64 protein-coding genes and 1 pseudogene (1 of these 65 running past the window's edge) are annotated in these 57,671 nt (G+C 42.5%); 3 read left to right on the top strand and 62 right to left on the bottom strand.

Features of this window, described 5'->3' with window-relative positions; genetic code table 11:
• Window positions 1-60: 60 nt before the first annotated feature.
• From MHI52_RS12380 to MHI52_RS12180, 41 genes and pseudogenes are all read right to left on the bottom strand, one after another.
• The gene (locus MHI52_RS12380) at window positions 61-462 is read right to left on the bottom strand and encodes a GNAT family N-acetyltransferase (RefSeq protein ID WP_405159097.1); all 402 of its coding nucleotides are present in this window, start codon (window positions 460-462) and stop codon (window positions 61-63) included.
• Window positions 463-548: 86 nt separating this feature from the next.
• Window positions 549-1,049, bottom strand: coding sequence for a resolvase (locus MHI52_RS12375; protein ID WP_405159096.1), 501 nt, complete (start codon window positions 1,047-1,049; stop codon window positions 549-551).
• Between the two features lie 199 nt (window positions 1,050-1,248).
• Window positions 1,249-1,572, bottom strand: a complete 324-nt coding sequence (locus MHI52_RS12370) for a hypothetical protein (protein WP_221825150.1) — start codon at window positions 1,570-1,572, stop codon at window positions 1,249-1,251.
• 266 nt (window positions 1,573-1,838) lie between these two features.
• Window positions 1,839-2,606, bottom strand: a complete 768-nt coding sequence (locus MHI52_RS12365; RefSeq protein WP_405159095.1) for a nucleotidyltransferase domain-containing protein — start codon at window positions 2,604-2,606, stop codon at window positions 1,839-1,841.
• A 234-nt stretch (window positions 2,607-2,840) separates the two neighbouring features.
• Entirely contained in the window at window positions 2,841-3,350 is a 510-nt protein-coding gene (locus MHI52_RS12360) for a DinB family protein (RefSeq protein ID WP_282321788.1), read from the bottom strand.
• Between the two features lie 259 nt (window positions 3,351-3,609).
• Window positions 3,610-4,062: a Type 1 glutamine amidotransferase-like domain-containing protein gene (locus MHI52_RS12355; protein ID WP_405159094.1), complete on the bottom strand. Its 453-nt coding sequence runs from the start codon at window positions 4,060-4,062 to the stop codon at window positions 3,610-3,612.
• Window positions 4,063-4,425: 363 nt separating this feature from the next.
• Window positions 4,426-4,839, bottom strand: coding sequence for a hypothetical protein (locus MHI52_RS12350; RefSeq protein ID WP_405159093.1), 414 nt, complete (start codon window positions 4,837-4,839; stop codon window positions 4,426-4,428).
• A gap of 125 nt (window positions 4,840-4,964) precedes the next feature.
• Window positions 4,965-5,429: a hypothetical protein gene (locus MHI52_RS12345; RefSeq protein WP_127545951.1), complete on the bottom strand. Its 465-nt coding sequence runs from the start codon at window positions 5,427-5,429 to the stop codon at window positions 4,965-4,967.
• A 197-nt stretch (window positions 5,430-5,626) separates the two neighbouring features.
• Window positions 5,627-6,463, bottom strand: coding sequence for a Cof-type HAD-IIB family hydrolase (locus MHI52_RS12340; protein WP_405159092.1), 837 nt, complete (start codon window positions 6,461-6,463; stop codon window positions 5,627-5,629).
• Between the two features lie 153 nt (window positions 6,464-6,616).
• Entirely contained in the window at window positions 6,617-7,243 is a 627-nt protein-coding gene (locus MHI52_RS12335; RefSeq protein WP_405159091.1) for a Type 1 glutamine amidotransferase-like domain-containing protein, read from the bottom strand.
• 283 nt (window positions 7,244-7,526) lie between these two features.
• Window positions 7,527-8,081 (bottom strand): hypothetical protein, encoded by a 555-nt coding sequence (locus MHI52_RS12330; RefSeq protein ID WP_405159090.1) that lies wholly within the window; start codon window positions 8,079-8,081, stop codon window positions 7,527-7,529.
• A gap of 84 nt (window positions 8,082-8,165) precedes the next feature.
• Window positions 8,166-8,423, bottom strand: a complete 258-nt coding sequence (locus MHI52_RS12325) for a hypothetical protein (RefSeq protein WP_405159089.1) — start codon at window positions 8,421-8,423, stop codon at window positions 8,166-8,168.
• 114 nt (window positions 8,424-8,537) lie between these two features.
• On the bottom strand, window positions 8,538-9,410 hold the full coding sequence (locus MHI52_RS12320; protein ID WP_405159088.1) for a GNAT family N-acetyltransferase: 873 nt from the start codon (window positions 9,408-9,410) through the stop codon (window positions 8,538-8,540).
• Window positions 9,411-9,887: 477 nt separating this feature from the next.
• Window positions 9,888-10,034 (bottom strand): hypothetical protein, encoded by a 147-nt coding sequence (locus tag MHI52_RS12315; protein WP_405159087.1) that lies wholly within the window; start codon window positions 10,032-10,034, stop codon window positions 9,888-9,890.
• Window positions 10,035-10,277: 243 nt separating this feature from the next.
• Window positions 10,278-10,721 carry a hypothetical protein gene (locus tag MHI52_RS12310; protein WP_127545939.1) on the bottom strand — a complete coding sequence of 148 codons (444 nt, stop codon included), beginning with the start codon at window positions 10,719-10,721 and terminating at the stop codon, window positions 10,278-10,280.
• A gap of 157 nt (window positions 10,722-10,878) precedes the next feature.
• Window positions 10,879-11,373, bottom strand: coding sequence for a hypothetical protein (locus MHI52_RS12305; RefSeq protein ID WP_127545936.1), 495 nt, complete (start codon window positions 11,371-11,373; stop codon window positions 10,879-10,881).
• Between the two features lie 368 nt (window positions 11,374-11,741).
• Window positions 11,742-12,110: a hypothetical protein gene (locus tag MHI52_RS12300; protein WP_405159086.1), complete on the bottom strand. Its 369-nt coding sequence runs from the start codon at window positions 12,108-12,110 to the stop codon at window positions 11,742-11,744.
• Between the two features lie 218 nt (window positions 12,111-12,328).
• The gene (locus tag MHI52_RS12295) at window positions 12,329-12,973 is read right to left on the bottom strand and encodes an HAD hydrolase-like protein (protein WP_405159085.1); all 645 of its coding nucleotides are present in this window, start codon (window positions 12,971-12,973) and stop codon (window positions 12,329-12,331) included.
• Window positions 12,974-13,210: 237 nt separating this feature from the next.
• A complete protein-coding gene (locus tag MHI52_RS12290) occupies window positions 13,211-13,930 on the bottom strand; it encodes a ferritin-like domain-containing protein (RefSeq protein WP_405159084.1) in 720 nt (239 codons plus the stop codon).
• Between the two features lie 201 nt (window positions 13,931-14,131).
• Window positions 14,132-14,263, bottom strand: a pseudogene (locus MHI52_RS12285) (helix-turn-helix domain-containing protein); the annotation flags it as partial.
• A gap of 228 nt (window positions 14,264-14,491) precedes the next feature.
• On the bottom strand, window positions 14,492-14,995 hold the full coding sequence (locus tag MHI52_RS12280) for a GNAT family N-acetyltransferase (protein ID WP_405159083.1): 504 nt from the start codon (window positions 14,993-14,995) through the stop codon (window positions 14,492-14,494).
• 173 nt (window positions 14,996-15,168) lie between these two features.
• A complete protein-coding gene (locus tag MHI52_RS12275) occupies window positions 15,169-15,546 on the bottom strand; it encodes a hypothetical protein (protein ID WP_405159082.1) in 378 nt (125 codons plus the stop codon).
• Window positions 15,547-16,169: 623 nt separating this feature from the next.
• Window positions 16,170-16,610 carry a hypothetical protein gene (locus MHI52_RS12270; protein ID WP_405159081.1) on the bottom strand — a complete coding sequence of 147 codons (441 nt, stop codon included), beginning with the start codon at window positions 16,608-16,610 and terminating at the stop codon, window positions 16,170-16,172.
• 396 nt (window positions 16,611-17,006) lie between these two features.
• The gene (locus tag MHI52_RS12265) at window positions 17,007-17,474 is read right to left on the bottom strand and encodes a hypothetical protein (RefSeq protein ID WP_405159080.1); all 468 of its coding nucleotides are present in this window, start codon (window positions 17,472-17,474) and stop codon (window positions 17,007-17,009) included.
• A gap of 178 nt (window positions 17,475-17,652) precedes the next feature.
• Entirely contained in the window at window positions 17,653-18,102 is a 450-nt protein-coding gene (locus tag MHI52_RS12260; RefSeq protein ID WP_127543661.1) for a hypothetical protein, read from the bottom strand.
• Window positions 18,103-18,305: 203 nt separating this feature from the next.
• Window positions 18,306-18,530 (bottom strand): helix-turn-helix domain-containing protein, encoded by a 225-nt coding sequence (locus MHI52_RS12255; RefSeq protein WP_405159079.1) that lies wholly within the window; start codon window positions 18,528-18,530, stop codon window positions 18,306-18,308.
• Window positions 18,531-18,603: 73 nt separating this feature from the next.
• Window positions 18,604-19,314 carry an HAD family hydrolase gene (locus MHI52_RS12250; protein ID WP_405159078.1) on the bottom strand — a complete coding sequence of 237 codons (711 nt, stop codon included), beginning with the start codon at window positions 19,312-19,314 and terminating at the stop codon, window positions 18,604-18,606.
• 152 nt (window positions 19,315-19,466) lie between these two features.
• Window positions 19,467-19,859 (bottom strand): contact-dependent growth inhibition system immunity protein, encoded by a 393-nt coding sequence (locus MHI52_RS12245; protein WP_405159077.1) that lies wholly within the window; start codon window positions 19,857-19,859, stop codon window positions 19,467-19,469.
• A 202-nt stretch (window positions 19,860-20,061) separates the two neighbouring features.
• Window positions 20,062-20,409 (bottom strand): hypothetical protein, encoded by a 348-nt coding sequence (locus MHI52_RS12240; RefSeq protein WP_127543665.1) that lies wholly within the window; start codon window positions 20,407-20,409, stop codon window positions 20,062-20,064.
• A 309-nt stretch (window positions 20,410-20,718) separates the two neighbouring features.
• Entirely contained in the window at window positions 20,719-21,195 is a 477-nt protein-coding gene (locus tag MHI52_RS12235) for a GNAT family N-acetyltransferase (protein ID WP_282321806.1), read from the bottom strand.
• Between the two features lie 235 nt (window positions 21,196-21,430).
• Complete coding sequence (locus tag MHI52_RS12230; protein WP_405159076.1) at window positions 21,431-22,477, bottom strand: hypothetical protein; 1,047 nt, start codon at window positions 22,475-22,477, stop codon at window positions 21,431-21,433.
• 164 nt (window positions 22,478-22,641) lie between these two features.
• Window positions 22,642-23,499, bottom strand: coding sequence for an alpha/beta hydrolase family protein (locus tag MHI52_RS12225; protein WP_405159075.1), 858 nt, complete (start codon window positions 23,497-23,499; stop codon window positions 22,642-22,644).
• Window positions 23,500-23,930: 431 nt separating this feature from the next.
• Window positions 23,931-24,539, bottom strand: a complete 609-nt coding sequence (locus MHI52_RS12220; RefSeq protein WP_405159074.1) for a M23 family metallopeptidase — start codon at window positions 24,537-24,539, stop codon at window positions 23,931-23,933.
• Window positions 24,540-24,628: 89 nt separating this feature from the next.
• Window positions 24,629-25,162: a DNA topology modulation protein FlaR gene (locus tag MHI52_RS12215; protein ID WP_405159073.1), complete on the bottom strand. Its 534-nt coding sequence runs from the start codon at window positions 25,160-25,162 to the stop codon at window positions 24,629-24,631.
• 158 nt (window positions 25,163-25,320) lie between these two features.
• Window positions 25,321-25,767: a DinB family protein gene (locus tag MHI52_RS12210; RefSeq protein ID WP_127543673.1), complete on the bottom strand. Its 447-nt coding sequence runs from the start codon at window positions 25,765-25,767 to the stop codon at window positions 25,321-25,323.
• Between the two features lie 303 nt (window positions 25,768-26,070).
• Window positions 26,071-27,168, bottom strand: coding sequence for a Gfo/Idh/MocA family protein (locus tag MHI52_RS12205; RefSeq protein ID WP_405159072.1), 1,098 nt, complete (start codon window positions 27,166-27,168; stop codon window positions 26,071-26,073).
• A 63-nt stretch (window positions 27,169-27,231) separates the two neighbouring features.
• Window positions 27,232-28,404, bottom strand: coding sequence for a Gfo/Idh/MocA family protein (locus tag MHI52_RS12200; RefSeq protein WP_076249766.1), 1,173 nt, complete (start codon window positions 28,402-28,404; stop codon window positions 27,232-27,234).
• Window positions 28,401-29,315, bottom strand: a complete 915-nt coding sequence (locus MHI52_RS12195; protein ID WP_289392752.1) for a sugar phosphate isomerase/epimerase — start codon at window positions 29,313-29,315, stop codon at window positions 28,401-28,403. Before MHI52_RS12195 ends, MHI52_RS12200 begins: the two co-directional genes overlap by 4 nt.
• Window positions 29,316-29,662: 347 nt before the next feature.
• Window positions 29,663-30,160 (bottom strand): metallophosphoesterase, encoded by a 498-nt coding sequence (locus MHI52_RS12190; RefSeq protein WP_036670453.1) that lies wholly within the window; start codon window positions 30,158-30,160, stop codon window positions 29,663-29,665.
• Between the two features lie 34 nt (window positions 30,161-30,194).
• Window positions 30,195-30,629 (bottom strand): Rrf2 family transcriptional regulator, encoded by a 435-nt coding sequence (locus tag MHI52_RS12185; protein WP_076208829.1) that lies wholly within the window; start codon window positions 30,627-30,629, stop codon window positions 30,195-30,197.
• Between the two features lie 42 nt (window positions 30,630-30,671).
• Window positions 30,672-31,049 (bottom strand): DivIVA domain-containing protein, encoded by a 378-nt coding sequence (locus tag MHI52_RS12180; protein ID WP_017689054.1) that lies wholly within the window; start codon window positions 31,047-31,049, stop codon window positions 30,672-30,674.
• A 199-nt stretch (window positions 31,050-31,248) separates the two neighbouring features.
• Between MHI52_RS12180 and MHI52_RS12175 the strand changes: the two genes are divergently transcribed.
• The gene (locus tag MHI52_RS12175) at window positions 31,249-31,815 is read left to right on the top strand and encodes a TraR/DksA C4-type zinc finger protein (protein WP_405159071.1); all 567 of its coding nucleotides are present in this window, start codon (window positions 31,249-31,251) and stop codon (window positions 31,813-31,815) included.
• Window positions 31,816-32,004: 189 nt separating this feature from the next.
• On the opposite strand, the gene MHI52_RS12170 is transcribed toward MHI52_RS12175, so the two are convergent.
• The 7 genes from MHI52_RS12170 to MHI52_RS12140 all read right to left on the bottom strand — a co-directional run bounded on the left by MHI52_RS12170 (window position 32,005) and on the right by MHI52_RS12140 (window position 38,416).
• Entirely contained in the window at window positions 32,005-32,697 is a 693-nt protein-coding gene (locus MHI52_RS12170) for an ArsR/SmtB family transcription factor (protein WP_405159070.1), read from the bottom strand.
• 133 nt (window positions 32,698-32,830) lie between these two features.
• Window positions 32,831-34,120 (bottom strand): MFS transporter, encoded by a 1,290-nt coding sequence (locus MHI52_RS12165; RefSeq protein ID WP_405159069.1) that lies wholly within the window; start codon window positions 34,118-34,120, stop codon window positions 32,831-32,833.
• A gap of 248 nt (window positions 34,121-34,368) precedes the next feature.
• Window positions 34,369-34,644 carry a barstar family protein gene (locus MHI52_RS12160; RefSeq protein WP_127543685.1) on the bottom strand — a complete coding sequence of 92 codons (276 nt, stop codon included), beginning with the start codon at window positions 34,642-34,644 and terminating at the stop codon, window positions 34,369-34,371.
• Window positions 34,645-34,658: 14 nt separating this feature from the next.
• Window positions 34,659-35,099, bottom strand: a complete 441-nt coding sequence (locus tag MHI52_RS12155) for a ribonuclease (protein ID WP_076318556.1) — start codon at window positions 35,097-35,099, stop codon at window positions 34,659-34,661.
• A 269-nt stretch (window positions 35,100-35,368) separates the two neighbouring features.
• Complete coding sequence (locus tag MHI52_RS12150) at window positions 35,369-36,376, bottom strand: Gfo/Idh/MocA family protein (RefSeq protein ID WP_405159068.1); 1,008 nt, start codon at window positions 36,374-36,376, stop codon at window positions 35,369-35,371.
• 2 nt (window positions 36,377-36,378) lie between these two features.
• A complete protein-coding gene (locus MHI52_RS12145) occupies window positions 36,379-36,753 on the bottom strand; it encodes a helix-turn-helix transcriptional regulator (protein ID WP_036609188.1) in 375 nt (124 codons plus the stop codon).
• A 514-nt stretch (window positions 36,754-37,267) separates the two neighbouring features.
• Entirely contained in the window at window positions 37,268-38,416 is a 1,149-nt protein-coding gene (locus MHI52_RS12140) for an acyltransferase (protein ID WP_405159067.1), read from the bottom strand.
• A gap of 72 nt (window positions 38,417-38,488) precedes the next feature.
• Here MHI52_RS12140 and MHI52_RS12135 point away from each other — a divergent pair, with 72 nt between their 5' ends.
• A complete protein-coding gene (locus MHI52_RS12135) occupies window positions 38,489-38,881 on the top strand; it encodes a YidH family protein (protein ID WP_405159066.1) in 393 nt (130 codons plus the stop codon).
• Between the two features lie 176 nt (window positions 38,882-39,057).
• Here MHI52_RS12135 and MHI52_RS12130 read toward each other — a convergent pair whose 3' ends face one another.
• The 11 genes from MHI52_RS12130 to MHI52_RS12080 form a co-directional block, all read right to left on the bottom strand.
• On the bottom strand, window positions 39,058-39,663 hold the full coding sequence (locus tag MHI52_RS12130; protein ID WP_017689064.1) for a general stress protein: 606 nt from the start codon (window positions 39,661-39,663) through the stop codon (window positions 39,058-39,060).
• Window positions 39,664-40,533: 870 nt separating this feature from the next.
• Window positions 40,534-43,053, bottom strand: a complete 2,520-nt coding sequence (gene hrpB / locus MHI52_RS12125) for an ATP-dependent helicase HrpB (RefSeq protein ID WP_282321817.1) — start codon at window positions 43,051-43,053, stop codon at window positions 40,534-40,536.
• A 153-nt stretch (window positions 43,054-43,206) separates the two neighbouring features.
• On the bottom strand, window positions 43,207-44,013 hold the full coding sequence (locus tag MHI52_RS12120) for an SDR family NAD(P)-dependent oxidoreductase (RefSeq protein WP_017689067.1): 807 nt from the start codon (window positions 44,011-44,013) through the stop codon (window positions 43,207-43,209).
• 189 nt (window positions 44,014-44,202) lie between these two features.
• Complete coding sequence (locus MHI52_RS12115; protein WP_405159065.1) at window positions 44,203-45,045, bottom strand: protein phosphatase 2C domain-containing protein; 843 nt, start codon at window positions 45,043-45,045, stop codon at window positions 44,203-44,205.
• A 10-nt stretch (window positions 45,046-45,055) separates the two neighbouring features.
• Complete coding sequence (locus tag MHI52_RS12110) at window positions 45,056-45,808, bottom strand: vWA domain-containing protein (protein ID WP_127543696.1); 753 nt, start codon at window positions 45,806-45,808, stop codon at window positions 45,056-45,058.
• A gap of 33 nt (window positions 45,809-45,841) precedes the next feature.
• Window positions 45,842-47,917: a hypothetical protein gene (locus tag MHI52_RS12105; protein WP_405159064.1), complete on the bottom strand. Its 2,076-nt coding sequence runs from the start codon at window positions 47,915-47,917 to the stop codon at window positions 45,842-45,844.
• Window positions 47,918-48,075: 158 nt separating this feature from the next.
• On the bottom strand, window positions 48,076-48,351 hold the full coding sequence (locus MHI52_RS12100) for a WXG100 family type VII secretion target (RefSeq protein WP_017689071.1): 276 nt from the start codon (window positions 48,349-48,351) through the stop codon (window positions 48,076-48,078).
• A 186-nt stretch (window positions 48,352-48,537) separates the two neighbouring features.
• A complete protein-coding gene (locus tag MHI52_RS12095; RefSeq protein ID WP_017689072.1) occupies window positions 48,538-49,086 on the bottom strand; it encodes a WXG100 family type VII secretion target in 549 nt (182 codons plus the stop codon).
• A 6-nt stretch (window positions 49,087-49,092) separates the two neighbouring features.
• Window positions 49,093-49,923: a hypothetical protein gene (locus tag MHI52_RS12090; protein ID WP_047842537.1), complete on the bottom strand. Its 831-nt coding sequence runs from the start codon at window positions 49,921-49,923 to the stop codon at window positions 49,093-49,095.
• Window positions 49,924-49,939: 16 nt separating this feature from the next.
• A complete protein-coding gene (gene essC, locus MHI52_RS12085) occupies window positions 49,940-53,944 on the bottom strand; it encodes a type VII secretion protein EssC (protein WP_127543700.1) in 4,005 nt (1,334 codons plus the stop codon).
• Window positions 53,945-53,998: 54 nt separating this feature from the next.
• The gene (locus MHI52_RS12080) at window positions 53,999-54,319 is read right to left on the bottom strand and encodes a hypothetical protein (protein ID WP_074094613.1); all 321 of its coding nucleotides are present in this window, start codon (window positions 54,317-54,319) and stop codon (window positions 53,999-54,001) included.
• Between the two features lie 422 nt (window positions 54,320-54,741).
• Between MHI52_RS12080 and MHI52_RS12075 the strand changes: the two genes are divergently transcribed.
• Window positions 54,742-54,981: a hypothetical protein gene (locus tag MHI52_RS12075; RefSeq protein WP_074094612.1), complete on the top strand. Its 240-nt coding sequence runs from the start codon at window positions 54,742-54,744 to the stop codon at window positions 54,979-54,981.
• Between the two features lie 122 nt (window positions 54,982-55,103).
• Here the strand turns inward: MHI52_RS12075 and MHI52_RS12070 are convergent, their stop codons facing one another.
• The 3 genes from MHI52_RS12070 to MHI52_RS12060 form a co-directional block, all read right to left on the bottom strand.
• The gene (locus tag MHI52_RS12070; RefSeq protein WP_164783094.1) at window positions 55,104-55,256 is read right to left on the bottom strand and encodes a hypothetical protein; all 153 of its coding nucleotides are present in this window, start codon (window positions 55,254-55,256) and stop codon (window positions 55,104-55,106) included.
• Between the two features lie 245 nt (window positions 55,257-55,501).
• Window positions 55,502-56,977, bottom strand: a complete 1,476-nt coding sequence (locus tag MHI52_RS12065; protein ID WP_405159063.1) for an aldehyde dehydrogenase family protein — start codon at window positions 56,975-56,977, stop codon at window positions 55,502-55,504.
• Window positions 56,978-57,147: 170 nt separating this feature from the next.
• On the bottom strand, window positions 57,148-57,671 hold the 3' portion of the coding sequence (locus MHI52_RS12060; RefSeq protein WP_036670432.1) for a GNAT family N-acetyltransferase. The gene runs 16 nt beyond the window's last position; 524 of the gene's 540 nt are visible here — the last part of the coding sequence; the start codon falls outside the window, past its right edge; the stop codon is at window positions 57,148-57,150.

Genomic DNA, 57,671 nt, shown 5'->3' with positions numbered 1-57,671 from the left:
TTCTTAAAAACAACTTCATCTATAATCATTTCACGTCTGATCGGAATCTTTACTTCAATGCTATACCATATCTGAAATAAACATGGCTTTAGTTCCTTCTTCTGGCTTAAATCCAAATATTTCATAGAATTTTTCTGCACTATCATAGGATATAAGCACTTTTGTTTTGATATTAGAATATCGACTAAGCATTTGTTCCATCATTCTCTTACCAATTCCTAATGATTGATATTCTTTGTGTACTAACATGTAATGAAAATATACTGTCATCACGCCGTCAGACAATGCATTTATTAAACCAACTAATTTGTTATCATCCCATGCAGTAATAACCGTATGCGAGTTGTTTATTGCTTGTCTAAGATCTTCTGGAAAATCTCCTGATTTCCAGTCCACCGAATGAAACAGTTCTTGAATTGCCTGTGTATCAATGTCTTTTATTTCTTTGAAAATAATTGTCATAATATTGCTCCTATGCTTGTTGTTTTGATTGGTAGTATTGGATAACCGTTCTTATATCCACGATGTCCCACCACGTTAATCAGCTTCTATCTAATCCTACCTAATCCTCTATCAGCCTCTAATTGAAGTTGCATGGTTTTAGGTCCCATATACTCTTGTGCAGCCCGAAGAATCTTTTCGTCGTTACCCAATATTTCCAATACCGTAACTGAAAAAATGCTATCAATTAAGTAATCATCTTTGCAATTAGATACTTCTTCAAAATAATCAAAAATACTTTCTAGAAGCTTGTTATTTCTATTCTCGCTTAATAACTTAATAATCTCCGGCATGAATATTCCCTCAATTATGACAGTTTCTAATACCATACCGTGATTCTCAATTGATTTTTTATAATCAGTACTAGTGGAAGGGAAGAAATTTAACATCATCTTTAAAAATTCCTCCGATTTTTTAATCATGAATCCCCACTCCTCTGTATAAACTGTCTTTGAATTACGATGACGCAAGTCTGAAAATTTTTGTATTTGATTCTGTTCTTTAACACAGTTCTTAACAGAGGTTTTTGCTAATGTTCTTGTATTCACGACGTCCCACCGACTTTAAGAGACGAAGTCGCTGGGCGTGATGCGCTTAGTCGGTGCGGATGTGTACGGCTGATTCCACTTCCCTGCAGCTACCAAATACTTCTCCGAATCCTCATCTTACTTTGGCCGGACCGAGCTCCGAATGACTCGAAGAGTGAGATGGATCAGACTTCTGCGAATTACTAACCATTATCCATTTTTAGAAGGCCCATCTATGCTCCTCTGGCAAACACTCATCACAAAGTAATTGCCCTTCAACAACAGCTCCGTTATTGAGTTCATCAATATGATTTGGCTTTTCTCTATCAGTTGCCCATGAATTACATTTTGCGCATCTTCCGCAATTCATTGCTTCTGGATCGAGATATACAGAGGAACTGCTCTCCCAATGTAATTTCAAATCTCTCCTTATTGTAATTTCATTTTCTAGTACAGGAGTCAAATCCCCATCGATTTCTTTATATTCTTCGTCAGTTAAGTCAATTAGATAAGCTATATTCACAAGATATGTCTTCTTACTCATTTCTTTCATCCTTTAAATTTTCATGGTTTATACGTTCTTCGGCCTTTCGCATAACGTTCGTGCATTCACGACGCCTCAATGGCTTAAGGTAGGTAGGCCGAGTGGCTCCGCCACTTTGCCAGTGCAGGGGTGATCGCCTGACACCGCTTCCTGGTTCCTTACCTTCTGGTGACCGAAGGACAGTATTAGAGTACGATGGGTGAAAACAATGTTATCCGCTGTTGCCGGCATCATTGAATTACATTCTAAAACTCTTCAATATATTGTTAGCCAAATGAATTTCTGGAAGCAGCCATTTTATTTAAGGCGTTCTCAAAATAGCTATATACTTCATCTGCGGTTTCCAGAAACTCTTCAACAGATACATCGCTATCCAAGTAACAAGCATATAGATACTCAACTAAAGCGGCGTTAATCTCAAAATAGTTTAATATGGCATTCTTCATCTTAATGATTTCATCTTCCCATACCCCTGTATCTTCTAAAACCAAAGAATATAATGCACGAATTAATCTCTTAGAGTAACCTTTAATATATCTAGTTTTCATTGAGTGATCACTAACATTAGAAAGTGATCGATGTACACGATCTACTTCCTCCTTGGTATCTGTATTTAAGTCTAAAATGAATTCTGGAGAAATTATGATCGGGGGTACTTTTTCACCAATGTCTTCCCCATGTATGCAAACACAAATAATCTTAATCCAAAAACCCCAATCATTCGGTCTACTTAATACATCATCAATCGAGCAAATGATCGTATCCATCTTAGTGACGAATGGATATTCTTCCAAAAGCCTGTCTTTAATCATTGACAATCTTTCGTAATCAATATCTTTGGGATTTGCACATACAATAGTAAAGTCTGCATCTGACTTAAAAGGTTTAGCTGTTCCTTTTGGAATCGAGCCACACATATAAATGCTATGAATCTTACCTTTAAATTCGTTAAGTATATGATCTATATACTTATCAACCAGATCCTTATATTCACTTTGTATTTCAATTCTATTTATAACTTTTTCTAATATCATATAGACTCCTCCTAAAATAAGAACTTCTTTCGGCTAACATTGTTGTATTCACGAACCCGAGAGACTTACAGGAGCGACTGGGTCGAAGATTAGCCTCGCAGGGTTGTAAGCTGAATCCACTTCTTCGCATCTCACATCTTGCGAACCAAGGGCGGAACGGTCCGCAACGTAGATATGCTGCTATAGGATGTCAGAGCCCTCATTGAAACACTTTCACATTTAGGCACCTTTATACTAGTCATAATTCCATACAAGTTGTCCCTTTCTAATCTTTGCTACATATACTATTTGTCCGGTGTGATAATGCATTTCTCTAATCATTGCTATCATTAGATTAAGAACCGTTGTCTCATTGTTTACCTGGCTATATGTGAGAGGTGGACGATTGATAAACGGTTGTGATAACAACAATTCAGGGTTTGATTGGAGGTGTTCGAGATAGAGAATGATTATATCAAATGCTTCTTTTGTCATGTTGTAAACTTGCTCTTTAGAATATTTAAGTCCACGTTCAAATTCCTTTTCTCTGTCCCTAGTGTCTGGAGTATCATAAAAAATTGTTTCTATTCTCGAATGAACACAGCCTCGAATATGAGCGACTAGGTTTGTGATACTATTACTTTCAGAGTTAGGCGCCCATGTTATATCTTCATCTGACAATTGTTCTATCGCTTGGAGAGTCCATTTCCTCTCAGAGTTAAACTTAATCAACATACTTTCGATTACTTCATTTGCAATTTCCATGTGCAAACCTCCAACGAGTTGTTTAGACAACCATTACTTATGGTTACTCAACCTCTATGTATTATTTGATAATTGTTTTGCTCTGATTTCCTATAACGTTGTTGTATTCACGAGAGACTTACAAGAGCGACTGGGTCGAAGACTTATCCTCACAGGAGTTGTCTGCTGGATACTACTTCCTCGAACCCCACTGGCAGACCAAGGGGCGTAGCCCCCAGCGTGAATGCGGTGTGAGCAAGATTTCAGGGGCTTCTTCGATTCAATGTGCTTGGTTCATTAAGATTGAGATATATTCTTCATCTTTAAGCCTTGTCACCTTACATTTCTCATTGCATTCAAATTCTACTATTCTCTCTTCAATTGTTTTATTAGTACTATCTTTAAATATGTCCTCTCGATCATAGTGAGGAAAAACAAGCTTGTCGGTTACACCTAATGCCTTAAAATCCTTTAAATTCATTGTGTTCATCTGTGGAGTAAAGAAATCCACAATGTTAATATTCGGCCCCAGTAATAACGTTCCTGCACTTACTCCAACTATAATTACATTCTGTGCGGCCAGTGTTCTGATAATTTCATCAGCACCACTTTTCTTCGCGTAATACAATAGTGTAAATGGATTTCCACCATTGATATATATAACATCTTTATGTAAGAGAATCTGCGGATCATCAAATTCAATATCTACAAAATTGATATGCTGAAATCCCATGTCCTTAAACTCTTGCAATGCTCTTTGTGCATATCTATTAGTTTCTTTTCTAGGGATGCTGTTGTAATAATTGAGACTTTTAATTGAGAAATATCTCCATCAATAAAATCCAGAAATTGATTTTTAATATCTTCAGTATAAAAACCACAAGAGGTTAATAACAAGCTACTCATTGAAATCCCCCATCCTTAAATAATAGTTTATCTAATTTTTATAATTTAATTAAGCATTCCCCTGATTTCTGCTAACGTTCCTGTATCTTCGATCCTAGCGAATGCTAGGATGTTCGGCTTTTGCCGTAAAAAGAGCACATGCCCGTTACGCGAATATTATGAAGATATACTGTCTTCCTGATCGCTTCCACTACTTACTCTTATCTATAAAATCTCTATATCTATCATGTAGTTGTATTCCATTTTTTATAGATTCCCCTGTTTGTTTGTCTATCACATCAAGATCAAATCCTAAATTACTATAACCATCCAGCATTTCTAATATTGAATACATAACTTCTTCTATTAATTCTGCTTGGATATGATTGAACTTTTCCTCATTAATTACTTCCCCAATGCTTTCATATTCTTTTTTAAATTCAGTCCACGGCATTTGTGAGTTCTTATGTAAGCACGAAGAAGATAAATCATTATAACTCTGTTTAATATTTTCGAGTTGTTGGAAAAAAGCATTTAATTTATTATCATTGAAATCTATTATAATGACTCGCATCCTTTCTAATCTTATGCTTTTAGTAATTTCATTTAACCTTCCTGTATCCACGTCGTCCCACCGACTTAAGCGGCCGCGATGCTAGGCTGTGCGGATCCTCTGCTTATATCCTTCGGACGAACCGAGGAGCCGCCAGGCTCCGATGCGCAGATATAATGTTAGATGATGTTACCAGACTACTCCGAAATTACCCACGGAACTATCCCTTCGAATTCAATTTGTAATATTGGCTCTGGAAATCCATCACGCACTAAATTTATCTCATTCGTAAATCCAAATCTGAAGTTATCGATTTTATATAAATCTTTGTCTAATGAAGTTATTGTTCCTGATTCATCATTTTCGTTCCATACATCAGGTCCACTAATCAATCTACCAACTATATGAAAGAACCCACCATATAAATGCGTTCCATCTTCATTCTCACAGTATTCAGATACTTCTCCTTCTTTTCTTGGATCTATTCCTAAACTATCAAAAAAGGTTACAACATCCTTCGGTAGGAATGGAATTGCCTCAACAAAGTTCTTACAATTTAAACAATCGCACCCCTCAGTAATTAAATGATAAGATTTATATAACTCTTTGGTTTTATTAAAATCATATTCAATTATCCATTTGTGTATTCGAATCCTTTTCATGGGTTCACATCACTTTGCTCTGGTAATTTCATCTAACGTTGTTGTATTCCTGACTTTCAAGCAGCTTACCGTAGGGAACGGGTCAGTACACTTTGCTGATTGAACGTGTCGCCTTAATCAACTTTCTCCGATATCCCTCTTGGGGACCGAGGATTAAGTGCGACGATCTATGAATGCACTGTTAAAGTAACCTTGAGTTACCCACAAAATCTTTCTAAACTTACAGCAACACCGTTTTCATCATTATTAACGGTTATTTCATCAGCGATTTCCTTCAATTCCCTAATCGCATTTCCCATAGCAATAGAATATCCCGCCATCTTAAAGAGGCCTACATCATTATGATCATCACCAAATACAATAACGGAATCCAATTCTACATTATATAATTCACAGAGTTTAGTAATTGCCATTTCCTTAGATGCCAGAAGAGGCATGATTTGTACTAATTTATTATTATCCGTAATTAGTATATTCACTCTACCCTCGAATTTTTCAAACAATCCAGAATTGTGATTATTGCCAGTCAGAAGTATCTTCGTAGCATCATATTTCTTTAATTCTTTTAAGGGTTTTACTATGGGGTTTGATTGTGTGTTCATTGAGCTAATATAATCAAGCTCTCTTAAACTAAACCACTCATCCTTCACTTCCATAGTCAGCTCAATTTGAGAGTCACACTTCAAACAGTAATCAAGAATTTCTGTAGTTACATGAGCAGGGATTGATTCATTAATTTCTATCTTGGTTTCCTTACATATCACTTGAGCTCCGTTGTAATACACAAAAGCCCCGATATCTACTAATCCTTGTGGAAGCAACCAATTAACCGCCCTGGGCAGTCGAGCTGTTGCAAATATTATTCTCATTCCTTTCTGATAACAGGATAAGACCGCATCTACGTTTCTTTTAGATACTTCTTTTTTTGAATTTAATAATGTTCCGTCCAAGTCAAGAACTACCGTTGAATACTTCAATGAATCAACTCCCGATATAAACTTCTTCGTTATTTTATCTACCGTTGTTGTATTCACGAACCCGAGAGACTTAAAGGAGCGACTGGGTCGAAGACTTATCCTCACAGGAGTTGTCTGCTGGATACTACTTCCTCGAACCCCACTGGCAGACCAAAGGGCGTAGCCCCAGCGTGAATACGGTGTTAGCAAGATTTCAGGGGCTTCTTCGATTCAATGTGCTTGGTTCATTAAGATTGAGATATATTCTTCATCTTTAAGTCTTGTCACTTTACAGTTCTCATTGGATTCAAATTTTACAATCTTCTCTTCAATTGTTTTATTAGTACTATCTTTAAATATATCCTCTCGATCATAGTGAGGAAAAACAAGCTTGTCGGTTACACCTAATGCCTTAAAATCCTTTAAATTCATTGTGTTCATCTGTGGAGTAAAGAAATCCACAATGTTAATATTCGGCCCCAGTAATAACGTTCCTGCACTTACTCCAACTATAATTACATTCTGTGCGGCCAGTGTTCTGATAATTTCATCAGCACCACTTTTCTTCGCGTAATACAATAGTGTAAATGGATTTCCACCATTGATATATATAACATCTCTATGTAAGAGAATTTGCGGGTCATCAAATTCAATATCTATAAAATTGATTTGTTGAAATCCCATATCCTTAAACTCTTGCATTGCTCTTTGTGCATATCTATTAGTTTCTTTTCTAGGGGATGCTGTTGTAATAATTGAGACTTTTAATTGAGAAATATCTCCATCAATAAAATCCAGAAATTGATTTTTAATATCATCAGTATAAAAACCACAAGAAGTTAATAACAAGCTACTCATTGAAATCCCCGTCCTTTAATAATAGTATATCTAATCTTTATAATTTGATTAAGGAATCCCTTGGTTTCTGCTAACGTTCCTGTATTCAGGACTCGGCGTATGCTGAGTGTCTGGCAAATGCCGGACAAAGGACGAATGTCCGCAGCATGAATATTATGGTAGGTGATGTCGGGCGCTTCTTTGAGTTCTCATTTAAAATCGTCCTTATGTCCCTATCCTAATGCCTTTCCATAACCTTCTTGAAGTAAATCCAATTCATAAATATTTTGGGTTTTATGTTCAGTCATTTGAGCTTGAGAGTAAGTTTTCCTTTATAGGTATCAAAGCTAACTGTCCCTCTCGTCCATTTTGGAGCAGAGTAATCAAAAATATCTTCTTGGGAAAGATATAAGTCATGTGGTTCTTCTATCACAACTTCCTTAGTCGTTAACTCAGTTAAGAATAAACCCCAAAACTTCGTTTGGTAGACACGATACTGTGTAATGCCTTGATCCAGCAGATTAGCTCGATGTTCAACTATAACTTCACTATAATGCCCAGGGCCAGGGATATGCAGATGTTCGTAGCTGTATGGATCAAATACTGGAGCCAATGAATACTTAATCAAAAGAAGAGAAGAAAAAATAATCAAAACAACAAAAAGAATTAGCTTTCTTCCTTTACTTTTATAGCCTAACCAAAGAAATAAAATGATGTGTAGTACGATAGGAATTACAAAGTTACTTTTTTTGAATATAGTAATATCATAATTGATGATAGATGAAAATAACCAAATTATATTTATAATCACTATTATCAAGATAAATTTCTTTCGAAGTTTCAGGAGGGAATTGTTCATGTTTATATATATTCCTTTCGCTTCAGTGCTTTAATGAAGCCATTTCTGATTGTTACAAGGTAACCTGGAGGAAATGGGTCGGCATCATACTAAGCTAACTAAATTGATATCGGCTCCACGATTAATAATATATTCAAAATCTTCTCTCTTTCCATGCCTGGCAGCACTCACTATCGATGGGAAATCCTTGTCATTTAAATTTGCTCCATTATCAATTAATAGTTTTACAATTTCGAAATAGTATTCGGGAAATGAAGACCAAGCCCAGTCTAAATATGGAGCACCGTAGTAAAATTTATAGTAATGTTCTATTGATGCATCAACGGGTATATACAGAACCACACGTATTTAACTATTTTGATTCACAAAAACGGCGGTCTCTCCATATTTACCGCTGTATCTTTACTTTATATGATGCTCTCATTTCACCTTGTTAGAAGTCCTATCCACATCATTCTAATATTCAAATTCTAGTTGAAGTGAATCACAAATTGGCATATAGCCTATCTTTCGGTAGATGCTATTTGATGTGGGATTTTCTAAGTCTGTATATAAAACGCACTTAGTAAATCCCTTCTCCAATGCAAGTTGGCTAATGTGTGCCACGATCGAAGTCGCGTAGCCCTTTCCGCGCTCATAGGGAGGCGTATAGACAAAGGCCACGCCGATAGCCGTTTGCATCTCCCTTGTATATCCGGCCATGGAAACAGGCATTCCTTTGTCGTCCTCTAAAATATAGAGTTTTTTCGATGCGATCCGGTAGAGATAAGGCTCTGCCTCTTGCGGTATGAACATTTCTGTTTTGCCATAACTTGACGCTGCAGAAAAAGCTTCAGACCAGTAGGGAAAGAAGTGAAGATCCTTTTTATCCAGCAGCCGAACGGTACCGATCTTTGGAATGTCCGGGTTTACCGCTGTAAGTTCATATATACATTGGCGCATGGTTGTATGAATAGTTATACCCTTGCGCAAGACATATTCTTCGGCAAAACACTCCGCCAATTTTTTTTCCGTCGTCACACCCGGAATTTCACGGTCATTGAGCCCGGCTATCAAACAGCGTACAGCCTCCGGGTTAAGGATGTTGTCCGTTGCATAAAGTGTAATATTGTGTGGCGGTGTCATTATTGCAGTAAGTTGTATGCCCGTAGCATCCGAAATAGTGACCATGAGCCAATTTACAGGGTCACGCCAATCTGTTTTGTCTTTTCCTTGATGTCCAATTATGATATTTCCCAGAGGAATCATATTTTGTGCCTCATGACGCATCAGCACTTCGTAGGTATCTCTATAAAACTCATGCACATCCATATACAATTTAAATTGCATCAAAATTTCTCCTTTCATCTATTCAACATTTTCTAGATTCTTCTTAACAATCATTATTTCTTACGGTTTGCTGACTGGAAAATAAGTGAATTTTATTCGTAAGAATGATTAACTATACTGTCTGTTAGTTAAATTAACTGATAATAATTTGCTTTTATTTTTCGTTTTGCGCTGATTTTCTAAAACGTTCCTGTATTCACGAATACTATCCTTAAGGCAGCTTTAGCTGACTGCCGTGACTGCGGTTAGGTTCGCAGGGTTGTCCGCCTGACTCCGCTCCTCGAACTGCCCTGGCGGACATAGGGATGGCGTCAGCCGGCCCGCCGAGTGAATACTTTGTTATAAGATGTTGGAGCCTTCATTGAGAATCTTATCAAGATAATTAGCAGCTGTAGCCGATCCAGATTTGAATTTGATAGGTTTCAGCGATTTACTATTAACAATAAGCCTTTATTTTCTTTTGTGATTATTATTTCTCTATTCCTTACGTATATCTCTCACTTCATTAATTAACACATCTAATTTTTCAATAATTCTTTCATCATTTTCAAGTTTCTTTTTTAATCTCCCTTCTATAATTGCTACTCCGATAACAATAATTATAAGCAGAATCAAAATTAGCACCTTGATCACTTCCCCCTCTAGCAACAAAACGTTGCAATTGAATTAACTCTATAATTAGAAAGTATGTACTTGTTCTTTTAACAGTTTTAATCATTTTTCAATCTTTCAGATAACGTTCCTGTATTCACGATGTCCGACTTAGTCGTATGTGTCTGTTGAAACGCTCCCACGAAATTCATCCAGCAGAACAAGGCTCTGTTAAGAGCCGCTGCTTGAATATTATGTTATACGAAGCATTTCGCATCATTGAACTGCATTTAAAATCTCAATTATTAATATAGCTTCTTCTTTATAACCTTCAAGGTCATTTAATTTAATCCATTCAGGTTCATCATGTCTAAATTGATAGAATCTAATGACCACATCTTCTCCTTCAATTGTAGAACTTAAAATTAAAATAAAGTCTTTTTCAGAGTAGTTCAACTTTATATTCTCTTTCCAATTCGAAATGAGTTTTAGTCCAGTCCTTAAATCCTCTATATGGTAATGATTAATTGAGGCTTCTAAATCCGTTCGATCTTGATAAATGGTTTCTTCAATAGAATATGTCTCTCTTAAACTTGAAGCATCAACTACAATGCAATTGTCCCATTCATGAAAAGTAGGGTTAAATAACTTCGAACTGATCGATTCGTTTGATTGAGCAAGCTCATTCAATAAATTTCTCATCGCCTTATTTGTTTTCATGTTTTTCCTGCTTTCGAAGTATTTCGTATAACGTTCCTGTATTCACGACCTAGCGAACGCTAGGTGTCCGGCGAATGCCGGGCCAAGGACGAATGTCCGCAGCGTGAATATTATGTTAGCTGATGTCACTGCCTTCCCGAGAAGCTTTCAACAATATTTAAAAAATCACTAACTTACCTGAAGGCCATTTCCCTTCCCATCCACAAGGCAGATGACCTATAGAATAGATATATATTATTTGTTCCGAGTAAAATCTATTATATTTTTTTCTCATCTTACTTAAATAACTGTATTCCATAATTATATTTAAGATATCCCATCTAACACATTCACTGAATACATCCTCTAGTTGGAACTCATTTCGAGTTCTATCCAGTTGCTCGCTTAACATCGTATTGATAATTATCTTTGCTTCTTTGACTATGGCATTCCAATGTAAATACTCTTTCGAAAAATTATTATGTAAATACAAAGTCAACTGATTCCTGGCCTTCAAAGTTGTTTCTTCCCATTCTCGAGAATTATAATGTTCAGACGCTTCAACCCAAGAATTAGTATATATTACGGTATCACTTTGATAATCTCTTATTCCACATTTACTAAACCACTGAATTTGATATAGCATTTTTATTATTTCTTGGTTGATCTCCACGTAATAGTTCCCTCAAAATATTGATTTTGCAGTGATTTCGCCTAACGTTCCTGTATCCACGATGTCCCACCGACTTAAGGCTCCGCCAAGAGCCGGCCGCGATGCGGTTAGTCGGTGCAAGATGTGTACGCCTGAATCTACTCCCTGCAATCCTCTTCTTGCGGACCGAGGAACCGCCTGGCTCCGAAGCGTGGATATAATGTTAGCTGAAGCTCCTGACTTCCTGAAATGCATACATAAATATTCGTCTTTCAAAAACCAGTGAAGCATTTTTTGCCTCATTCGATTTGCTATTTCTACATCTCTTACCTTAATCCATTTATATAATGGTTCTTCTATAAACCCTAATAAGTCCTTTTTGCATTTCTCTAGGCTCCAGGCGATGGGTCATGTCCAAGCCATGGACTTTGTTTAGCTTTAATTGAATAATCTATTGATTGTATTTCTTCAAGTCCACAACAGCAGCTAGGCATGATAAATGTCTCATCATCCTGTAAAAAAGCAACCCCACCTAATATCGCTACTTCATCTTCCTTTAATAGCACTTTAAAAGATTCTTCAAAAGAAATTGAGGCATCAATTCTGTTATATCCAAATAAATGCAATAAAAACAATTCTACTTCAGCTTCACTGCTATTCGAGGATAAAAAAGTGAACTCCTTTCGAGTCACTTCATTTTCAATCCATATTGGTTTATCGTAATAAGGTTCACGAATTACTGGTTTCATATAAGACATCTTGAACTCCACCTACTTAATTTTTTATATCGATTTAAGGAATTTCTGCTAAAGTTCCTTTATTCATGAATCTCAAAGGGGTTGTCTGCCGAAATTGCCTCATCGGAACCCTTCCAGCAGACCAAGGCTCCGTGAGGAGCCGCTGCTTGAATATTATGTTATATGATGTCAGCGTCTTCTTCCAAAACACTTACACAAATATTCCACTTCCCATGATGTTAAATATATTTTTTCAATTCAAGTAAATCATCAATAATATAATCCGCTTGTTTAAGCTCCCATTCTTGGGCAAAGTCAAATCGAACACCGAAAGCCTTCAATCCATTGTTTTTTGCTGCTTTGATATCAGAGATCCTGTCGCCAACTACAGCAGCATTGTTGATGTGATATTTCATAAGGATAGATCTAACTAAGTCATCCTTATTCTGAGTCTCTATTTGTTGGATGCTAAAGGTTTCTGTCACCCAATTATTTAACTTGTAACAGTTAACAATAGCATTGAGGTATTCGATTAGTCCATTACTTGCAATAAAAATTAAGCAGCCTTCCTGTTTTAAAAAATCAAAGATTTCGTTGACATGAGGATATAGGGCGCCATTGCCATTATTAATATTTGCAATTAGCTTCTCTAGGAAGATCTCGTCCACAATTTGTCTGATTTCAGTTGAATGGTTCGGTAGTAACGTTTCCCAAACTACTGGTAGAGGAACTCCCATAATTTCACGATATTTTTGAGTCGGAGTTTCACTCGACCATTCATTACGAGACCTCAAGACAGAAAACGTTTCTTCTAACGATAACTCTAAGATTTTGTTTGTTTGAAATAGTGTACCATCCATATCGAAAATAACCGCTTCCAGCATGATTTCACTCCTATTCAGAGTTTGAATAATTTATTTTGTATTTTTATACGCAGATTTCCTATAAGGTTACTGTATCCACGACGCCCCACCGACTTAAGTCACGTTAGGGGCGAACGCGATGCGGTTAGTCGGTGCGGATGTGTCCGCCTGATTCCACTTCCCTGCCAATTCCCTTCGGGATGACCGAGGGAGCGTCAGGACCTAAAGTATGGATATAATGTTATCTGACGTAAACCTCTACTGTAAATTAGCTATAATCTTCTTTGTTAAGTTAAACTCATGGCGGCATTCATAGTAATAACTTTTGTATTTATATCCCCCTGCTTTAAATACAGGCTTATGTTGATACCACACTACAATTAGCGTTCCTTCAAAAAGGATTCTACGAAGGATATAAACTATTCTGTTAAAGAGAACGTTTCTATTTTGAGCAAATTTATGAAGTGTTTCAGATTGAAACTGAACATGTTTCTCCTCATCACTTAAAATCTGATTACATAAATCGATTAATACTTCTGACTTTGTAGATTTTTGCAAAGCTTTATAGTACAACTTAGCAATGATCTCAGCGGTTAATAGAACAATGACTGATTGTTCTAAACTCGCATATCGACGTAATCTTCTAAATACATTGTCCACCCAATGTCTACGAAGGAGTGGGATTCCCTGTACCTTCATAAATCTGCCCAGATCTCTAGCGTGCCTTTGTTCTTCTTTAATGAATTCTATAAGCGCTTCATAGTAATCCTGATCTTGTGTCTGATGTACATATTCTTGTGCACGTTTAATTAGATATTTACCTTCAGAGTTTTCTCCTAATTGAAACTGTTGAAGTGACTTAATGATTATTTCTTTTTCATTAGTTGTTAATTTATAGTTGTCATCCCAATGAATATATTTGAGATTTTGATTATTTCTTCGATAATATTGAACCCATTTCGAGAAAGTGATCTTCATTATTTGCTCCTAAATGTAATAGGTTTATGTCAGATAACGTTCCTGTATTCATGAACCCCAACGGGCTTGTCTGCTGAAATGCCTCTTCGAAATCCATCCTGCAGACCCAGGCTCCGTAAGGAGCCGTTGCTTGAATATTATGTTATACGACGGAATCATTTCTTCCAGTTAGCCAACATCCTCTTATATTTTATTCTTTCATTAGTCTGTTAGATGTTCCAAAAGATCTCCAGTCTGGCATTCCAATGCCGTACATAATTTATTAATTACTTCTAAAGATACATACTCATTCGGATTGAGCTTTGCCATCGTTGCCGATGAAATCCCCCAGCCCCTATAAAGTTTTGATTAGCATTTCGGCAATTGCATATAACATTCTTGTATTCATGAACCCCGAAGGGGTTATCTTCTGATATTCCTCTTCGTATTCTATCCTACAGACCCAGGCTCCGAAGGAGCCGTAGCTTGAATATTATGTTATCCGTTGTTAACGACCTCTTGACTTACTTTCACATTCTTTATAACCTTTAGGTTCTATACATCTTTATTGTTCTATTTCATCTATATTTTCTTTTGTAGTACTCGCTCTTCTTTCTTTATATAATTTGATTTTTCATATGTTTTTATCGCTGTTTCATTCTTTTTACCTGTCAGCACTTTCACCGATCTAACGCCTTTTAATATAAGTTCTTTCTCAACAAAGTCTAATACCTTTGTAGCAATTCCCTTCCTTCTAGCGTCCCCCATAATATACAATTCGGTTACTTCTGCATACGGTTCTGAATAACAGATTGATTTAAAATACTGAGCACATGCGAATCCAACGGGTAGATCATTGATTAAGGCTATTACAACAATCTCATTTGAATAAGATAAGCCTTCAATAATTTCTTCCTCTGAAATTCCCACTCCGTTAAATTCAACGTTAAGTTTAGCGAGATACTTTGCATCTTTTGCTTCTGCTCTTCGAATTTGGATATTGTTTTCAATCAAAGATTTCACTCCCATGACAGAATACTGTTTTAATAGTTCTTTGTTAAGTTTGCATAACGTTCCTGTATTCACGAACTCTCACTGGCTTAAGGGGCAAATACCCCGAGTCAGAGGGCCTTAGCTAGTGCAGGATTATCCGGCTGTCCCCACTTCCCCGAAATGCCCCTTCTGGACCGAGAGCCGGATGGAACGATGCGTGAATATGTTGTTATACACAGCACCCTCTTCTGTGACCAAGCTATGGGCTATTTGTTATTTAACTTTTCCAATAATTCTAACTCCTCTTCCTCTGAAAGTTGTTCTTCCGCTCTTGTTTTTGTTTCATCTATCTTTCGTACTTTTAATCCTCTTTTTATGAGCCATTCTTCACCAGGTTTCATGGTAGTTGCTGGATGTGGATATACATCCTCACTTATAATTTCCTCATCAATTATGTAAATGTATCCACATAACTTACCATTATGAAATCTTGCGCCATTCTCATCAAAAGAAACAATAGATGGTTTCTGCGAAAAGATTCTTGCTAACTCTCGATCTTGAGTTATTGTGCTTCCGACTAGTAATTCATTTAGAAATAATGGCGAGCCATGAAACCAAGGCTTACTGTAGTCCCATTCTTTCATAATTATCACCTTCAATGTAAGTTTTATTATGTTTCTTCTTTTATTGTTCTTTAGTTTCTTCTTAATTTTAGGGTATTACGCATAACGTTGCGCATTTCTGACGTCCAAACGGCTTAAGGACCGGAGCTCCGGGTGGCTTTGCCACTTATATGTCGCCTGATTCCACTTTTCCGAAATCCCTCTTGAAGATCGAGGAGCGTCAGCGACGAAGCAAAAATGCATTGTTATACGCTGCCCCTTCTTCTTCGATTCCACATCCTTATATGTCTTGTGTGTTTTATGTATTTAATATGTCTTTACGTGTTTTATCTTTTGGTTCTATCTTTTGCTCCTATCAAATCCGTTTCCGCATAGGAAAGATCCCCTCATTTACTCTCGTACGCCTTCAGCAGTATCAACTTTGGTTTGTGTAGTAACTTCATCCAATGAACGCTAGCCTTATAAGAGGCTCGTGTTCCTCGGACCGGAGATTTGCCGATGACTTCATTCAGATTCCTGCTCACGTTGGACACCCCTGCCTTAAGCTATGGCTAACTTCTAACCTCACCATTCGAGACTTAATCCTTGATATAGAATGGATGCTGAACGCACAATCAAAATTTAAGAGGATTGTTGTCCTCCCTTTAATTCGCAATAGACAAATATGTATTAATGACATGCACAATACCAAAAAGTACTGTTGGTATAATAGGCAGATAATTTTGAAGCCAAATCTCAGCTAATATAAAATATACTACCGGGAGAAAGGCCATCCCCAAAAAAATAATCGAGTTTGCGTTGCCTGTAAAATACAATATCCATAGCCCATAATAAAAAATCAACATTATTGCCATACCAATTATATACGGACATCGCATTTCAGATGCTTGTTTTCTTACAACAAATATCAGAAGAAAGAAAAATATCGCCTGACTTCCGTGCTCCAAAACATCTAAAATCAAATGGCTATTTGCATTGTTTCCTGATATATCTGACGCAGGAATTAAAAAATAAAATATATTTGGTATCATTGGCAATAAAAAGATGATCAGACCCTTCCATGAAAAACCAAAATGATAATTCATTTGATCCTCTCTTTCGCATAATAGAAATATTCTTTAGTTTGCACTTTATTATGAATCCGCTTCGCTGGTATTCCTCTTGATGACCAAGGAGCATAACTAACGATGTGGAAATTTATTGTTATATGGTACACCTTCTAATATTCCGTTCATCCTGGTTTTCAACTGCTACGTTGTAAATGTATTCTTTCACCTATATTTATTATTTGTTATTAATTGGTTGCATGGTTTAACATTCTTAAGGGGTTGCGTATAACGTTCCTGTATTCACGACCCGACGTATGTCGGGTGTTCGGCGAATGCCGGGCCAAGGACGAATGTCCGCAGTGTGAATATAATGTTATAGGATGTCATCTGCTTCTTCGAATCACTTATTTCTCTTATACCATTCCCTTTATATCAACTATATTTTCCTTTTAATATTTCTATATAATTGAGTGGGATTTCTGAGATTTTCAAAATGTCTGATACTTCAAATCCCAGTTTTAAAGCGCTTCTTGCAGTCTTCAAATTATGCTTTACTTTAATCATCCGATCTTTAAGTAATACGTCTCCAAAATCCAGGTAATCATCAGCGATCTCACCGTTCAAAAAGAACTCTATATCATAAGTGCCTATTTGCTCTTCTATGTAAAAGATATTAATTGAGCAAAATACCACTGCTTCTGTTGTATTAAAACTATATTTTAGGTATATGGCACGCTCTTCAAGACTTATAAATTCATCATATAACTTTCCCATAAAAGTATCATGATAATCGCTTTTGTTCTCGTCACGCCACTTCCTATAGGTTTTCCAGTAATTTTCTTTCGTGCGTTTCATCGAATTATACTGGTTATCCCATTCAAGTAGAATTTCTTTATTCACTCAATCACTTCCTGACAAAATTATATGCACCCAAATAAATACGTTGTATATGTTTGCTGATTTCATATAACTCTCTTGTATTCACGAACCCTTACTGGCTTAAGGGCCGCCATGGGCTTCCCGCGTGAATACGTTGTTATCTAAGGGGAATTTTTGTTCGAATATGCGATATAAAAAGCTATTTAGTCTTTGGCCAATTGACAAACCAAGCATTAGAAACGTACTTATTCCACTTAATGTTTGTATATTCAGCTCTTATAATTATTTCAGAAAATTCATTATTAAAGTTTGACGCCATTCCAAATAGCTTATATAGGTTCATACCCTCTTCTGCAAGGATATCAAATTTAAGTATTTCAAAATCATTATTATGAATTAATTCAATATCTATCCTTGTATCCTTCTCCCGTTCAAAATACCCTGACTCATATCTCTCAACATTGATAAATTCTAAAGTGCATTGGTCAGTGTTTTTAGCAACATCATATGGATTTAACATATGACCAACCAATACATTAACTGATTCTATATTGAAAGTAATCTTATTCTCTTCTAAGTAAATTGATTCAACTATGCAATCATGAAAATCAATGCGATCTAGTTCATTCTTTGTGTTGTACAACTCCATCGAATTCACCCTCATTAATTATGTTTCAAGCTCTTTCAGATAACGCTCCTGTATTCACGACTAAGTGAATGCTGGGTGTGTCTGCTGAATCTGCTTCCACGAAATCCCTCCAACAGACCAAGACTCCATGAAGAGTCGCTGCTTGAATATTATGTTAAGCGACGGATCTCATCTTCAAATAATCAGCAGATATTTTCATCCCATCATTGATCTGCTATATGCTCCAATAAATCTCCAGGCTGGTATCCCAATGCCGTACATAATTTATCGATTACGTCTAACGACACATACTCATTCGTATTGAGTTTTGCCATCGTTGCCGATGAACTCCCCTTCTCGCTTGCCTTTCGGAAAACGTTGTTGCATTCCTGACGTTCAAGCGGCTTAAATGACCGAAGGAACGGGTCGATGGACTTAGCCTGTTGCATGTATCGCCTGATACCGCTTCTTTGAAATTCTTCTAAGCGATCAAGGACGAATGCTCACGGTAGAAATGCGTTGTTATACGACGATACTTCCTTCTTCGATTCCACTAATAATATCTCTTACTTCTTTTAGATCTCTACATATAAAGTTGGGTTCTGCAATATCTGTTTTAATCTTATTTAACCGATTTAACCAGACTGTCGCTATTCCTAAAATACCTGCTCCACCGACATCGCTCATTAAAGAATCCCCGATATGTAGCACCTCTTTAGGAGACAGATTGTGTCTTTCTAAGGCTTCAATAAATAATTCTGGTCTTGGTTTATATGATTTAACGTCTTCACTTGTAATTATTTCATTTACCTTTATCCCATGATAAGCTATTGCGGCTTTTACATCGGCTGTGTCAATATTCGATAATATGTAGACTTCATATCCTTGAAGAGTTTCTAGAAATGGAATTGTATCACTAAATATTTTAGGCTCACTCCAGTGATCGAATTGCTTCTGGATGATCTCATTTACATCACAGTTTGATCTATATTTAGAAATCGTCTCAGATAATGATAAAATCCCGAGTTCGCGCTGGGATTTAAATGTCTCACCATAGCTGTTTTTAAACATGTTCGAAAATATGTTCCACCAGTATCTACCTATATCACTTACTTCGTATTCTTCCACACTATTTTCTTGTATTTCCTTACAGATCAATGGGATGATATCGTCATCCTCATGAACCAAGGTTCCATAAAAGTCCAGAAATATTGCTTTAATACTCATCATCATCCCGTCTCCTTTGATTAAACTCTCTAAGCCTATTCTTCAGTATTGTCGTATAACGTTCCTGTATTAACGACCTAGCGTATGCCGGGTGTCTGGCGAATGCCGGACCAAAGGCGTATGCCCGAAGCGTGAATATTATGTTATGTGGAATCGACTTACAAATTGCTCCTGTATTTATTTATCTGCTCGTCTAATGTCCTTCTCACTTCTTCATAGATTCTAATCACTTCATTCAATTCGTTCTTTAATTCTTGATGTTCGTTCCAATATTCTTTCTCTACTTTGAGTACCGAACAAAATAAATCTCCAATATATAAATCTCCTGATCCGAATGGGTTCTGTATTAATTTTTCTAAGGCTATTCGCAAAAGATAATCTAGATTCATTTGTTGCCCGATCAAAAGTCTTAAGTCTTCATTATTTAATTCGCAAAGAGGTTTTTTCCTTAATTGATGTACTTGTATTACTAATGAGGAAGCAAAATTCGGTTCGTCCCAATAGTCGTTTTCAAGCTCTTCAAGGGTTTTGGTTAGATCGATTTGTTGCATGGTTTCACCCTCTTAAAGAAATGATTTGTGGTATGTCACATAACGTTCCTGTATTCATGAACCCCAAAGGGTTGTCTGCTGAAATGCCCCCTGAAATCCTTTTCACAGACCAAGGCTCCAATGGAGCCGATGCTTAAATATTATGTTAAGCGTTGCTTCTGTCTTCCTGAGTTGACTTCATTGATCCTGTACTGACATAAATCTAATTTTCTTGGTTCTTATTCTTGGTATGCCAATTTAAGATCTCTTTATGCGTTCTATCAATCTTGCTGTTAAATCGTTCTTTGTACTCTTCTTTAATATCGTTGGGATCATATCCATACCATATCTCACAATTGATTAAAAGATCCCGAATCTCATCCATCGACTCTTGAGAAAGCAACATTAATATTTCCGTAGTTAAACGATCATGTTCGTCATCAGGAGCACCACCTTCAACTAGATTCACAGGATCAAATCTGTTAACGATTTCTCTTAGTTCTAAAAATGTCTTTGAATCTTTTGAGATCTTTATTTCACGATTCTCTTGAGAATTATTTCCAAATTTCATATATTCCCTCCACGATAAATCTTCGAGTCCACGTTAACGTTTAATAGGCCTAAAACCTGTAAAGTGTTTGCTTTATAGGTTTGCTCCTCGGTAATCACACCTCTTGTTCGAATCACTTCGTCGATCTTAGTAATTCCTCGACTTTGAACCGTCTTAAATGCGCTCTTCCAGAAGTTGCGCTTAACGTTCCTGTAGCCGATTGGATGTGTCACCTGATTCAGCTTCTACGAAAACTCTTCTTGGTGACCAAGGGAGCGTAGCGACCGATGTGGGAATGCAATATTATCGGATGTAACATGACCCCTTGAATCAACTAATAAAATCCTGTATTCTTCTTCCATTCTCTATCCGTTCTTTAAATTGCCCTTTTGTATATTCATCAATGGTTTTATTCCAAAATATCTGAGCCGATTTGTTTCCTTCGATCTGATAGACTTCCCATTGTCCTTTATATAAATCAAAAATACGAGCAGCTACAGCTTTGCCAATCCCTTCTCGTCTATATTTCTTTAATATAAAAAACTCAGCAATTGAATAGTAATCACGTTCAGCCGTTTCAATTAACCTTACCAATACAAAACCCACATGCTTATCATTTTGTTTAATTAAATACGGAAATCTATGATTCTTTTCTATCCAGTAATCTTCTAATGGATACGCTCCGTATAGCCCATTTTCTTCTACATCGCATTTTATAAATTCTGAAAAGTCATAAATATAAAACTGCATCAAATTCGCCAAAACTTCCTTACATTCTTTGTTTGCTTGAATTATTTCAAATTTCATTTGATGTTCTCCGCTCTAATTTTATATATTCATGTTATTTCCGATTACGTTCCTGTATCCACGACGTGCCACCAACTTAAGCGATCAACGGGAGCGGCCGCAATGCGGTTAGTCGGTGCGGATGTGTCCGCCTGAATTCACTTCCCTGCCACTCTCCTTCTGGCGGACCGAGGAGCCGCCAGAAGGAGAGTGGATATGATGTTATCGGAAGTGACTAACTTCTTAGATATACCTACTAATTGTTCTTGTATTCTTCGTAGTTTAATAAGCTAAGTCTTCCTTCATCATGCATTTCTTCTGGGAATCGTACAGAATCAAGAGTATGAAGTGTTCTTGCTATATTTATACATTCTTGCACTTCATTATCAACTTCATATTTTCTTATTAAAATTTGCTTTAATCGATTAATTGTCTCCTCATTAGCATTATTAATATCTATTAAAATACTTAAAAACATCCATCGCGTGTGACTATCGCTTTGAATAATTTGGCCATCAATTGATGGAGTGTAACCTGAAAACACCTCGAAGAGTGTGACAACTTCCCTTGATGCAATCACACCTAATTTAATTATTTCTTCCTCAACATCGTACTTATGGCGGTACATTTGTTTAAGTGATCTTGTACCTTCTGTTTCATTGCCAATAATAAATTCATATAACAAATTAGACCAATGTGTGACTTGCTCTTCTTTAGACGTTGAAGAAATTATGCTTAAATATTGTTCATACTCTTTAACCTCAGGAAATGCTTTATAATAGTCTTCTATTGTTACCGTCTTTTTTATGTATTCATAATATTCAGAGTCATGCTCTACAATAAATGAAATAAAGTGACCCGTTTTATTTAGTTTAGAAAAAGTAGGTCTAAGTTCAAAGATTATTTCCACTAAAGCATTAATAAACTTTTGTGTCAGCTCATTCGATGATTCTTCATCTTCATCATCGAAAAACTCCGAAAGTTTTTCTTCATATAATTGTTCGAATTCATTTATTAATTCTGGTTGTTTTGTGTCTTCGTATGAAAAATCCCCAACATTGTATTCTAGCCCCCTAAAGCCGAGTAGTTTGTCTGAAGTATAAGAACTATAGTGTTTTTTAACATGTTTTTTAAACGAATCAAAGGTATTCCACTTCAAATTAACATTCCCATATGTAGCATGACAGTCCAAAATCAAGCAGTACACATCTTTATTTTCAGTTGTTGTTGCAAACTTCTCAAGATTATACTTAAAATGATTCAACAATGTACTTCTCCACAAATTGATATCAAGGTTCTTCATTTTTCTATTCTCCTTTTCAGGTCATTTCCGATAACGTTCAGGTATTCACGAACTTCCGCAGGAAGTTGTCACATGAATCTACTACTCTGCCAGAAGCATCACCATTGACCAAGGCGTAGCCGCTGCATGAATACTGTGTTATCAGATGGTGACAACTACTTGAACTACACACTAACTGTTTGCCCCTTAATATTAATCTCAACGATATCAGCCGATCGTTTATGATTAAATGAATTCTGTAAAGTATATGATTTTCCTTGAATAAATTCACTTAAGAAAGCAGTTGAATAATCACTAATAATTTCATGTTTATTTATTGCTTCAATATCTTTAAAATGTATTGGAACATCACTAAATGTCATGTGGTGAGCTCCTTGGACTTTTACAGCAGCTTTATAACCATTTAATTGTTTATAGAGCTTTTCAAATCCACTAATAAAAGGATTGATTATCCCTTCAGATAACTCAGTAAGTAATTCATCGTAAGTACACTTTTCTTGTCTCATAATTAAAAACGGAGTATCTATTTTTTCGTTTTTTTCTAAGTCTAAAAGATGGAAACTAGCATCAAACATTACTCCTGCTCGAATTCTATTGTCTCTTTTAGCCACCTCAAATGCAGCAGCGCCTCCCAAAGAATGACCCACTATTCCTATGCTTCTATAACTAAATCCTTCGAGCAATGATTGAGAAAATAGTAAATCAAGATGATTAATAACATACAAGATATCTTCTACTCTTGTATCTAACAATTCCCTCCACAATATAAAATCTGTACTTTTGATATTAGTTAATTGAGCAGTTTGATTAACAACACGCCCATCAGGAAAGATTGAAAAAACAGATTCGTATGTCGCACCAATGGATACTACTATATATCCACAATCCACCAAATATTTAATATGATAGGTATACATATCCCTAGAAACTCCAAATCCAGGAGAATATAAAATAACATCAGATTTTGCATTGGAATATTTCGGATTATAATTGTTATATATATGTGTTTCTATGGTATTCAAATATTCAATGTCTACTCCCAAGTCTTTTGTATGTTAATTGCCTTGTCTTTAGATGGATCAAATAAGTCCATATAATTACTAACATTAATCTGAGTATTTTTATCATCAGTAGGATAATAAATACTAGTTATAATTGCTCGCTCCTCATCGTTAGAAAAGGGATCTTTTCTAGATTTATCATTCAATACGACAACATTTCTTCCCACATTCATTAATTTTTACCTATTTCTTTTGTATTTTATAACTTTCTGATAACGTTCCTGTATTCATGAACCCTCACTGGCTTAAGCGCGTAAGCGCGGGTCCGACGGACTTAGCCAGTGCAGGGTTGTCCGGCTGCCATCACTTCCCCGAAATTCCTCTGCCGGACCGAGGGGCGGATGCCCTAATGCGTGAATACGTTGTTATATACTGTTGGAGCCATCTTTGAGTTAACATAAATAAAGTCTTTCTCCAATTTCCTTCATCTGTGTTCCCATTCTCTGCAAGTCAAATCGGATTTGTAATGGAGTATCACCAATCCATGCACCCACATGAATATGTGGATTTCTGGAATATCCATTGTTCCCAGCTTTCGCAACTACTTGACCAGTCGTAATGATGTCACCTTCTTCAACACTTATATCCATTACATGGGCATAAGTAACAAGAACACCATCTTCTCTTGCAAATACTATAGAACTCGCCCTTCCCGGTATAAAAGTCCCGGGATTATTAGTTATTCGATTTGTAAATATAGATTTCACAACTCCATCAAATGGAGCTAGTACATCAGCACCCCATGTATACCAATCCTCATTGAGCCTACCGTCACCATCATACATTCGCATCCATCCATCTTTGAATCTGGTGATCATGCAATCTCTACCTAAAGCATCACCTATGTACTGGTACTGCCCTTCAGGATGTTCAATTGTTAGAAATAAATGATTGAATACAGGATTTATAATCACTTCAGAAATATTCAAATTTTTCATCCTTTCTTCATTGATTTGCAAAAAAAACATTGCCTCAATTGCATATAACGTTCTTGTATTCATGAACCCCGAAGGGGTTGTCTGCTAAATTGCCTCCACGAAATCCATTCAGCAGACCAAGGCTCAATCGGAGCCGCTGCTTGAATATTATGTTATGTGAGGTCACTTAGCTTCTTTGAACTACTCTCATTGATTATGTCATTATTATTCTTTAATATTTCTAATTTGTAATCATACGGTTTTAATATTTCTAAGATCTCCTTCTTTGTCTGCGCTTCAAATCCATGATTCCATTTAATCATTTCCAATAGTCCTTTTAGTGTTTGTCTATAATTAGATTTTTCAATGCCTATTCTTTGTTTAATAAATCTATTAATTATTCTTAAGTCTCTTACAAAAGTGTTTGGTGTTAAAAATATAATTTTATCCGCTAAATCAAAACTCTCAGCCAGCCACTTGTAATAAACTCCTTCTACAATCCAAGAGTCTTTTATTATTATTTCATTTAATAGTTTGTCACGGACTTCAGGAGAATTTTTTCCTGCCATTTCTACTGAACTACTCCACATTACCTTGTCTAATTCATAGTAAGGAATGTCCAATTGCTTAGATAAATTTTTAGCTAGGTATGTTTTACCACTTCCAGTAGAGCCAATGATGTGAATTCTTCTTGGCAATTCGGTCATAGCCTCTCCTTTATTTAATGGATTTCAAGTGATTTCCTATAACGTTCCTGTATTCACGACTCGACGCATGTCGAGTGTCCGGCGTATGCCGGACCCAGGACGAATGTCCGCAGCGTGAATATGATGTTATAGGATGTCCATGTCTTCTCTGAATCACGCTAATAGGTTAGGTTTTCGATTTGTTTCTTATGATGTTCATCATGGTGTACGAATATTTTTAGATATCTTTCATAGGTATAAGGTCGTTTATCATTGCCTATAAAAAAGTGAATTTCTGAATGATCTACCTCACGGAATTGGTTGACTAAATGGGTTCGAGTTTCAATAAAGGTTTTAATCATACTTTCTCTGTCTGTAAATTCTTTAGCCTTCTCTATTGCTTTTAAGTTATGGGTATCATGATCGACGAATCCTGGGAGTTTCACTTGGTCTTTTATGTGTGGGAGCATTGTATTTAAAGTATATTTATCCCAATTCCATAGATGGGTCACGACTTCCTTCACCGTCCACTTTCCAGGAGCAATCGACTTTTGCCAAGTCACATCATCAATTGATTTTACAAATTTATTGAAATGTTCAAACTGCTCTAATAGTTTCTTGTTCATCTTCTTTAGTCCCTCCTGAATTAACTTCGCATGGATTTCCTATAACATCATATATACGAACTTCGTAAACACTTCTCTTTTCAAACAATATCCGAACTACATATAATATAACCCATATTAATCCATCTGCGAAGTCACGAACATACTCAAAAAAAGCAGCCCAGTGCGAACTGCTCCATTTGTTAGAAAAGACTAACCATTTGGATCCAGTTTAACATTTGGGCTGCTCTTTCTTCACTCAACAATAGAAGAATTAAGGATAACCTTTAGTAATCAACCTTTGCTCTCCTTCACCTAAAACATTTACTTCGCCCCGCTACTCCACACCACGCGCTCGCTCATGGCTTTGTGCTGTGCAATCAGACAGAGTTCTGCCGCTTTGAATGCATGTTCTTGTGTCATGGCTGTCTCGGTCCGGTCCAGGCAATCGCGGATGAGCTGACCGAAGAACGGGTAGCCGACCTTGCCTTTTACATTGTAACGGTACTCCCCTTCATGATTGACCAGGTACACCTGATCCCCCTGAGGTTCCCTTGCGATGTCGATATACTTCCGCAGCTCAATATAACCGTCCGTTCCCAGAATAACTGTACGCCCATCGCCCCATGTGCCCAGACCATCGGGTGTGAACCAATCCACTCGGAAGTAACCGGACGCTCCGTTGTCCCCGATCAGAGAAGCTTCGCCGAAGTCTTCCAATTCCGGGAACTGTGGGTGATTGAAGTTATGCACACGACTGAAACCTACCTCAGCGTCCGTACATGATGCAAACGTCAGAAATTGTTCGATCTGGTGACTCCCGATATCACATAGAATGCCGCCATACTGCTCATGCTTAAAGAACCAGTCGGGTCTTCCTCCAGCATTCAAGCGATGCGGGCCTGTACCCATAACTTGCACTACTTTGCCGATTGCCCCTTGTTCAATGAGCTGCCCCGCATAGATCGCACTTTCTACATGCAGTCGTTCACTGTAATACACCATGTACTTTTTGCCCGTTCGCTTCACTTCTTCTCGTGCAAGCTTTAATTGCTCCAGCGTGGTAAATGGGGCTTTGTCTGTAAAATAATCCTTGCCCGCGGCCAGAACCCTCATGCCAAGCGGCGCACGATCTGAAGGGATCGCTGCACTTGCCACCAATAACACCTCATCATCTGCAAGCACCTCTGCTTCAGATCCAGCGACTTGAGCCTGTGGGAACTGCTTCCGAAATGCCTCTACCTTCGCCGGGTCCGGATCATACACCCACTTGAGAGTAGCTCCAGCCTCCAACAATGCCCCAATCATGCCGTAGATGTGTCCGTGATCCAGCGCAACAGCAGCAATCGTGAACTCACCCGGACCACATACGACCTCTTTTGTAACACTTTTTGGTGCATAAAACATCCCGTCTTTAGCCATGTCATCCCATCCTTTTTATAAAATGTTGATTACAATGAACTCGTCTTACATAACAAATCGTCTTCATTTAAACGTCTGACTCAAATCAGCAGGTTGACTGCCACTGAATGCCTTGTCTTTCTTCGTCGTTGATCCAGCAATGCGTTCCTGCAGATGCTCATAGAACAGATCCTCATCGATCGGCAGATCCACCCAGTTATCCGTCCAGGTGGACAGCAACATAGCGTTCGATAACGTCAATCCGTGTATACCATCCTCACCGGGAGCAATAAGTGGTACGCCTGTACGAATCGCATCAACCCAGTTACGAATCAGACCCGGGTGACCCGTTTCCACACCTGTAATCGGAATCTCGCATTTCCAGCATTCTGGCTGTCCAAAACCTCCGGTAAACCGCTGATTGAATTCAGGCTCAGATTCCCGAAGTCGCCAGAACGTAAGTTTTCCATCTTCGATCACGATTTTACCCCGGTCTCCGTTGACCTCGAATCGATTGGTACCTGGTGCTTCTCCAGTAGTCGTTACGAAGACACCCGTTGCTCCATTTTCATACTCCACATAAGCTGTTACATCATCTTCCACTTCAATGTTCCGATACTTGCCAAACGAACAGAACGCACGCATTCGTACCGGCATCATGCCGATGGTCCACTGCCACAGATCCAGTTGATGGGGGTCCTGGTTAATCAGTACACCGCCCCCTTCACCTGCCCATGTTGCCCGCCAGCCGCCGGAATCATAGTAACTTTGGGATCGATACCAGTTCGTAATAATCCAGTTGGTACGCCGTACTTCACCCAGTTCGCCCGAAGCAATCAAGTCTCTCAGCTTAATGTAGAGTGGATTGGTTCGCTGGTTGTACATCATGGAAAAGACTTTGCCACTGGCTGCGGCCGCTTCATTCATCTTGCGTACCTGTTTTGTATACACACCGGCCGGCTTCTCGATCATGACATGCAAGCCATGCTTGAAAGCCTGAATGGCCTGTTCCGGATGATCATAATGCGGCGTTGCAATAATGACTGCATCAATCGTACCCGAAGCCATCATCTGCTCTGCATCCTGCCAATAGGTGACCGTTGCCGGAAGGTGACTGGATACCCAGCTCTCCATCTCTCTTCTTACATCACATACGGCGACCAGCTCTGCACCGGGTACTTCTCCAGCCACCAACGTTCTGGCATGTGCTGCTCCCATGTTTCCTATACCAATCACCGCTACTCGTACGATACTCATGACTGCTCCTCCTCGTCCACACGACGCTCAATTTCGGCGAAAACGTCTGCAAAATGCTGTAACATCGCCTTGGATTCCAAGGCACCACTAAAGTCCTCAATTCCGTAGTATCCGTCATACCCAACGGCACGAAGATCCCGCACCATCTGTACCCAATCGACCATGCCTTCAGTCAGCGGCGTCCAGTGACATTTCCAGGCTGTATTCAGAGCCACTCCGCTGCTCTTCTCAGTCACATTAGCCTTTTGTGAATCTTTCCCTTCTGGTTCAAACCACCCGGCATTTTTTACATGTACATGAGCCAGGTAAGGACCCAACAACTCAAGTCCCATTCGATGATTCTCATATCCTTCATGCACCATATTGCCTGGATCGTACAATACACCCACATGCTGCGGGTCGAGCGATTGCACAAGCCGATAGGCCAGTGATGCCGTGGGTGCAATCGTCTGATGATGCGTCTCTACAATCGCCTTGATGTTGTATTGTTTGGCCAGATCTTGCACTTCATTCAGGTAATCAACGGCTTTACGATACAACTCAGGATAACTGGTTTTGCGATCATATCCTGGAACACCCACACGCATCATAGATGCTCCTAATCCAGCCGCAGCCTGAAACGCCTGCTCGGTGGCAGACAAATCCCCACAGTTCAGATACGGTACAAGTGCGATCGATTTTCTACCTTTCCCTAACGCTGCTTCACGAAAAACAGGAACCTGTTCCTCCCAGCGGCTCGGATCTACCGAGCATCGATTATTTCTCCAGTAAGAAGGCTCTTCAGATATAGCATCTTCAGGAATTCCACGGAATCTCCACTCAATTCCATCAATTCCCGCTGCTGCCGCAGCAGATGCCAGTTCTTCTGCATTCAGATCAGGGGTAGCCACCGTGAATACAGACAGTTTCATCATGATCCATCTCCTTATGTAAACGTATTCATTTCATGTCGTAAAGGCATTGTATCACTCCACTGAACGTCACCATAGGGGAAAACGCCAACAGATGAATGACAGATAACGAACAGAGCACATTCCCCATTCAGAGATAACTTCCAAGAGAATGATGTGATCAAAAATCAAAAAAGACATCCCTGGAACAGATTTGAATTCTGCTCAAAGATGCCTTGTACAATAATCATATATATAAGATGAAATTTAAGGAGAAGGTTCCCTCTCAGTTATCAAGTCGCCACTTCAGTAGCTGGTTCTGGTTCTGGCTCTTGTACTCGTCCAACTTGCAACCAGCGCTTATCTCTCTAATCCCGATCAAAGAACACATGTTCAGCCTGTATTTTCCCCTGATCTATTGTCATGATGCCAAATGAGTATTGTTTCTGAAAACGCCGATCCGTAGGCGACCCCGGATTAAATACCAGTGTGTTGTCCACGGTATGCATCACCGGGATATGTGAGTGTCCGTAGATCACAGCATCCACATGCTGGCCTGCAAAGGTATGAATTGCATTCTGCTCCGTACCCTTTGATCCCAGATGACCGTGCACTAGCCCCAGACGAAGTCCTTCCACTTCAACAATACGGGAATATCCCAGTTTTTCAGCGATTTCGGACGGGTCCGTATTACCCGCTACCCCTTCAACTGGTGCATACTCACTAAGCAATGGGTACACACTCCAATCCGACCAGTCACCGGCATGAAGAATGAGATCGGCACTCGGCAATACATCCAGGAGCCTAGTCGGTAACTTCCGTGATTTACGTGATAAATGTGTGTCGGAGATTACTACAATTTTCATATAACAACCCACCTTTCCTTCGTCTTATTACAATCTATTCTGTCTGCGATGGAACAGCTTGCATCTGAGTACATGAACGTTCCATATCTTCGAGTGTAATGGATGCAAAGAACTGCTCCACCTTCGCCTCGGCAACCTGATACAGATTAGTCAGCAAGCCGTCTATATGCAAGCCTACCTCACAATCCGGGTTACAATTGCCATGAATCGGGAACAATGGACCTTCGTCCTTGGCAGCCTGATAGATCATGGCTAATGTGATTTCACTTGATGGCTTCGCTAAGTAGAAACCTCTTGTTCCAGGAGAGGAGTTCACCAATCCTGCCTTTTTCAGCCCGCCCAGAATACGTCTAACGACGACAGGGTTGGTATTCACGCTACCTGCAATGTGTGCAGACGTGATTCGTTCAGGCGCGCTGAGTGACAATAACAACAAACAATGCACACTGACCGAAAAATGAGTACTCATGATTAACCACCTTTATTTAATATAATCCAGGACATGCCGACCTTATTCAGAGAACAGATCCTTTTCGGGACGTGCTCTGATCTTGAGCTGTCGCACACTGTATTCCAGTTGTTTCACAATATCATCCAGTTGTTTGCGATCAATCTTGGTTGGATCTTCCACCGGTTTCGCGGACGACTTGAGATCGCGGATCGTTAACTGCTGTTCTTGCCATTTGTCCATCAGATCTGCAATATTGGCATAGAAACGTTCGTAATCTTTGATGACTAGGTCAAGATAAGCATCTACCTCATCCGGATCATAACCACGAAGTTTATAATTAAATTGTTTTTCATGTATCGATAACGCATCTAGCTGCACACCCAATTGTTTGAACAATTGTCTTTGTTTATCCAATCTTCGTTTCATATGTTCATCCATATTGACAACCTCCATTATAAGCCAAGCCGTAGTTCTATTTCCTGGGAAGAACACACGGCAATTTCTCTCTCTATTTTTTATAACACATAATCCGTCAGATATAAAACGATACAGCCCCATTCCTCACGAAAATGATTGCTTTTCATCCAATTCGGGTAAAGACTCACTACACCCCACAACGGGAAAGGAGCATGTCCTTATGAGTACATTAACTAAAGATCAACATCAAATACTGAAAAATGCCCTTTTGGAGCAACGTGAAAACTTGCAGCGTCATTTTGAATCCAGCATGGAAGACGGTGCTCCAGTCGAGTCGCTGAAAGATTCAACCGGTGAGCTGTCCTCCTATGATAATCATCCGGCAGATGCCGGTACGGAAACATTTGAACGCAGCCGTGATCTGGCGATTGACGATACATTAACAGACGAATTCAATCAAGTGAACGACGCATTGGAACGTATGGAACAAGGTACATACGGAACCTGTGTAACGTGCGGAGAAGATATTCCTTTCGAACGACTTGAGGCTATCTCTTATACCGCTTACTGTATTGACGACACACCTAATCGGGAGATCAGCAACGATCGGCCCGTTGAAGAAGAAGTAATGACCATGCCTCCGAGTGGTGCTGGGGAAGGAAGACAGCAGCGGGCCGGCAAGTTCGACCACGCAGATGCCTGGGAAGCGGTCGAAGAATATGGTACATCCAACTCCCCCGCAACCGCAGCCAAACGTGATGTGAAGGGCTACGATGAGAACATGTAACTTTGTTATGAACTGAAACGTTAAGCGTCAAAATTGATTGATTCCATAGGTTGCTCTACCATTAGCCTTCCTTATCACGCATTAAAAAGCCGCCATTGGGCGGCTTTTTCTAGTTTTCTCCATAGCAGTCTCTCACGTTTGCGGTTACTTGCTTCCATCAATAAGGCTGAACCCATGTATTCCATCCGTTTATTCTTCCGACTCACTACCAGATGATGCAGATTCCTGCCGCTTAGACACAGATCGAGACGTTTTCGGAGTTGCTTTATCCTTATCAGACGTAGCTTTCTTTTTCTCTTTTGCATCTGTCTTAGAAGCAGGTATTTTCACTATAGGTTTAGAGAGAGCAGAGAATAACTGAAAGACCTCATGTTCCCCTTGCCGATTCTCTTTTGTTGTATAGGGTTCACAGAGTTTTATGATGTTTTTATACAACTGCTCTACTTCCTCACGGGTTGCATACAGCGTGATGTCCGAGAGAAACATCCGATCTTCGTTTTCCGCCTGATGCATGAATCGCTGACGACTTTGTTCGAACATCTCATTTAATAATTTGAGCGTCTCGGACCGAAACACCTGTTTCAATGGAGAGTTTTCCTTGTCTTCATCTTCGTGACGGAGATGGATCTCTCCGGTGAATGGTTCGTAGTATTTTGCGATAATCCCATTAATCTCACGTGTAGAAACGATGGTCAGCAGACCAATTTTCTCCAGCTTTTTCACATGATAGTGAACTTTGGCTGGCACCTCACCCATCTGGTCGGCGATCTCTTTGACAGTGGATGGTCTGCCCTGCTTGTTAAACATATTCATGATCTGTATCCGATACGGATCGGAGTAGATTTTAATTTCTTCAATTGTTGAAAGAACCTTGTGCGCCATCCCTGTATCCTCATTTCCGGGGTACCTGTTGTCCATCGATATCTCTATTATAACGTTGCGTCAGGACTTCGGTCAAAACGAGCGAGAAATGACTTGATACAGAAAATTGGCTAATGATCACTTCTGAATATCTTCACAGAGCACTTCGAAAACTTTTGCTAAATAACAACATACCTGCTGACATGGCAAGCATAATACCGAAGACAATAAACAGAACAGGCATGGTCATCCAATCCGCAAGTGCTCCCGAAGCCAGACTCCCAAGGGGTGCAACACTCACGACAAGCATACTCTGAAGGGCATACACTCTACCCAGCATCTCCGAAGGGGTAACTTCCATAAGATAGGTGGCCAGCGGTGTTGTAGCCAGCGGAATCCCCATACCCATCAGTAGACAAAAGGCCGCTGCAACCGGCAGTTGGAAGGAAGTCATGTAAGCGGGTAGTGCCGTCATCGCATAGCTGAGACCCAACATGACAATACCGCTGATGACCAGCACACTTTTACGATAATTCGCTCCCCTTTGTGTCAACCATACTCCACTGAGCAACATACCTCCCACCATCAGCCCACTAAGCAGACTTAATCCCCCAGCGCCAGCATTCAGCGTTTCAATGACATAGGGTGTACGAAGAACATTAAACGGCATCAGGCAGAAATTAACGAAAGCAAACAGGATGGAGACAATTAAAAGTAAGGCATGTTTACGAAGAAAATGAAAAGCTTCCGCCATTTCGGAGAATATACTACTTTTGTCGGATGAAAGAGAATTAAAAGTAAGGCATGTTTTATCTTCATTGTTAGCAGATGTTGAGACTTCAGGGTAGCCTACTCGGCTCATCATTAAAGCACTTAGCGCAAACAACCCCGCATCAATCAAGATCGTCCAGGCAATCCCTATTGTAGCAATAAGGGCACCCGCCACTGCAAGTCCTGCGAGTTCGGCCACTCTGGTTGCGGAAGAGGACATGGCATTACCCGAAAGCAGCATCGATGTGGGAAGCAATCTGGGGACACTGGACACTTCCGCAGGCGTAGTGAAACATTCCAGCAAAGAATTCAGAATCGTGATGACAAACAGATGCCAGACTTCAAGTTGGCCCAAACCAAACAGCAAAGCTGTAATACCCACCAACAACCCGCGACCCGTATTCGTAATCACAATCACTTTTTTGGGAGACATGCGATCAACCAAAGCCCCGGCGAACAGACCCAGAAGGATATTGGGCAAAAAATTCACCGCCAGCAACGTACCCATCAACACTTTCGAACCGGTTAGAATGTAAACCATCCAACTGTAGGCAATTGAATCAATCGAATCACCAAATCTGGATACAACTTTACTAAGCATAAATTGCATGTACGGTCTGATTCGTATTAACTCACCCATACCTTGCTTGCCAACTGCTGTGTTATCGCTCATCCCTTTTCACTCCTCAACGTTAAAATATTTTTCATGTTAATTTTATTTTAACGTAAGTCATGCAGAAATCAATACCTCCGTGAAAATAATTTTAACGACAAGGAAGAAAAGTAAAATCTCGCTCTTCTTTCAGATGATTCGTAATCAACACAAAGACTTTTTGAACAACCTCCTATAACACAAAAAAACAGACCACATGTGGTCTGCTCGGCTGGACGTATTGTATTTGAACTGTCTTTATTTGCTACCTACTTCTCAACAAGCAATTGAAATCCAGCCTGTTCAGCCTGTACCTCCAACATCAAATCACGTACCCGGCCTGCTTCATTCCCCAGTCGTTCTTCGCTGATTTGGTAGTTGGTCCATTTTAACTCTAGTGGAAGTTCAATTGTACCCGTCAGGCAATCCCACAGAGCGTCGAGATTACCGCCATAAAAATCCGGCAGTTTAAGCTTAACCCTTAATTGTTGATGAAGTTCAACGCTACTAGCAAAGTCTTCTCCATCCAGAATCACGGTATTCATGGCTGCTCCTTCCTCTATTTCAAACGTGTAAAGGATGCATAATGATCTGTCGTTTTGTAGATGAGTCCATCATTGGAGTACACAATTCGATCCGAATTACGGAAGCCGGAAGTATAGTTAATATCCGCTTCGCGCCATGTACGTCCGCTGGCCGAAGGCAGAAGCCCCTCCCGATTGCCAAATGTATCCCCACCGATGCTTTTGCCAGGAGCAACTACAGCCAAGTTTCCTTTTGACGCTACCCAGCCAAGTCCTGTTGCCTGTGATTTGGTAATAAAGTTACATGGCAACGTTCCGTTTGCACTCAAATAATTTGCTACACCCGTAAACGTATTGATGATGGTACATGTTGCAGCAGATGCCTTCTGCTGTCCGACTGGAGTGAACTGTGAACCTGTGAGGAAAACAAACGTTAACAACAATGCCAGTAATGCGGTGGATATCAACTTTTTCATCAATCCGGCCTCCCAAATCTTCAAAGTAGATGAACGTGGTCACGATATGCGTTCTGTAAGCTGTAATGGTCTAGTTGTATGTTCTGCTAGATTATAGTAAACAAGTCATCTCATGACTATTTATATCACATCAATTTGGTAGAAATATCAAATAAAGACGTTTAAATTGTAAAATATTATAATGGTAACATTTTAAGACAGAAAAAAAGACTCTCATCCCTGAAGATGGAGTCTACTTTTCTAGTATGTTTAATATGACCTGACCTAATCTAACCGATCAATTGCACACGTTGACGAGTTCGAGCCGATTCCAGGCACGCATCAATAACGCGCATGTTTTGAATGGTATTTTCCGGACTGAAAGGTAAGGCCTCTCCTTCAAGCACAGCCGTTGCAAACGTCTCCACCTGAAGCACATAGGAATTCGACACGGATACACGTTCCTCACGGCTGACCGAATCCGTGTGTACAATAATCTGAGGTGGAATATCACTGTTCTCCCAGCCAAACACTTTTGGCAGTTCAATCCGCCCTTCCGTCCCGAGAATCTCCATCTCCGCTCGACCTGAAGCCCACATACCACAGTCAAAAGTTAAAGCTACCGAATTCGGAAATTCTACCAGTCCCGACGCCATCATATCCACGCCATCATGCTCGTCCGAGAATAGAGCGTGAACTGTCACCGCTTCCGGTTCCTGTCCCAGATACATCCGGGCCGCGGAGATGGGATACACGCCAAGATCAAATAATGATCCGCCGCCCATCTCTCTTTTGAACCTTACATTCTCCTTATCATCAGCGGTATTACAGGTAAAGTTACCATGGATGGCTCTGACGATGCCAATCTCTCCACTAGCTATAATCTCTTGCACACGTCTGTGCTTGGGATGATATCGATACATAATTGCTTCTGCAAAAAGAACGCCTTGCTGATGACATACCTCAATCATTTCTGCCGATTCATCAGCATTCAGGGCAGCCGGTTTCTCACACAACACGTGTTTGCCAGCCTGTGCCGCTTTGATGGTCCATTCTTTGTGCATATGGTTAGGCAAAGGAATATAGACGGCTTCAATGTCCGGATCAGCGATGAGCTCTTCATAACTGCCATACGATCTGGCAATACCGAGTTCTTCGGCAAGGGTTCTCGCTTTTTCCTTGCTACGGCTGGCAATTGCCAACACCTCACCACGTTCGGACTGCTGGATCGCTGGAATGACTGCATTTTTGGCAATGGTTGACGTACCGAGTACACCCCACTGTAACTGTCTGTTCATGCTCATCTTCCTTTCGTACCGTAATTGTCCTCTTCTGCTTTGTGTAACATGCCGAGACAACGATCCAGATCCGTTTTGACCTGTTTCTTGTATAACTCAGCTTTTTCCGCACCATCATCCGTGAAATGATATAAAACGATTTCCTGAAAATCGACCTTTGGATCGTTACCCTTCAGCTTCTTCGTGCGATAAAATACACCCTGTTGTACCAATTCATGTAATGCCCGATATACCTCGCTCTGGGGTGGTACATAACCGTAGTCTTTGAATTCCTGCTTCATCGCCTCCAGCATCTCGTAACCATACCCCCTGTGCTGTTCAACCATCGTAATCAGATACAGCTTGATAAATGCCCGCTGTGCAATCATAAAAGCCACGTTCATTCCCCTCCTGTCAGAACCTATATATCTAGTATTATAAAACTTATGTTCGGGTTCTGCCATCTTTCTCCGCTTTGCCTCCCTTTTATCTATCTTTAAAAAAGGTGAGCAAGAAATCGTGAGGATACGCGTTAACCTAGGTAAGCACGGAAAAAGGTTTCCTGTTGTGAATTTTTCATGTAATGAAATTTTAATTTTTATTCAAACGAATCAATTTCATAATACCTTTAGCTGCTTCAATCAAGGCTGGATATCGATCGAAACGGTTCAATTTGTCTATATCCAGTTACAGAAATCCATTTTTAGTGAGTTATGAAATTGATTCAAAAGTTGTTTATTTCAGGGCTCAGGGTGTCGTGAGATCGAATTTTAATGACAAGAAAGTCTGTGCAAAAGCTGTAAAAGCTGTAATACCTGTGCTCCTGTATCTTGTGTTCATATACTCTCGTACTCCCGTACACTTCTATGCGGCTGTGGTGATCTATTATGAATTTTTCATATGTTGATGGATTCATTTATCGCGGACAGATTTCGGTACGGCTCCCACAATCCATTTGCCCCAGCTTACACGCGAGATAAGCCATGTCACTACACAGGATAATGTAAGAGCCAACAACCAGGTGAAGATCATTCGAACGACAGGGTTCCAGCCCATAGCAACGTAAAACAACTCATCCGGAATGTAGCTATACCGCAGCATCAACATATGCATCAGATAACCGCCATACGATACACCACCAATCCATCCCAGCAATCGTGTAGCCCTGAGGTTATGAAGTTTTCCGGCCAGCTGGTACATGACCATAATGGAAGCGATCAGATAGAGTGCCATATCAGGGCGGATCAAGCTGACCGTGTAGAACGTAATTTTGATTCCCTCCGGCTTTTGAAACTCCAGCATTAATAAATAAGTAAACCGCAGACCCAGAACAATAAACACTGTCCAGTATATCCAGCGCAATCGATGAATCCATTCATTCCAGTGCTGGACGGATAACCCCGCTGCTGCACCAAGTACAAAATAAATAAAAAAATAGAGGAAATTGCGGTCTGCATACGTTGTAAAAGCATCTGTCAGCACCGGGATATTCAGCCGTTCCATGAACTTGGCAATGTTTCTTAATTGATCCGCAAGCACCAGATACACCACACCAGAAATCAATAATGCGATCAAGCGCCCCTTGGCCTCATATCGGTTATATACATAACGAATGGCTCGCAAGAAGAGCGGAAATAACAGATAAAACTGAATCAACATAATGATGTACCAAAAGTGTGAAGTCGTTTTGCCCGTAAGCAACTTCAGGCCTATGTCCGGGATGTCATTCCATCCAAATCCGGTCCAGCCCCTCGGTGCCAGTGTAAAATAAATGAGTGACCAGATCAGGTAAGGCACGATCACGTCGTTTACTCTTTTTCTCATAAACTTGCCGTAATTCAGCTTGTCTCCCGTGTTATAGAAGAGCACCATACCTGTTATGAATATGAATAAAGGAACTGCAAATTTGGAGAGCATCAGCAGTATGGCCAGTAACACGCCATCCTCCAGTCTCGTTTCCGGGACCAAAGAGTAATGTGCGATGGAATGCTGGAGAACCACCGCTCCAAAGGCAATTCCCCTTAAGCTCTCTATTTCTGTAATTCGTTCTTTGCGAGGCATATATTCAGCCATCCTTTCTTGGTTTTGCGATAAAAACAAAGTACAATGAAGCCGTATATTTATTGAACGGAGTTGATTCACATTTCTTTAACAGACAAAGACGTAACCACTACCGATTCCAAGTATGTCCAGCAACATCTGGCTAACGAGCGAACTTTTCTGGCCTGGGTGCGCACGGGTATTGCCATGGCGGGCATAGGCTTTCTTGCTGCCGGATTTGGTTTCAATTCGTCGGCGTATGATCAACTTGCACATGTTGCGGCGATTATTACGGGTATCACTTCTCTGATTGGCGGCATATCCATCATTGTGTATTCGGCAGCAGCGTATCATCGGAAGCGTGCACAAATCAATGAACAGACGTTTCAGGCATCGACCGGATTAATCCGGTTTCTTACCATGATGCTACTGGTGATTGGACTCGCTTTGGCTGTACTGTTATATGTATTGTTATTCCCTGCTTGACTGGGTAAAAACACCATCCGACATTATTGACACCCACCTATATGCAACACAGGGACAAAAGCCGGCTTCCCTTAAGGAAACCGGCTAATGACCATCTGGTGGATCATATATGTCATTCCATTTTGCAGATAATAAGTCCTTGGGTTTATTTCATATCGATTAAATTCGCGGCAAGATTACAGGAATGTATTGTTACCGAATCGCGCTGCCTTGTTTTGGGCTTCCAATCTGCGTTCTTCCATATCCAGATCCGGACGTTCGGCTGGCACATCTCCGCGATGAGCTGCTTCGGCTCTGTCTCGGTTAAGCTGGCTGTTGCCACTGAACACATCGTACACATCGGAGTCCCGATCCGTAGAATCTACGAGCAGCAGGATTTTACCATTCTGTACATACTCCTCATACTGTTTAGCGTCCTCTTCCGGAATACCAAGACCCACAAGTCCACCCACCAATCCGCCAGCTCCTGCACCCACAGCTGCACCGGTAAATGCTGCTGCGATAGGGCCTGCGGCCAGAATCGGTCCTATGCCGGGTATGGCTAGTGCACCGATACCTGCGAGCAGACCGGCTACGCCACCAAGGACACCACCTGTTGCTGCACCCGCAGCCACGCCTTCAGGGGCTTTGGTACCTGTCTCTTCCCGAATTGCCTTCAGTTCATCCCGATCCTGTGTAACAACGGAGATTTCGTCTGAAGTGAATCCTTGTGCTTTCAAACCCTCGATAGCCTGCGATGCTTCACGTTCTGTATTAAACACACCTACGATTTTCTTCTGCATAGTGAATCCCTCCTCATATTATTGAGTGGTTCGCTATGTTATTACCCGCCTAAGTTTCTTTTAAACGTTTGCAAGTCAATATACTATGTGTTGATAGTAAAAAATTGCTGAAGTTCATTCCTTATTAATCCTCATCAAGGTGTGCCTTCAAACTCAGGTATGTGATACGTTGTCAGGCATGTTCTACGTTAAAGGATGTTAGGGTCCAAAACATCTTGAAGTCCAGACTGGCTGATCCTAGCGGATTGTCCCAGACGATTTTCTAAGGAACCGAGGACGTCTTATTTATCCTTCGGGCCCTCCTTATATTTTGTAAGGAACATGAGACACGTTATTTACCAAAATCACCTGACAAACCCGTTGTAAATGGCTGGTTATTCAAATATAACGTGTTTTAGATTCCTTAGGTTACTGTGGGCGCTTCAAATCGCTGAATAAGACGTCACAAGTTCGTTAGCGCTCCGCTCCATGGTTCTGCTCCATGTTCAGCTCCCCAGGCACGTGCAGTTACGCTTCGGCTTCGGCAGGTTTGAAGATACGCTCTGGGGTGTACCTTCAACCTCTAAAGAAGCAGATTTTGCCGAATTCTCGTCCCATGCCGGAAGTTTTCGGCAGGCGTGCCGGGGCACGTCAAGGGAAAGTGACGCAGCATGGGACGAAAAGGCAAAGTGACGTAACATGGAGCGAAAAGATAGTAGAAGATGCACGTTAGCGAGTTTGGAGACACGTCCTGGTTAAAGGGTGATTCTTTAAGACAGAGAATGATTCGATCAGCTACAAAACTGACTGTTGTTCAGCAGAGTCTGAGCCTGATGAAGAGCGCCCTTTGGGAGCCAAATCGTTGATGTCTTTAAAAATGAAGTAATTCAACTATTTGCCCCGTGGTTTGGCTCGATTTGTGGCGACCGCTTCAAGTGGATTATCCGGCCAGTAGTGCTTCGGATAACGACCTTTCAGATCTTTTTTGACGTCAAAATACGTCTCTCGCCAGAAATTGGCCAAGTCTCGTGTGACCTGTACAGGTCGCTGAGCCGGTGATAATAGGTGGATGGTCAACGGGACTCGCCCACCCGCTATACGCGGTGTCTCCTGTTGTCCAAACATCTCCTGTAATCTTACTGCCAGCGCCGGGTCCTCTGGACGACTGTAGTCCACGGGAATACGAGAACCACTGGGCACCTGTATATGCGTCGGAGCTTCATCGTCCAGTTGTTGTCGTTGAGCCCAGCTCAATCCACCCAGTAATACATCCTGCATTGACAATCTCTTCAGGTCGGCTGCCGATCGCATGCCTGTCAGATAAGGGGTAAGATGTTCTGCCAACTCTTCGGTCAGATCATCTTCGATCAGGTCAGGCCACTCAGGTAAATGGAGATGCAGGAACCGTAGCCTGTCCGCAAGTTGTCTGGATGTTTTTGTCCAGGGCAGACAATCCAGCCCTTCCATCCGTATCCCGGATAATAGTGCTTCCAGCACCTGATCTTCAGGCGGCTGTGCAATACTGCTCTCTTTAATCACAAGGGCTCCAATACGAAGTCTCTTATGTGCCCGCACGCTGCGGGTATTGGAATCCCAAGCCACTTGCACTTCATCGCGCAGCAAGTGCTGACCTGCCTGCAACAAGGTCTGCTCCTGCAACGGCGCAGCCAGCAGGATGCGCGCATCTGCGCCCTGGTCGTCTGCCTCGGCTGCGACCAGATACGCTGCACGGCTCAGCGATTCTGTCGCTGCGAGCCGTACGCCGCGGCCGCTGCTCAGCAGATAGCGGCCGTCCTCCCGGCGTTGCCCGATCCGGTCCGGATAGGCGAAGGACAGCAACAATCCGCAGCTGTCCTCATCCGGCCGCACCGGATCGGCCGCCGGGCCGAGCGCCGAGCGCAGCTGGCGGCTCTCCTGGAGCATGCGCCGCACGGCCGCGCCGTCTGCGACAGCCGTTGCCGCTTGCGGCATGCCGCTACTGTCCGCGGTCAGCAGCGCCTCTACGCGCGGGCGGAGGTCCGTGCCCGCGCCTGCACTGCCACTGCTGCGGAGGCCGGCAGGCTCCTGCAGCAGTGCCGCCAGCATGCTGGCGTAGCTGGCCAGCCCAAGCTCCGCTGCGCGGAGCAACATGCTGGCCAGTCGCGGATGCACGCCAAGCGTGTTCATCCGCCGCCCGAAGGGCGTGATGCGGCCTGCGTCGTCCAGGCCGCCCAGCTGGCGCAGCAGCGCCTGTGCCTGGCCGTAGGCGGCGTCAGGCGGGGTGTCCAGCCATTGTAGCTCTGCTGGGGACTGGACACCCCAGACGGCAAGCTCCAGCGCCAGCGGCGCAAGATCCGCGGAGGTGATCTCCGGGCGAGCTGCCTCAGGCAGTCCCCCATGAACCTCTTCGCTCCATAGCCGGTAACACACCCCCGGGGCAATTCGCCCTGCACGACCCTGCCGTTGATCGGCTGACGCCTTGGACACCGGCAGAGTGACAAGCCGACTCATTCCCGTGCGCGGCGAAAATGCCGATGCACGACTCAGCCCTGCATCCACCACAATCTTAACTCCAGCGAGTGTGAGACTGGATTCCGCAATGGAAGTGGACAGCACAACTTTGCGCGACCCCTCAGCCGCCGGCCGTATGGCCTCATCCTGTTGTTCCATCGGCATACTGCCATACAGGGAATGAACTTTCACGTGCGCAGGAAGAGAACCGTTTAATAACTCTCGCTCTGTACGGTGTATCTCTCTTGCGCCAGGAAGGAAAACAAGCACGTCTCCCTCCTGTTCAGCTAATGCCCTGGTCACCGTCTGAGCCGTGAATTGTTCCAACTGCATAGCTGCCGGTCTCGGTACATATCGAGTTTCCACCGGAAACGTGCGTCCGGGACAGTGAATTGATCTTGTACCTTCGCCAAGCAATGCACAGACGGGAACAGGATCTAGGGTAGCCGACATCACCAGCAATTTTAGATCTGGACGTAACATCGCTCGCGATTCTAATGCCAGGGCCAAGCCCAAGTCCCCGTGTAGATGCCGCTCATGGAATTCATCAAATATAATCATCGCCGTATCCTCAAGACCCTGGTCCTGCTGCAACATCCGGGTCAATACCCCTTCCGTCACAACTTCAATACGCGTCGCCTGACTCACCCTGGTATCCATGCGTACACGATATCCTACGGTCTGACCCGCTTTTTCTCCAAGCGTAGCCGCCAGTCTCGATGCAGCCGAACGCGCAGCCAGCCTTCGGGGTTCCAGCATAATGATTTTCCGTCCAGCAACCCACGGCTCCTCCAGCAAAGCCAGCGGAACAACAGTCGTTTTTCCCGCTCCTGGCTCTGCAATTAACACACCTGTATCTTGATCCCGAAATAACTGTCTTAACTCAGGAATAACCTCTTGTATCGGTAACTCTATATGCATATAATCGCTCCTAATGAATGTACCCTACTGCTCTTCAGTATCTCTATTCGAATGTTAGCATTATAACAAAAAAAGCCGTTCCAGAGGAACGACTATCGCAGACACACCCTAAGACACGCCTTAGCAAAAATGAAATTTATCCAGGATACTCACTTAGCTGAGCAATGATTCGGCACCATCAATAACGATCTCTGCTCCGGTAATATGTCTGGATTCGGACGATGCGAGGAAACTTACCAGATCGGCAACATGTTCCGGCTGACCCGGCCCGTCCGCCAGCGGCTGCTGTCCTTCCGGGAACTCCATCGGAATGATGATCTGCTGTAGATCATCCGTTTTGACCGTACTTTGATCGATATTTGTTGCAATCGCTCCTGGACAGATCACGTTCACACGTATCTTGAACTTCGCCAGCTCAAGCGCAGCCATCTTGGCAAAAGCAACCTGTCCTGCCTTGGACGTGCTGTATGCCGACATGCCAAAGCTTGAGAAGCGTTGATTGCCATTAATCGAACTCGTGATGATAATACTGCCGCCACCCCGTTTTTTCACGTGAGGCAATGCATATTTAATCGTGAAAAACGTACCATTCAGGTTGGTTGTAATAATCTGTTGCCAATCTTCAACCTGAATTTCCTCAATCGGTGCCGATACACCGTTAATGCCCGCATTGGCAAAAACAATATCCAAACCGCCGAATAACTCAACGGTTTCCAGTACAGCCTTTTCCACACGTGCCGGGTCGGAAATGTCTACATCAAATGCTCTTGCCGCACCGGGGTGCAGCGCATTAATCTCTGCTTCCGTTTCCGAGATCCGATCATTCACCAGATCAAACAAAGCAACATGTGCACCCTCTTTAGCCAGCTTGACCGCAGTGGCCTTCCCAATCCCGGAGCCTGCTCCGGTAATAATCGCAACCTTACCCTGGAACCGTGACTTGCCGTTATGTTGTGTCATTATCCATTCCACTCCTTCATTTTAGCAATTATGTAAGAATGTACGTTCATACTCATCGTGAAAGCCAATTCTTCACAAGATTACCCAAAAAGAGTGTCTTTTAAATCAACACCAACAAGTTTTTTCACAGTTGATCTTCGCCGCTGTCACAGCTTCATCAGGATCGATCCACAACTTGATATCCCGCACTCACCATTCCAGCTCAATGAAAGCGGCATCATCTTCAAGACCGCCGGTATGTGTCGCATCCAGCAATACCTGAATGTGTTCATCCGGGACATAGGCTTGAATGGCATCCAGGTCGTTCAGTCCATCCGTATATAACTGAAGACGCAGTGAATCTCCTGCGGACCCTTTCATCTCGCAGATGTGCGGCTTACCACCAACAGGTCCTTCAAGGGTAGACCAACGCTCATTTGTTTTGCAGTGAGTCTGAAATAATTCAGACTGTTCCTGACCATTACGCCACAGGCGAATACGGGAATCTCCTTGCCACGCAAGCCACACCCGACTTTTGCGGCCGCCTCCCGTGAGCTCAATCCGCCCACAGACATACATGGTCTGACTGCCCCGACTTCGCTTTTCCATCAACACTTCACGCAGCAACAAAGGGGAACTTTCCAGTGGCTGCAATTTCTCCAATTGCTCCGATGCGGGAAGGGTAAGATCATGGAGAAGACGCTCAACACCCTCTACCGTTGTGTGTTGCGTCGTTTCCAACCAATCCAGCAAAGCATTCCCTAGGAAACGCGCTGCAAAATCGCCCAGGTAACTCATGCCTACGCCATCACACAAAACAAAATTACAGATATTCCCTTTCATACGTACCGCAGCAAAGTCCTGTCCGGTATCTCCCTGATGTACCGTCTCAGCCGCTCTGCCATAACCATATCTGCACTTGAATGTGCCTTGATAGCGAGTTAGCGGCTGTTCCCCGGTCTGTACACTCACATAGCGAAAGTTGCCATGCCGTTGCTCGGCATGGCCCCCCTTATCTCCAGCAGACAATGTTGCCAAACGCATCGCTCTCATGATTCCCCTCCTATCTCACAGGCGTAGCAGCGGACATCTGGAACCCGATTGATACCAATTCTGCACATGTACCTGGCAGCATCATGAGTGCACCGGGTGCAAGCAAATAATCAGCTTCAACAAGCATTTCCCGATAACTTTCGGGCAGGATGGATGACATATTCCGCAGCTTCTCTCCATGCTCATCCTGTAGATTCGTTTCCGAAGAGATTCCCTTCCATCTTCTAGGCTCAGCAATTGGTCCTTCAAGCAAATGATCCGATATAAAAATATTCTCCACCAGTACATTGCCGTCAGGTACACTCATACCCATAATTCTTTTTGCAATAGGTTCGGGATCTTCACCTGTGGCTACCCCATCCGTCATGTGGCATACAAGTGGCGCAGGACAATCCTGCATATTTGGAATTTCGGCCTGTAGAATCTTTTCCGCCTGCAGGAAAGCCTTCGCAGAATCTGAAAACCGTCTCGGAGTCAGGTCAGGCAAAGAACCAACGGCAGCGATCTCATCAATTCCTTTGATTCCGTTCAACAAGTCATATACATCATCGCTGTAAGCCAATATGGCTATACGATAGCGAGGTGTCAGACGATTTCCCTTGGTAGACCGAAACACCATTTGGCGGATCGCGAGAGATAAGGCATCATAGACGACGTCAATCCGTCGGCGATTTTCCAGAACCATGTTCATGGAGGCGCTAATATCAATTAAATATATAATAAGTGCAGGTGTACGCTGTGATGCTTGAATCGTGTAGTTCATCTAGGGTGAGTCACCTCCATCATTCACATTAATTTATAAGTTGGGCAACTTGTAACTGTTGTTGCTCAGAAATTTGTTAATGGCACTCATTCGAGCGGCTACTTTGCCAACACCTTTGAAATAGGAAGCATCGGTATTGTAAAGATTTTTGAAATCACGGGCATACGCTTCCGCATTTTCAATTTTTCTGCCTTTTTGCGCGTTATACGTTTTATTGTAATGAGCAATCAGCGTGACCACATTCTGGGCACGTTTTTTCTTCAGAGCTGCTTTCTGAGCAATCTCCTGTTGACGTTTAACTTCAGCTGCCGCTTTACGCTCCGCTTCCTGTTTTGCAAGCTTGGCATCATTCTCTTTTTTCCAGACCAGATAAGCTTCATATTTCGCCTGTTTATCGTATTTTTCCTGCTCCGCTCTCTTAGCCGCTTCTTTCTTCTGCTGTTCCTGCTTCACCAGAAAGGCCTCATATTTCGCCTGTTTGTCGTACTTGGCCTGTAACGCCTTACGTTCTTCTTCTTTTTTCTTTGCTTCAGCTGCCTTCTGCTTGGCTTCAGCAAGTTTTTTCTTTTCCTCCGCGTCCAGTTTTGCAGCATCTGCGGCCTTTTGTTTCTCTTGTTCTTCCTGCTGTTTGAGCGCAGCTGCCTTTGCTGCTTCAGCCTCTTCCGCAGCTTTGATATCTGCCAGTCGTGTGGCTTCCTGCTGTTCTTTCTGTTTCACCTCTGCCTGATCGGCGAGTATTTTGACCGTTGGCACGCCACCTGCCAGCAATACAATAAGTACAGCGGAGGAAATCATGAACTTTTTGGATCTGTAGAATGGCACAGGTACAGGTTTGTCTGTGTCTTCTTTTGGATTAAGCTTTGCATCCAGTTCCTTAATTGCAGCCTCGACTTCCATCTGCATCGCGCTGTTATGAGGAATAAAATGATAAAGCGAGCGGTACACTTCCAGTGCTGCAGCCGGTTTATCTTCATCCTCCAGGGCTCTTGCTTGCAGGAACAGACGGTTCACAACCGCTTCCTGATCGGGAGAGTGCGGCGTTTGAGGACGGTTCCCGTCTTGCGTATTCACCGGTTCACTTACTGGTTCTGAGCTCTTTTTCAGATTCACATCAGCTTCGGACGAATTGGCGGCTTCTTCTTCCGCTGTCACAGCAGCCGCTGCATTGGCCTGATCCACGTCTACCGCAGCCAATGCAACATACCACTCACCAAACGTCGGACAACTGCTCAGATCGTGACTTTCCCAAGCTCGAATAAACAGATCGGACAGTTTGGAACCCCAGCGCTTCTCAAGGGACTCCCGCATCGCATAATACCGTTCACTCACCGTTTGCATTTCATGCTGATCAAAATAACTTTCGCCCCACGCTTTCTCTACAATCACAGGGTCGGACCAGCTTAACATTTCAGCAATGATAACCGCTCCGGCAAATCGGTCAGCATATGAACTCCACAGCCCGCTGTGCACTGTTCGATGGGCTGCATAACCGGGTGACCCGGCAAGCAGGGCATCCGGACGATCCATCTTGGAACCGTACATCTGCTCGACATCCACAAGTTCTACCGCAGACATCTTCCCCAGGTTCTCCACTTCGGAAAAAAACGGAATCATTACATTGGGAGCGGACATATCGCAATGAGCCAGTCCACGTTGTTCCATAGCCGAACCTGTTCCAGCAAGCGCTCTAGCCAGCTTCAGGCTCACCTCAGCCGTCAACTGTCTCTGATCACTGATCACATCGAACCAGGTCTGACCTTGCACCCATGGCATCAACACCGCATATAACAGATCGGGATGTTTTCCAATGAGCGCTCCGTTTCTTTCCGGAGTGAGCACATCACGCTTGCATACCTGCAAACCTGGCAGTTCACTATAAGACTCCATATGCTCAGACTGATATACCATAGCCGGAATACGGAATTTAGGAAAAAATACTTTTAGTGCTTTAGCCCCATGAATGGAACCATTTCGGGGTAACAACTGATAAACAATCCCCTGCCTTCCGGCTTGGGCATAAGCCAGACCCGGCGCAGCCGGATGTTGCCCAATCGTATAGGCAATGTCGTTAATCACCACTTCATCCCCGGGATTTGGTTGAAAAGACATGCTTATCCCTCTCTCTGTCCTAGTGTCATAGTTGCAACAAAAACCGGGTGTTGTGAAAACGCCCGGTTTTTGCTGTAGTTGTACATCTTCAGCTTGCTATCCACCTATAATTCAGGACGAATTCAGACTTCACATCGGCCTGATCTATGTAAAGCAGATTAACGAGCTTGGTCAGCTGTACGGAATTTGTTAGCAATAGCTGTAAGTTCAGCGCTGATGCTGTTCAGCGTTTGAACGAATGATTGCATTTGTTTGCTAGCTTCTTGGAACTCTTGGAAGAAGCGTTGCTTTGTCATACCTTCCCATTGTCCTTCCATGCTTGTGATGGATTGAGTCAATGTAGATACGATTTGCTGACTTTGCTCACCGCTTTGTTTAAATTGGTTGGAAACCTGATCAAGCTGCTCTGGGGTAACTAAAATACGTCCTGCCATTTGTAAATTCCTCCTTGGTTTGTGCAATTAAATTTTTACTTGTTCAAATTGTACTATACCAGGATCGATCGGACAAAAGCCGAAGGACCTAATCCTATTTACCCCATTTTCAGCACTTGAAACTTCTCCTAACAGCCTATTTACAAAAAAATATTCACTTTCTGCTGTTACTTTTATTCACCCTGTTCAGGAAACAACAGGCTCGGTCCCTCTTCTTCCCCGAAAGGAAGGATCTGTGAATCTCCATGCTACAGGCTCAGGCTGCATAGCCTGCACCAGTGTAGCCGGGGAGCCATCAGGCGGAGCGGCATCCTGTACACGATATACGGCCGCCATGGCGGAAAGGGGATCGGATACTACAGCTACAGTTGCAGAATGTGCAGGCATGATTTCTCCTGTACGATTGTTCTGAAGAACATTCAGCATATTGACCGCATTACCATAGGCTGTGTTCACATGACTCAGCACGGAACGATACTCCATGTCTGCCTGCTGGAATAACAACGCTTTGCGTCCCAGCTGTACGCTTAAGTCCATTAATCGACGCAGCGCATCCTCGCCCAGTCGTTTACTGTGATTCCATTCATTCATCACCGCTGCGCGGGATTCAACCTCCCACTCCAGCGAATGAATCGCCTGATCCAACACTGTCATCTTTTGCTGTATTTGCTCCGCTGCATACTGAATCTGCTTGCTCAGTGCCCGAAGCACATCCGGTTCCACACGAATGCGCATTTACCATCACCTTTCCTCTTCCCCTGCAGGCTGTTTAAGCCAGTCCAGCAGCATCTCGTGAAACTGTTCTCTAGTCGTTAGTGCTGCAACAAGCCAATCATCTGAAGCCGCAGTGCTCATCCGGAACAACCAGTTGGATACAGCACTTGCAGCAAATGCTGCCGACTGCGACTTCCACCCGTCTTCATTCCATACAAGCAACCTAAGCTCCCCGTCTGACTCCTTACCCACCAGACAGCGTGCCAGTGCAAGTGAGCCCTCAGGATCACTTGTCTCCTGTTCGAGTTCCGCTGCTACGGTCTGTACTCCGCTGTTTTCGAGCTCATTCATGACATCATAAAATTTTTTCTTGGAGCACATTAGGGCCGGTTTCTCCGCAGGAGAATGGCCGCTCCATTTCATCCGCTCTATCAGAACATCAATGGCTTCACGAACACTTCCCAGATCGCTGAGCCGGAACGAGTCCGGTACGTCGTCAACACGGGAAACTTCAACGACCCGCTCATCCGTGCAATGTATATAACTCTCATACGACTTGCCGTTGATCGTGTAGCGAATCCAACAAGCTCTGTCGGACAATCCGGCAATGGCTACCCTGGAGAAAACGGTCGGTGTCATGATCAGCTCATCGGTATCCTGATCCCGAATCAGATATCCTTTGTCAAGCAAGGAGGTTTTGACACGCTCCCACTCCATCGCGATATCCTCAGCCATATAGCCGCGAAACGGATCTTCCACACCAAGCAGTCGGTCTGAACCGAGAATACCAGCCAGGAAAAAAAGTTCCTTTGTTTGCAACGTGACTACCTTTTGCTTAGAATCATGAACCGTCAACATTATGAGCCACCTCCCCTCAAACTACAACATGCCATCGGTCACGAATTTCAGAAATCCAATCGGTCATTTTCCAGCTGTCATCACATGGAACTGCACCTTTAACCCTGGAATATTTACGTTTTACATAATAACCTTGACCTGGAGGCAGTACCTTCAGCCCACCTGAACTACCTCCAGATTCGGAATAAGGTATACGGAAGAACGAGAGATCGTTAGGGTCTAAAGTCCCGAACAGCATTCCACTCTGGGAAGCCTTCACATCCGTTACCCAGTCAGAACCAAAGGTTGGGAAGTCTGCCGGAACTCCGGATAGAATCACGTGTACACCGCGATCCCTTCCTTGACGAACAATCGCTCCCAATTGATCTTTCACATTAAAATCGTTTAACTGCTTGGACAAGGTGTCCGCATCGTCGATGACGAGCACAAGTTCCGGTCCACCGGAAATCTCGCCTCTTTTCAGAACTTCATCGTACAACTGTTGAATGACAGGTGCAAGCTGTTCTTCTCGCGATACATGTCCACGGACATGGGGCAAACTGCTGATTTCCCCCAGCCCACCTGAGCCATAACGCATATCTACTGTGTATATTTGCACATCTTCCGGAGAAGCATGATAAGCCAGTGATAACATCCATGTCAATAAAAATGTCGTTTTGCCGCCTTCCATCGGACTCGTTACCATGAAATGCGGACCTTCACGCAGATTAAGCTCGAATGGTTCCAGATCATCCGTAAGCAGTCCCACAGGGACAGTTACAGACGATGTATCCCAAGCCTGACCATATGATCCTGTCCGAATGAGCAGATCCTTCAGTTTGATCTCTTCCGGAAGTGGAGCAATCTGCGGCGCTTCTTCCCCTGTCCAGCCTTGGCGAATCTCAGCAATCGTACGGCGCAGTGCCGATGAACGCTTGCCCTCATCTGCCCCTGAAGAAGGTAATGCCGCCTGGAACATTAATGGAGGCACTTGCCCTTTGACCAGGCCTCTTCCTGGCGGAAGTTGGCTTGGCGCCTTGGAAGGTCTTCCCACGGCATAATAATAATCGCTTGGATCGGATAACTCAAATGAAACCGCATTGGGAATATTGCTTCTGAATTTTTCAAATACATCTGTTACCCGATTGGCTGTGAGCACAAAGGTGATACCCAGACTTCCGCCTTCACGCAGGATCGTCTCCAGAAGTTCATTCTCTTCCGGATAGGCATTGCGGAATGAAAGATAACCATCGATAACGACCACAACCTGCGGGACAGCCGCGTGAGCTGTCCGGCGATACGCCGAAATCGTTTTAACCCCCGCCTCCGAGATGATATCTTTGCGTTGTGCTGACAGCTTGAGAATATAGCGGAATAACCGCTTGATCCGGTCTTCCTCTTCAGCCATCATCACGCCACCGATCTGAGGTAGTGCTGCAAAGTCTTTCATCATACGGCCCATATCGATAATGTAACCATGCCAAGGTTCAGTTCTATGGGAACGGGCCAAAGACATAAGCAAGGTCTGAACAAATGTTGTTTTGCCCAGTCCTGGCATGCCGTACACGACCAGATGTCCTTGATCCACAGGCAATGCGAGCGGTTGTTGGCGCTGATTAGGGAGATCATCCAGCAAACCAACCAGTGGTTTCAGACCATTCGCCCCGCCATCAAGCAGCAGATCCCGATTCTCTTCTTCCTGCCAGTCCTGAAGACCTTCCCATTCCAGTGTCTCTGGTAAAGGTGGCAACCATGGTCCTGGCAAACGACGGATACCCGCATCCGCTGCAGACTGCGCAACATAATCAATAAATACCTGAAGCTGTTTCGGAACATCTTCACCTTTGAGAACGGCTCTGCGCTCTCCAGTTAACAGAGGCTCCCGCTTACCGTTCAGGCGCACTTCCATAACAGGTAATACCGTTGTTGAATCCTCCTGCTGGTTATAAGGTGCACCACTCCAGGCGAATTGCATTTCTTCAAACACTTCATCACTACCAACCTGGAAATATCCGCGACCAGGCTTTGTAATCCAGGCAGCATTTGGAATCTTGATCATATCCCTGCTATCTCCCTCACTCTGTACGCGAAGGCAGATCCGGAAACGAGAATTACTCCATATTTTATCGTCTACAACACCAGCTGGCTTTTGGGTTGCCAGAATTAGATGAACCCCAAGTGTCCGGCCAATCGCCGCGATACTGATCAATTCATCCATGAACTCCGGCTGGTCCCGCTTCAATTGAGCAAACTCGTCAATGATAATAACCAGATGTGGCAGTGGCTGTTCATGTCTGGAACGCAGAATCTTGTAATATTCATCAATATGCTGGAGGTTTCCCGCATCATTTAATATTTTTTGCCTTCTGACCAGTTCGGCACGAAGTGAAATATTCGCCCGCTCGATCAGATTCCCATCCAGATTGGTGATCGTCCCTACCACATGAGGCAGATCAACAAATGTATTGGACATACCGCCACCTTTATAGTCAATCAGCATGAAGGCCAGATCATGTGGATGGAATTCTGCAGCGAGTGAAGCTACGATGGACTGGATAACTTCACTTTTACCTGAACCAGTTGTACCTGCAATCAGACCATGGGGACCATGACCCTGACGTTCAATTTTGTCATGCAGGTTTATCGCAATTTTTTTGCCGCCAGCGCGTACACCCATTGGTACAGGCAGCGTATCAGGATATCTCGTCTGTCCCCACCTGGACACCACATCCAGATCTTCCACGCGTGATGTACTCAGCATATCGAATAACGGAAGCACTTGCGGGATATCTGAAGCAGATGACCGCTTCAACCGGATCGGTGACATATAACGGGAAAGCGCCTCTGCCATCTCCTTCGAGATCACATCAGGCTTGTACGTTTGTTGAATAACATCCGCATCTTCCGTTTTTTTGATATACACCCCTTTGCCTTTGGAGGCATCCATAATCAACTGACAATGCATCGGTAGAGACTCCTTGCGATTAGCCAGTATGATGGTGCATACATCAATCTCGTGAGCCGACTCCAGCAGCAACGGAAGCAACGGTTCTTCTTCAATTAATTGCGTATCGGAGAGAATTACAACGTAACATGGCGTTTGTACGCTTTTCTTGTAGCGGTCTTCTTTATTGTTACGACGCCGGTTCAACACGGAAAACAAGCTGTCCGCCAATTGATGCGCACCGCTGTGCCTGTCGGCCATATAGCGTTGTCCTTGGTCTTCATCCCAGATGTGGGGCATCCAGCGAAGCCAGTCCCATTCTTTGCTGTCCTTTTCTTCATAGAAAGCAGCAAGCTTCAGTTCATCCGGGGAATGGCGTACCGTCAGTTGTGAGATGATGACTCGCAGGGAAGCAAGTACTTCCTCCCGATCACCGACAAGTCCCATAACCTTCGATTGGAACAAAGGCAATGTAATGGAAGCATCCGGTACCGTCTGGAATTCAGCCGCAAGTTCATGGGCCGCTTCAATCAGCTCATCCTTCTCGTAACCATCAATTCGCGGAACCTGAAGTTTGATGCGGAATGGAATCTCTCCCGTACCAATGCGCACCTGAAGGAAATCATCATCCTCTGGTGAACGCTCCCACAAGGAACTGTTCCGGTTCTTCACCACTTGAAGACACACACCCGGATCACCATGAATTTCGTATAGGCTCTTCACTTGCTCCGCCTGAGCTTCTTTCAGTTCTTCCCGGTGTTTGTCCAGTTGGGCAAGATACATTATTTTTCGTTCTTCCAATTTTTTGCGATATGATTTCTTGTTGCTCAGATACACGAAGAATGGAATGGTGTAAGAAGTAAGCATCATCATGACCGTCATCATCTGAAACATCATATAACTGCTGTTATTCATTTTGCCGGTCATATTGATATATACGTAGAAACCAATGCTGACCATAGTCATCATGATCGGCACAATAATGGATATCATGGAAAACGTGGGTTTGCTCGGTTCTGTTGGAGGCCTGAGTATTTCGAGTCTCTCTTCCTTGAGAACCGGTGTCATTCTTGGAGAACGCTGATATAACACATTCACGAAGAGAAGACCTCCTTTAGTTCGTTCAATAATGAATGTATACGTTCAAAAGCCCTATTCGTTGCTGTCCTGTTGGAACAATGAACGTCTTCCATATACAGGCGCTTCTTCCGAAGTTGTTGAAAAAGCCCGCTGGACACGTACGCAACTGCCTTGTCGTAGCCCCGTTTCCATTAACTGCTGTGCGTTCTGCGGAGAGAACCACAGACCTTCCGGAAACTTGGCTTCAAGGATGTACTGAATGCCGTCTCCCGGTGCCTGTCCAAAAATGCGAACGCCGAGTAATGTCTTCAAATGTTCAATGGTACATTCGTCCGGAACATCGATGTCGAACCATTCTCCTTCCTCGCGGCCGGAATACACGGTTAGAATCATCCGAATCCCTCCCATGGTCTCATATGTAAATTGTCCTAATGTCAGATTAAATCAAAAAAAAGAGAATGAATCGTTATATCAACCCTATTTTCTTACATAAACACCCTGTTTGCAATGTACCACCTGTAATTTTGTTACATATGACCCACGTATATATTAAAATATCGTACATTCGACTCAGAACTTTTGTGGCAGTTATGCAATTTAATATTGCGAGGATACGAAAATCATCGTTTTTTGTTCCATTTAAATGGTAATTAAGTTACGTTTTTCAGGACTTTTATTCCTTCGCTCACAATTGAATTGTGAACACTTTTCAAACATTACCCACCTTTATGTTTTCATAAGCTGATTTTAAGGTAATTTTAAGCATTGGAATTTAATATTAGCTGTATGAAATAACAACCGTGAGGTGATTTCAAGTGAGAACCCTAATAACCTTTCAAAACAAATCAATCCCTGTATATTTTAATCAAGAAAACAAACAACCTATGCAGAAGACATTAAGATTGCTTAGCAGTGCTCTTGAGCATAAAATTAGCAACGGTAAACGCGCCATTCAAAAATGTCTGCATTCTTTAATTAGTATTGAGATTGTTAATGGAGAAGCCATTCTCCACAGTCGAAGTGAAAACGACTCCCTTGCTTTATCGTTATATTAAAAGGAGTCAACCAAGACACATTCATTACAAGACATGAAAAAGGAAGCTGTCGTCATAGACAAGCTTCCTTTTTTGAGTTGTATACACGTTAACAGCGGATCGCAATTATTATCAGCCATCGCTCAGTGCAGTTTGCTCAGGACATAGGCGGCATCATGTTCTTCCGCAATCTCGGCTTTACGAATACGAATGACAAACAGCCGAACCAAATTGGCACGTGTATGTTCTTCCTGACAGGTATTCAGTTTCCTCAGAATAAAGCGGTCAATGGACATGAATTTAAAGCCCCTTTGCCATTGGATTTACGGATCGATTCTTCCGTGTATCCATAAATAACCAGATAGCCTCAGCCCCAAACAGCTTTTCCACTCTTATATTAAGCCGTATTTTGCCAAGGTGTAATATTGTGCAAAAAGCCCGTCCCACCAAGCTGGAGACGGACTTTCGCATGATTTGTCGATCTTTTTGTAACCCACTCTAATCATTCATAAATGCCCCTGCTAATTTACTCTTTTTCGACTTATTTCACTCCCGGATATTCCCGATATTGGTGCTGAATGCTGATCCAACGCGTACGTGTAAACTTCTCAATCGCCCAATCCCCACCGAAACGTCCAATCCCTGAAGCTTTTTCACCGCCAAACATCACATGCGCTTCATCGTTCACAGACTGATCATTTACATGCACCATACCTGATTCAATGCGCTGGGCAACCTGATATCCTCGATTCAGATCTTGGGTGAATACGGAACCACTAAGTCCATAAGGAGTATCATTCGCCAAACGTACAGCTTCCTGCTCATCATGAGCTTTCATGATCACTGCCACTGGGCCAAACAATTCCTGCTGCACGATATCTTGTTCAGGTTTAACATCGGCAAGTACAGTAGGAGACAGCACACTGCCTTTACTGGTCCCTCCGAGCAATAACCGTGCACCTTCGGCCTTGGTTTTGTCCACAAGCTCCAGCAATCGTTCTACCTCTTTTTCCCGAATGAGAGGACCCACGAGTGTGTTAGCATCCGCCGGATCACCTGCCTGAACATTCTTCGTTTTGGCAACAAATGATTCGACGAATTGGTCGTAAATATCGGCATGCACAATGATACGATTCAGAGCCATGCAGATCTGTCCCTGATGCAGAAACTTGCCAAAGACCGCCGCTTCGCTAGCACGTTCAATGTCAGCATCTTCCAGCACAACCATCGCGTTGTTGCCGCCAAGTTCCAGTGCCGTTTCTTTTAAATGTTCCCCCGCCAGTTTACCGATCCCTTGTCCAACTTCTGTGGAACCCGTGAATGAAATTACTTTGGGAACCGGATGAGCGACAAAGTAATCCCCGATTTCACTGCCACTTCCCGCGACGACATTCAGCACGCCCTCAGGCAGACCGGCTTGTTCAAACAAATCGGCAATGAGCCAACCTGCCGTAATCGGAGTGTCTGATGCTGGTTTAATCACCACACCATTACCAAGGGCAATCGCTGGAGCTACAGATCGCAGGCATAGATGCAAAGGGAAGTTCCATGGCCCGATAACACCAATCACTCCCTTAGGCTCACGAACCACACGGTTCTCTTTGCCAGGGGTATTGGACGGGATGATCTCACCCTTCATACGATAAGGAAAAGATGCTACTTCATCCACAATGCGTTTAGCCGCTGCAAACTCCGCCTCCGATTTGATCCGGGTACTCCCGGATTCCGTGATCAACAGTTGAATGATCTCCTCTTTGCGCTCCGCCATCAGGGATGAAACTTTACGCAACACCTCTTCTTTCGCAGCGGGCAAAGACTTCGCCCATTCAATCGAATTTTTCTGAGCTGACTCATAAGCCTTATCTATGTCTTTCTTATTGGAAGAGCGCCATGTGGCAATAACTTCTCCCGTATAAGGATTGATATTCTCCATTGTTTTCTCACCGGAGCCATCTACCCAGCTGCCATTAATATATTGTTTCGTCCATGTTGTATGTTCAGTGTCCATTAAAGTCATGTGAATACGCCTCCTGATCAAGATTAAATGTCACACCTGCACAACGGTGTAATACATCATTAACCTTGTTCAGAATTACGCAAACGTGAAGACCTGAATTAGCTCTTCCATTCTTTAAGCTTAAGGGAAACAATACAACCCCCACTATTCTCTCAGCATCTGGACGTCTTTCAACAGTCGGGCAGGCTCTTCTCTCCAAAGAGGCTCAAGTCCTCCCATCCGTAGCCAACTTCGATCAGATCTTGACCACCAATGCGGAGGGACTGTGTCTGGACTGGAGTGCCTCCCATCTTTTCATAGAAGCGACAAGCTGAATTACGCTCCAAAGCCCATATGATCAAACGTTTCATATTGTGGGTCTGCAGATGATGAACGACATGTGTCGCGAGTTGCTGACCTATCCCCGTTTGTTGCACTTCCTTCAGCAAATATATAGCATACAACTCTCCATCATAAGGTAATTTGCCTTCACGCTCCTTACCCCCACAAGCAAATCCGACAATGTTCCCATCATCCTGTTCAGCTACCACCAGGATCTGATCCTTTTCGCTAGAACGAATGGTCTTCTCCCACTGGGACAATCTTGATTCTATAGTCAAATGATCCAAAAAATCGTCAGGCACAATTCCCCGATATGTTGTTTTCCAACTCTCCGTATGTACATGAGCTATCCCCTGCGCATCCCCTTCACGCG

The organism is Paenibacillus sp. FSL H8-0283 (assembly GCF_045040675.1).
GTDB lineage: Bacteria > Bacillota > Bacilli > Paenibacillales > Paenibacillaceae > Paenibacillus > Paenibacillus amylolyticus.
Note: the sequence above shows the minus strand (reverse complement) of the source record. Positions and strands in the feature narration are given on the sequence as shown.

Coding starts and splice junctions, on each gene's coding strand:
- MHI52_RS12380 (WP_405159097.1), bottom strand. CDS start 462: ATGACAATTATTTTCAAAGAAATAAAAGACATTGATACACAGGCAATT.
- MHI52_RS12370 (WP_221825150.1), bottom strand. CDS start 1,572: ATGAGTAAGAAGACATATCTTGTGAATATAGCTTATCTAATTGACTTA.
- MHI52_RS12365 (WP_405159095.1), bottom strand. CDS start 2,606: ATGATATTAGAAAAAGTTATAAATAGAATTGAAATACAAAGTGAATAT.
- MHI52_RS12360 (WP_282321788.1), bottom strand. CDS start 3,350: ATGGAAATTGCAAATGAAGTAATCGAAAGTATGTTGATTAAGTTTAAC.
- MHI52_RS12355 (WP_405159094.1), bottom strand. CDS start 4,062: ATGGGATTTCAGCATATCAATTTTGTAGATATTGAATTTGATGATCCG.
- MHI52_RS12345 (WP_127545951.1), bottom strand. CDS start 5,429: ATGAAAAGGATTCGAATACACAAATGGATAATTGAATATGATTTTAAT.
- MHI52_RS12335 (WP_405159091.1), bottom strand. CDS start 7,243: ATGAGTAGCTTGTTATTAACTTCTTGTGGTTTTTATACTGATGATATT.
- MHI52_RS12330 (WP_405159090.1), bottom strand. CDS start 8,081: ATGAACAATTCCCTCCTGAAACTTCGAAAGAAATTTATCTTGATAATA.
- MHI52_RS12320 (WP_405159088.1), bottom strand. CDS start 9,410: ATGCAATTTAAATTGTATATGGATGTGCATGAGTTTTATAGAGATACC.
- MHI52_RS12310 (WP_127545939.1), bottom strand. CDS start 10,721: ATGAAAACAAATAAGGCGATGAGAAATTTATTGAATGAGCTTGCTCAA.
- MHI52_RS12300 (WP_405159086.1), bottom strand. CDS start 12,110: ATGTCTTATATGAAACCAGTAATTCGTGAACCTTATTACGATAAACCA.
- MHI52_RS12295 (WP_405159085.1), bottom strand. CDS start 12,973: ATGCTGGAAGCGGTTATTTTCGATATGGATGGTACACTATTTCAAACA.
- MHI52_RS12290 (WP_405159084.1), bottom strand. CDS start 13,930: ATGAAGATCACTTTCTCGAAATGGGTTCAATATTATCGAAGAAATAAT.
- MHI52_RS12275 (WP_405159082.1), bottom strand. CDS start 15,546: ATGAAAGAATGGGACTACAGTAAGCCTTGGTTTCATGGCTCGCCATTA.
- MHI52_RS12270 (WP_405159081.1), bottom strand. CDS start 16,610: ATGAATTATCATTTTGGTTTTTCATGGAAGGGTCTGATCATCTTTTTA.
- MHI52_RS12260 (WP_127543661.1), bottom strand. CDS start 18,102: ATGGAGTTGTACAACACAAAGAATGAACTAGATCGCATTGATTTTCAT.
- MHI52_RS12255 (WP_405159079.1), bottom strand. CDS start 18,530: ATGCAACAGGCTAAGTCCATCGACCCGTTCCTTCGGTCATTTAAGCCG.
- MHI52_RS12250 (WP_405159078.1), bottom strand. CDS start 19,314: ATGATGATGAGTATTAAAGCAATATTTCTGGACTTTTATGGAACCTTG.
- MHI52_RS12245 (WP_405159077.1), bottom strand. CDS start 19,859: ATGCAACAAATCGATCTAACCAAAACCCTTGAAGAGCTTGAAAACGAC.
- MHI52_RS12240 (WP_127543665.1), bottom strand. CDS start 20,409: ATGAAATTTGGAAATAATTCTCAAGAGAATCGTGAAATAAAGATCTCA.
- MHI52_RS12235 (WP_282321806.1), bottom strand. CDS start 21,195: ATGAAATTTGAAATAATTCAAGCAAACAAAGAATGTAAGGAAGTTTTG.
- MHI52_RS12230 (WP_405159076.1), bottom strand. CDS start 22,477: ATGAAGAACCTTGATATCAATTTGTGGAGAAGTACATTGTTGAATCAT.
- MHI52_RS12220 (WP_405159074.1), bottom strand. CDS start 24,539: ATGAATACAAGAACGTTATATGCAATTGAGGCAATGTTTTTTTTGCAA.
- MHI52_RS12215 (WP_405159073.1), bottom strand. CDS start 25,162: ATGACCGAATTGCCAAGAAGAATTCACATCATTGGCTCTACTGGAAGT.
- MHI52_RS12210 (WP_127543673.1), bottom strand. CDS start 25,767: ATGAACAAGAAACTATTAGAGCAGTTTGAACATTTCAATAAATTTGTA.
- MHI52_RS12205 (WP_405159072.1), bottom strand. CDS start 27,168: ATGGCTAAAGACGGGATGTTTTATGCACCAAAAAGTGTTACAAAAGAG.
- MHI52_RS12200 (WP_076249766.1), bottom strand. CDS start 28,404: ATGAGTATCGTACGAGTAGCGGTGATTGGTATAGGAAACATGGGAGCA.
- MHI52_RS12195 (WP_289392752.1), bottom strand. CDS start 29,315: ATGAAACTGTCTGTATTCACGGTGGCTACCCCTGATCTGAATGCAGAA.
- MHI52_RS12190 (WP_036670453.1), bottom strand. CDS start 30,160: ATGAAAATTGTAGTAATCTCCGACACACATTTATCACGTAAATCACGG.
- MHI52_RS12185 (WP_076208829.1), bottom strand. CDS start 30,629: ATGAGTACTCATTTTTCGGTCAGTGTGCATTGTTTGTTGTTATTGTCA.
- MHI52_RS12180 (WP_017689054.1), bottom strand. CDS start 31,049: ATGGATGAACATATGAAACGAAGATTGGATAAACAAAGACAATTGTTC.
- MHI52_RS12175 (WP_405159071.1), top strand. CDS start 31,249: ATGAGTACATTAACTAAAGATCAACATCAAATACTGAAAAATGCCCTT.
- MHI52_RS12170 (WP_405159070.1), bottom strand. CDS start 32,697: ATGGCGCACAAGGTTCTTTCAACAATTGAAGAAATTAAAATCTACTCC.
- MHI52_RS12165 (WP_405159069.1), bottom strand. CDS start 34,120: ATGAGCGATAACACAGCAGTTGGCAAGCAAGGTATGGGTGAGTTAATA.
- MHI52_RS12160 (WP_127543685.1), bottom strand. CDS start 34,644: ATGAATACCGTGATTCTGGATGGAGAAGACTTTGCTAGTAGCGTTGAA.
- MHI52_RS12155 (WP_076318556.1), bottom strand. CDS start 35,099: ATGAAAAAGTTGATATCCACCGCATTACTGGCATTGTTGTTAACGTTT.
- MHI52_RS12150 (WP_405159068.1), bottom strand. CDS start 36,376: ATGAACAGACAGTTACAGTGGGGTGTACTCGGTACGTCAACCATTGCC.
- MHI52_RS12140 (WP_405159067.1), bottom strand. CDS start 38,416: ATGCCTCGCAAAGAACGAATTACAGAAATAGAGAGCTTAAGGGGAATT.
- MHI52_RS12130 (WP_017689064.1), bottom strand. CDS start 39,663: ATGCAGAAGAAAATCGTAGGTGTGTTTAATACAGAACGTGAAGCATCG.
- hrpB (WP_282321817.1), bottom strand. CDS start 43,053: ATGCATATAGAGTTACCGATACAAGAGGTTATTCCTGAGTTAAGACAG.
- MHI52_RS12120 (WP_017689067.1), bottom strand. CDS start 44,013: ATGACACAACATAACGGCAAGTCACGGTTCCAGGGTAAGGTTGCGATT.
- MHI52_RS12115 (WP_405159065.1), bottom strand. CDS start 45,045: ATGAGAGCGATGCGTTTGGCAACATTGTCTGCTGGAGATAAGGGGGGC.
- MHI52_RS12110 (WP_127543696.1), bottom strand. CDS start 45,808: ATGAACTACACGATTCAAGCATCACAGCGTACACCTGCACTTATTATA.
- MHI52_RS12105 (WP_405159064.1), bottom strand. CDS start 47,917: ATGTCTTTTCAACCAAATCCCGGGGATGAAGTGGTGATTAACGACATT.
- MHI52_RS12100 (WP_017689071.1), bottom strand. CDS start 48,351: ATGGCAGGACGTATTTTAGTTACCCCAGAGCAGCTTGATCAGGTTTCC.
- MHI52_RS12095 (WP_017689072.1), bottom strand. CDS start 49,086: ATGCGCATTCGTGTGGAACCGGATGTGCTTCGGGCACTGAGCAAGCAG.
- MHI52_RS12090 (WP_047842537.1), bottom strand. CDS start 49,923: ATGTTGACGGTTCATGATTCTAAGCAAAAGGTAGTCACGTTGCAAACA.
- MHI52_RS12080 (WP_074094613.1), bottom strand. CDS start 54,319: ATGATTCTAACCGTGTATTCCGGCCGCGAGGAAGGAGAATGGTTCGAC.
- MHI52_RS12070 (WP_164783094.1), bottom strand. CDS start 55,256: ATGTCCATTGACCGCTTTATTCTGAGGAAACTGAATACCTGTCAGGAA.
- MHI52_RS12065 (WP_405159063.1), bottom strand. CDS start 56,977: ATGACTTTAATGGACACTGAACATACAACATGGACGAAACAATATATT.